Below are 57,671 nucleotides of genomic sequence, written 5' to 3'. Positions count from 1 at the left end.
GATTTATCTTAAATCCGATCTTATTTTCAAAATACAAAGGAGAATTCTTCAATCCCCTGTTAAAAGGCCTAATGTATATGTGCCTTTTCATCTTAACAATTGTCGCTTAAAAAAATTGGTTGCAGCATTGATGTTAGTATAATATTTACGACAAATAATTAAAAGTACGCACTTTTTTATTATATAATGTTTAAAAATTCACTTAGTATACTTTTATATACTATATGGTGTTGTGAGGTTTTCAGTTAGAGGATTGAAAATAAAAAGATCTTCGTTATTTACGAGGATCTTTCAAAATTTCCTTAGAGTCATTATTTTAAAAATAGTTTTATCGATTCATGATAAATAAAGGAATATCCTTGAGGTCACGACTCGTTGTAATATTTTTGCTTACTGCTGACTCTTTGCTCTTTTCGTTTGCACAGGCATTTATCAAACCTTTGCGAATTGGTTTATAATGGGGATATACTGTGGCTACCTAATATAAGCATATATTAAGCTTTATTATTTAGAAGGATTTGCTTTCGGTAGTATAAGCGACCTATAAACATTTTGTCCTGCATACGTGACATTTGTTTCACCTCCACTTCTATAAATAGAATAAACATAGTATACTTTTTAACACTATGTAAAAATAAAGTGCGTACTTTCACATTTTTAATATACATACTATACTAACATTGTACCATTGTTAACAAGAGCATTGGTTACAGTTGCCATGAGAAATGAAAGTGAGCAATGGGCATTATTACTACTGGGCAACACATTAAAAAAATGATGAGGAGTGGAACATAGATGGAATTACAATTAGCATTAGATTTAGTCAACATCCCAGAAGCAATTGAGCTGGTAAAACAAGTAGAGGAATATATTGATATCGTTGAAATCGGTACGCCGGTTGTAATCAATGAAGGTCTTCATGCTGTAAAGGCAGTAAAAGAAGCATTTCCTAACTTAAAAGTATTAGCAGACCTGAAAATTATGGATGCTGCTGGATATGAAGTGATGAAAGCTTCTGAAGCAGGTGCAGATATCATCACTATTCTTGGAGCTGCTGAAGATATGTCAATCAAAGGTGCTGTTGAAGAAGCGAAGAAACAAGGTAAAAAAATCCTTGTTGATATGATTGCTGTAAAAGACCTTGCTGGACGTGCAAAAGAAGTAGACGCTATGGGCGTTGATTATATTTGTGTTCATACTGGTTATGATCTTCAAGCAGTTGGAAAGAACTCTTTTGAAGATTTACAAACCATCAAAGGTGTTGTAAAAAATGCTAAAACTGCAATCGCAGGTGGTATTAAATTAAATACACTTCCAGAAGTCATCAAAGTACAACCAGACCTTGTCATTGTAGGTGGCGGGATTACTGGACAAGCTGATATAAAAGCTGCTGCTGCCAAAATGCAACAAATGATCAAAGAACAAACGGTTACAGCAGGTTAATCCTAAGATGCAGACGACTCACTATTTGAGCAGACTCTTTTACTTTTTTATGATGCCGTCATCTTGAGATTCATGGAGAAAAAGGGATTAGATACCAATAAGATGTATGGCAGACATGCCAATCTTGAATAAAACATAGTCCTAAGAATGTAATAACCAAAAGACCGCAGACATTCTAAAGAAACTTTGCGGTCTTTTGGTGAATCTTTAAAACATCATTTTGTTATTTATTATTAACAATGATGTCAAAATGGGCTTGCTTCCGTTCAATTTCCGCGGCTCATCCCCATTCATATAAAATCGCAAACCCCTACAATTATTTTAAATTTTACTTTTAAGTACTTCTCGTTCACATCGCTTATAATACCGGCATTTCCGTACATAGAAGAAACACATCAAAAAAGAGGGCTTTACTCTACAAGAGCAAATAGGTAATTGCTTCATTAAATGTGGAGGAAATCACTGACTAAGAATTAGAGCAGAAGAGCTAAGAAAGAAGAGTTATTTATTAATTTTGCATATGAACAACCTTAATACGATGGATACTTTATTTCTGCAATTATCTCATTCGATTCATACACTTTAGGCAGAGATTCTTTAACTGGGAGTATAAAATACCTCATGCATTGCTAACATCTCTAAAGAATTTACCTGTTAACTTGTCCATTAGGAAAATAAAAAAATCCATGAAATTATTTGAATTTCAAGGACTTTTTTATTATGTTTGTTATATGATATCTACCACTTAAGTACTTCGTTAAAACAGTATAAAAGCTTGTCTGCCATATTGATTGTCCTTACTTTCAACCGACTTGTTTCGCAGATGAATAACTGCTCTTGTTTTGTTTTTCTTCACCTGGTAATTTCATAAATACCATCAAAATAGCACTAACAAAATACAAACCAGCAAATATCCACATGACTCCGTGTACACCTATGCTACCAATGAATGTTCCTACAATTGCAGGTGCAATAAAGTAAGACATTCCAGCCCCAAAACTTACAATAGCCATAGCTGAGCCTTTCTTTTCAGGTGCTAGTGAACTTACTAGAGCAGAGAGTGGTACATAACCACATAGAACGATTCCAAAAAAATATGCCTACCACAGTTAATGCCCAAAAATTATGCCCGAACACTTGAGGAGTATAAAGCATAACCAGAGTCATTACACCGCAACCGACACTGCCAATCCACATAATTGTTTTTCGCCAACCTAACCATTTGTCACTGATATAGGGAATGACTAAGTTAAAAGAGATATTGGCCACCCACATAGTTCCCCATACTTGTAACCATTCTTCTGTACTGTATCCATATTCAGAGGACAAGTATAGAGGGAAAAAGATTGGAAGAGCACCTACGCCGGTCGAGTTTATTATACGAACAACTCCTCCTATTGCGATTTTTGGCTTTTCAATACAAATAGTTAGTCCACTGAGTAAACTTTTCAATTTTTCCTTTCCGTTACCCTCACGTTCATGTACTTGGCCTTTTACAACAACAACTCCAATTATCCCACCGATTAACACCCATACGACCGCACTCCACATTAATCCGATATATCCGATTTTCGGAATCATATAAGCTGGAAAATAACTTCCAACAACATAAAGACCGCCACTCCATGCTGCCCAAAATAGACCTATTGCCGTAGCTAAAATACGGTCAGGACTGCGATAGGTAATCCAAACTAAAAACGAATAGCAAAATAAAGGATAACCAAATCCTCGAATAGCATAAGTCGGTAACATAACTGCATAATTATGCGTTTTTAGACCATATTCAATAAAAAGAATTTGACCTATTAACCAGATAACCAAGCCTGCTATCATAACCTTTCTTGGTCCCCATGCTTCTGTAAGGACACCCGAAAAGTAGGAGGCGATTGCTAATATAGCTCCGTATGCTGCAAAGAGAGTAGAAGATTGTTGAACAGTTAAGCCCTGTTCAATAAGATACGGTGAAAGCCAACCATGTTCGAGACCATCTCCTACCATAAAAATTAGAGTTGCGATATAGCCCCAAATCATAGCTGATGGAATACCTTTGGTGTTTTGCTCTCTTTTTGAAATCGCATTCATTTTAATCACCTCAAAATTATATATTTAACAATGCTGATAGTCACATTTACTCATTAGATGGTTCTCTTCAATGGTTAATGATAAATACCCAATCAGGTATTTATCATTAACTACATAGGAAATATACTGTTACGCCCACCACATTTCAGTTAATTGTTCTTTAAATTGTGCGCCTTTTAATAAAGAGATGGCCTTACTTAATCCTTCATCTAACGAAGCTAGCATATCTTCATGTTCAATGGATATCACATAGTCATATCCTACCGCACGAAGCGCACTCACCATATCTTTCCATACTTTTTCGTTTTGCCCATATCCTACGGATCTAAATGTCCACGAACGATTCAAAGTATCACTGTAATGTTTTGTATCTAATACTCCATTAACACTAATATTTGCCTGATCCAAATACGTATCTTTTGCATGAAAATGAAAAATAGCCTCTTCTCGACCAAGTTTTTTAATGGCTTCTACTGGATTAATCCCTTGCCAAATCAAATGGCTTGGATCAAAATTAGCTCCAATACTTGGCCCAGCATGCTCTCTTAATTTCAAGAGAGTTTCAGGGTTATACACAACAAACCCCGGGTGCATTTCAAGCGCAATTTGATGGATACCGTGTAACTCTGCAAATTTCACTTCCTCTTTCCAGTAAGGAATGACTACTTCATTCCCCTGCCAATCTAGGATTTCCGTATATTCCGGCGGCCAAGAACAGGTTACCCAGTTCGGATTTTTGGCACCTGGGTGGTCACCCGGGCACCCAGAAAATCCATTAATCACCGGCACTTCTAAACGTTCAGCTAATAAAACTGTTTTTCTCCACACATCATGAGCCTTTTTGGCAACCATCTTATTTGGGTGCAGTAAATTGCCATGACAACTTAGACTACTTATTGTAAGTCCTCTACTTGTAAGGGCAACTTGAAATCTTTTTAATTTCTCTGGGTTCTCTAGTAATTCATCGGGATTACAATGACTGTTTCCTGGATAATTGCCTGTGCCCAATTCAACGGCCTCTACACCCATTTCACATAGTTTGTCCAGCATCTCTTCAAAAGGTAAATTTTGATAAAGAACTGTAAACACCCCTAATTTCATGCACGTACCTCCTGCTTTACCTTCACTTTCATCCATTTTTGTTGTTCATGACTTGCTAAAATGGCGTCGGTAATGCACATGGACATATGTCCATCTTCAAATGTCGCGAAAGTGGCTTTATCACTTAAAGGATTTTTACCTTCTCGAATAAAGGTATAGAAATTCAACAATCCATTTTTTAATGCGTCTGGCCAACCTTCATTATGGCCCCCCGGATGATGAATGGACGATTTTGCTTCAGGATTAAATAAAGTAGGATCTGCAAGAAGAGTTTGATTTGGTTGATCTCGATAGCCAATCCACAGCTTTTCTGGCTCTTCTTGATTCCAAAAAGCAGAATTTTGACTGCAAGCGATTTCAAAGCTTAGCCTATTTTTTCGCCCTGCACTTACTTGAGACACAGTAAATAAGCCTTTTACCCCGTCTTCAAAACGTACAAGAACAGATGCATAGTCTTCTGTGTTAATCGGAACATCTTCATATGCTTCTTCTTGTCCTTTTTGTCCCCCAAAAGTAGATCCTTGAGAAGTAGATTTTTTTCTTACCGGTATAACAGTTGCTAGATCAGCAAAAACTTCGACGATTTTTTTACCTGTTACATATTGAACTGTATCACACCAATGAGAACCGATATCTGCTACCGCTCGTGATTTCCCTCCGACTTCGGGAGCTAAACGCCAATTAAAGTCTGTTTCGAACAATAACCAGTCTTGTAAATAACTTCCGTGTACTAAGTTGACTTTCCCTAACTCACCGTTTCTGATCATCGTTTCTAATTGTTTTACAATCGGAAATTGGCGGTAGTTAAAGTTTACGCCATGTACGACCTGGTGCTCTTTAGCTAATTTCAATAGCTCGGCAGCCTCTTCACTAGACATAGCTAATGGTTTTTCCGATAACACATGTTTACCTGCTTGAATAATTTCTTTATTAATTTGAAAGTGAAGATGATTAGGTGTACAGTTATGAACAACTTGAATATCACTGTCTTTTAACATGTCACGATAATCCCCATAAGCTTTCGGAATTCCAAGTTCAACCGCTTTTTTTTCTGCTACTTCCTGACCATGTTCTGCTAATCCAACTACTTCTACAAAACCGAGTCTTCTGATAGCCTCAATATGAGTAGGTCCAATAAACCCTGTCCCAATAACTCCAACTTTTATTTTTTCCATTTCTTTCTCCACCTTAATAAACTGTATTTTCCATGATTTCTGTTACTTCCGTAGTAGCTAAAAAGAGAATTAAAACCTTTATAGCCGTTTGTTGACTTGTCTCTATTGATCCGAATCACAAATCAACAACTCTATTTCTAATAAAGGCTAGTCTACTAGGACTAGCCTCTACTAAACTAATATTTAAGCTTTCACTAAATTTTCTGTAAGATCAATCCATATACCTTTTTCAGCTGATTCAAGGATAGCATCTGAAATAACGGCGATTTGATAACCGTCTTCAAAATCTGGTGATACGCTTGTATCTTCAACGATTGATTTGAGGAAATCATATGTTTCAATAATTTTTGTTTCCCCGTAGCCAATCCCTAATGCTGGGATTGGCCATAGACCTTCTCCATATGGATGTGCAGGTCCTGTATAAACCGTTCTGAATCCGCGGCTGTCACTTGGATCATCGGAGAAACATACTTGAAGCTCATCACGGCGTTCATAGTTAAAGTATAATGAACCTTTCTCTCCGTGAATTTCAAATGTTAAGAAGTTGTTGCGACCCCAGGCATTACGAGTCGCTTCAATACTTCCAACTGCGCCGTTATCAAATTTAATTAAAGTTGAAAACTCATCGTCTACATCAACTTTACCTTTTGGTACATCAGCTTCTGCTTTTACAGTTCCAAGTTTATCTACACCGCCACTTTGAATCGGTCTTTCACCAATCCATGTCTTTGCAATAGCCATTACCTCTGAAATGTCACCCACAAGATATCTTGCATAGTCAATCACATGTGTTCCGATATCACCTAATGCACCTGAACCAGCTCGTTCTTTTTGGAAGCGCCATGATAAAGGCGAGTTAGGATCCGCAGACCAGTCTTGAAGGTATGTGCCTCGGAAGTTTAAAATCTTTCCGATTCTTCCTTCCTCAATATATTTTTTTGCTAGAGCAACGGCTGGTGTTCTGCGATAGTTAAATGCGACCATATGTTTAACACCTGCTTCTTTTACTGCGTCAAGCATTGTTTTTGCTTCTGCTGCAGTTCGTGCTAACGGTTTTTCTGAAATGATATGTTTACCTGCTTTGGCAGCTGCAATGGCAATCTCTGCATGAGAGTCATTTGGTGTTACAATATCAATAATATCAATTTCAGGGTCTTCTACTACCTTTCTCCAATCAGATGAATAGTTTTCAAATCCTAAACGTTCTGCTGCATCTTTTGCTAACTCTTCGGTCACATCAACGACTGTGTGTCGTTGAGGAATTGCTGGTGCTGGCCAAAAAAACATTGGCATACCTGCATAAGCAAGTGCATGCGCCTTCCCCATAAATCCTCCGCCAATCATACCTACGTTTAACTTTTTCATTTTTATTCTCCTCCTATGAAAGTAGTCTATTTATTCGAATCTACTATCTTTTAAATAACATCTGCTATATCGTTATGGTAAATTAGACTTCAAGTTCCTAATATATTATCTCTGCTACTTTCTTCTTGATTTTAAGACTTATTTGCCGTTTCAAAACTTAATAAGAAATTAAAACTGATTTCTGCTCCTTTTTTCGGATCATTATAGCTATCTAATTCTACTGTAAGCCATTCATCATACCCAATCTCATTCAGCACTTGGATCATCTGGTCAAACTTTTGATGTCCTTCTCCTAAAGGAAGAAATTCTCCATTATAATAATCTTTGAAATGAATATATTTAATGCGATTTGCATATTTTTTAATTACTTCTACCGGATTCCCTCCACCTGCTTCGATATGCGCTGTATCCGGACATAAATTAATCGTTGTTAGTGCCATTAACTTGTCCAGCTGGTCTGGGGCCTCTACGTTTGTTCCTAAATGCGGGTGATAGCTTGGAATAAGATTATATTTCTCTGCAATTACTACTACTCGATTAAGAGCATCGCCTAAATCAGCGTAATCGCTTTCTAAAATACCATTCGTACGGATAGCTCCTCCGCCAATTACTAGATGCTGCGCTCCTAGTTCAGAAGCAAGAGCTGCAACCTCTTCAATTTTTAATAATTCCTCTTCCAAAATATCCGGGAAAATAAAATTCCCTCCAGTGTAAACTCCAATAAAGTCTAAAGAGTAACGGTTCAGCAATGCTCTAAACTCTTCTTTTCTATCTTTAAATTCCATTAGATTTCCGTCAAATATTTCAAATCCTTTATATCCAACTTCTGCAATATCTTTTAAAGCTTCTTCTGTTGATCCATTTGCAAGGTAATAAAGGTCTTTTATCGAAGTGACTCCGGCAGGGTGCCCTACTACCCCACCCCACGTATTTGTCTGATATCCTAGTTTCATGGTTTCTCCCCTATCTTTAAAAATTCCTTATGCGTATATGGTGTATTAATACTGGAATTTCATCACCTCCCTAAATTAATTTAGATAAGAAATAATTGGACCAAAATAAATGTAATCGATTACAAAGTATTCTAGACAAAGATTGTATTTTTTAATTTATTATAAGAAGAAGGTGTTTTTACTATCTGTACTTGTACTCGATTATACCTATCAGAAATCTAAACTAAAAATCCATTTGTAATCGATTACATCTTAATTTTTTAAAAAACAAGAAGATTTAAATCATCAGATACATTTTCAAAAGAACTATTATTCCCTTATGAAATATGTGTTGAGCATGAATCACGTATGATAAGCTGATTTTCCATTAGGTATTGATGTCTTTCAATTTCTTCCTTATTCATCAACTTTATAAGTAATTTCATTGCCATCGTGCCCATCTCAAAAGCTGGCTGTGAGATGGTTGTAAGAGCCGGTTTGAAAATAGATGAAAATTTTATATCATCAAATCCTACTACGGAAATATCATGTGGAACACTTAATCCTTTTGAAGAAATAGCATTTATAGCTCCAAATGCCATCTCATCATTTGCTGCAAACACGGCTGTTGGAGGATGATTAAGACCCAAAAATTGATTCATTATATTGAAACCACTTTCATAAGAAAAATTACCCTCCTGCACTAGAATGGACTCAACTGTCAGGTTGTATCGTGCCATTGTCTGATAAAATCCTTTTAATCGATCCTGTCCTATCACTCCATCTAGAGGACCTGATATAAATCCTATCCTTTTATGTCCCAACTTAACCAAATATTCTGTTGCTTTTTGAGCCCCACTGATATTATTAATAGAAACGGTGGGGATGGCTGAACCTTCTATATATTCACATGCCAAAACTACAGGATATTTGAGAGCCATTTCCTCAATGTTCTTCGATTTCATTCTCGCCGTTAGTAAAACCATTCCATCAGCTTTTTTTTGAAGAAGTATGTTTAAATACCCATTTTCTCTTTCCAAATCATTGCCCGTATCCCCAAGCAGAACTTGGTATCCGTTTATGACGGCTACAGACTCAATTCCTCTTAATACTTTAGAAAAAAAAGGATTTGTTATATCAGGTACAATGACTAGAATGGTTTTGGTTTCTAATGTTCTTAACTGGCGAGCTAATGCATTTGGCTGATAGTTTAATTCTTTAATTACTTGTAATACTTTCTCAGTCGTTTCTTCCGTTACAGTGTTAGGTTTACTTAGTACTCTTGACACTGTAGCAGTTGAAACATTTGCTTTTTTTGCTACATCTATTATTCGCACCATTTTACGACTCTCTTTTCTTGTTCTTTTCTATAACAGAATTGTAATCGCATACAAAAATATTGTCTAATTGGATTCAGACAACATTTTCTGAGATTCAAACTCTTTAAATTTCCTTTTAAGCGTCGTTTTTATCCATATAAACAAAAAAACAACAAATTAAAAAAACTCAGCACTTATTGCTGAGCTCCATGTTTTATAATAATTTGTACCTTTGCAGATTGTCTACTTTATGCTTGGAAATCCTTGCAGTTTCCTTATAATCTTTAAAATAGGCTTTATACATTTGACCCGTTGCTTCGATTCTTGTTAAAAGTTCCACATTTATAATATAAGATCTATGAGATATCATAAACCTAGAATCAACGGCACCTTCCAAGCTAGTTAAAGCTTCATTTGTCTCGAATTTACCATTTTTAGTATGAATGACAGATTTCCGATCAAGTCTTTCAATAAAGATAATTTCTTCTAATGGAATAAAAATTATATTTTTCTGCTGTTTAATCATTAGATCCTTTTTAAATGAATGTTCTTTATCAACTAGTGAAATAGACGCTTGGGAGGCTCTCTCTAAAGCACTATATAAACGATTTCTATCAATTGGCTTTAAAATATAGTCCACTGCCTTTACGTTAAATGCCTCAAGTGCATAATCATCATGGCCAGTAATAAAAATAACTTGTAAAGCCGGGAGAAGTTCTTTACATGCTTTAACCGCTTCCATCCCATTCAATAAGGGCATTCCGATATCTACTAAAGCAAGATCCGGTTTTTCTTTCGTAACATAGTGTATCAATTCTTCACCGTTGGCGGCCTCTCCGACAATTTTATATTTGGATAAACTCTCAATAAAGTACCTTAACAATTTTCTTGAGGTAACATCATCGTCTGCGATCAATACTTTCATCTTGTTGTTCCCCCTTTTCCCTAGCGTTTCTTGATTTCGCAACACTTTGAATAATATCTGGAGCATCTTCATGATAAACGAGCTGCCAAGCATCAATTACATTTTCTTTCATTACTTTTAGAGACGGAACGGCTACATAAGATGGCGCTTGTTTTCCAAGCAGGGCATACCCTGCTAGAATCGCTTCGGCGACTCCTTGCTGGTATGGTAGCTGGGCACCTAGTCCTTTAATAGGTCCATCCTGTGCAATTTCCAAGGCGACATTCATACCCAAATCTATTGTCGTAATGACTAAATTGCTTTTTTTTGCAGTACGAGTTGCCCTCAAAGCTCCTTCAGCCGGTACATCCCATACAATAAAAATACCATTTAAATCCTGATGTTCAGCAATCATAGCAGATGCCACTTTTTCTCCATCATTCGAATCAGTAATTCCCCTGCGATCGACAATTTGAATGTTAGGGTACTTTTCCTTTATAGTTTTTTCAAATGCTTCCGTTCTTTGTTTGGTTGCAAAAAAATCAGCCTCATGATAGATAATCCCGACCTTACCTTTTCTATCTAACTTCTCAGCCATGATATTGGCCGATTCAATGCCATTTCCATAATTGTCAGCAGAAACAATACTTACATAATCTTTCCCATGCTGCAAACCATTCGGTATATTGTCCATAAACACCAGCTTCACACCAGCTTGGGCCGCTTTTTGATATACGTTTGCAGTCAATTCTGGATCAACTGGAATGCTCACCAGGATATCCGGTTTTTTGTCTAAAATGCTTTCAATGTCAGCTACTTGCTTTTTCCATTTAAATTCTGCATTTGTCATAGCTACTATCTCGATGCCCATTTTCTCAAAAGTCGTTTGCATTCCTTCCAATTGAGACCTTGACCAATCACTTCCAGTATAATGCATAGCAATAGCAGCCTTATATTTCTTTTTCTTAATTTTTTTTAGCTCTTCCAAAGATAACCGAAGTGTTTTTGCTGAGACGGCTTCCTCGCCATGTGGTCCTGTACTTAAAATCTTATGATCTGGAATATTTTGATTAATTGTATTGTTTAGCGTTTCACTTAGGATTGTCAAAAACTCTTGTACATGAATGGGCTTTGTTAAATAGTTATCAAATCCTTTATCCAACGTATATTGAATATCCTTTGGCATTGCATTTGCACTTACAGCGATGACAGCAATATCTTTGGTTTCTTTGCCTGCTTTTAAAATTTCAAATACTTCATATCCGTTAATATCTGGGAGGTTAATATCTAGAAGAACCAAATCTATTTTTTCGTTTGCTACAATTTCTATTCCTTCTTTTCCCGTACGAGCTGATAAGAGCGTATAGGAAGGCTGCGATTTAATGATATTACTTACTAAGTGCAAGTTGGATTCGTTATCTTCAATATATAGCAAACGATAGTTATCTTCCTTCCTATTATTTGTGGGAGGAAACTCAGTTTGTTCACCCCATTGTATGACAGTCTTTAAATCATTGGGAAGAGGAAGGCTAAAGCAAAACTCACTTCCTGTTCCTTTAGTGCTTGTTACATTAATCTCCCCTCCCATTAGATTCACCAGCTGTTTAACTAAAGATAACCCAATGCCTGTACCTTCTTCTTTTGTACTTTCAATTCGATAAAATGGAACAAACACTTTAGTATATTCCTCTACAGAAAAACCCACACCTGTATCTACGATATGAATGTACTGCTTATTCTCTTGTAAACGACAGAAAACGATGACTTTTCCATTTTCTTGATTGTATTTAATAGCATTATCAAGTAGGTTCAGCAAGATTTGTTTAAGACGTATAGGATCAGCAAGAACGACCATATCTTCCCATTGATCCAATTGGCTATAAATACTGATATTCTTCTTCTTAGCCAGTGGTTGTACAATATTGATACATTCCTTGATGACAGTTAGAAGATGAACTTCCTCTACAGAAATTTTTAAATTTCCTGTTTCTATTCTTGACACGTCTAAAATATCATTAATTAAACTTAATAAATGGCTTCCTCCATTTAAAATCTCTTGTACAAAATCACGCTGTTGTTCATTTAAAGATTCATCCATCTCCAATAACTGAGCAAAACCTAGAATTCCATTCAGCGGCGTACGCAGTTCATGACTCATCTTAGACAAAAAACTTGATTTAGCCATATTCACTTTTTCAGCTTCTTCTTTTGCGTGAATAATGGCTCTTTCCATTTTTTTTTGTTCTGTGATATCCTCAAACTCCCACAAGTAGCCTACAAAATCATTTTCCTCATTTAAAGGAAAACAATTGTAGCGTAGTGTCATACCTGTATCTATTTTAATTTCTTTCGTAGTTCTCGTTTGTTTTTCTGTATTTTCGAGCTTAATTTTCTTGATTTCTTTATCAAAAAGGTAATGTAAATCCGAAGCATGCATCCCAATATAGCAATCAATTTCCCCCTTCAACTGGAAAAGCTCGTAAAATTTCCTATTTAAGAGCCTTATTTTTTTATTGCAATCTGTTAGTGCAATTCCACTATCTAACCGGTCAATCAAACTACGCTGGAATGCATAGGAATTCATTAATTTTCGTTCTTGTTCTTTTTGAAGAATGTCCTCTTCCATAATCTTTTTGTTAGTAATGTCCACGCAAGTTCCGACTACTTCAGCTACTTTATCCTTATGAAATAAAGGTCTTAAATAAGTTACATAATAGATACCTCTAAATTTACCTTCATATTCAATGTAATGTCCTTCCCATGCTTTTTTGTAATAACCATCTAGTAAATTGGCAGTCTCAATATCATCCCAATAAAAATCATGAAGCGTCTTTCCTACCATATCCTCTCGATTAATTCCCAATCTATACAGTAATTCTCCCTCGACAAAAGTATGAATAAATTCGTTGCTTTTTTGTACAAACTTAAAAATCATCCCAGTATCAGCAAAGCCTGGTTGTGAAATATATTTGGAATCCTTCATTTGTTTCGCCCCTAGTTAGTTAAAAAAATATAATATGGATTCTATATGATGAATCCCTTACTTTAAGTTTTTTTTACAATACTTGAAAATTAATTTGGAATCAATTATTTATTTCTAATGATTATTGTAATCGCTTTACAAATTATACTTTTCTTATTATAAGCTTGACTATATTGATTAGTCTAACAATACTTACCCATCAGGCTGCCAGGCCTTTATTAAAGAAGGAATGGATTAAAACAAGGACTCGTCTTTTTGATATTACTAAAAGGAAAGATATTTATTTCGTTAATCCGTCTATGGAGCGTTACATAAAAGCATAGAATTATGAATGACATTTTTCTTCATCTGTTCCTTCTGCTTTTGACGAGTCATCAAAACCCCAGTGAACTTGTTTCACATGTAGAAAAGTTACAAATCAATACTCTACTGCGTGTCCGCATAGTGTCACAACTAATCTTGTTGAATATTAACCACTGCTTGTCCTGTCGATGTACGTTTTAATGAGATACTTTGTTCGCCACCGAAGCCTTCGTCTTCAATCGCCCACTTCGTCGGACCTTCTTTTGAATTGAAGAACCTGATTACTAAAACTCTATGGGCAACTACTGCTATGTGGGCTGAAATAACATACAACGTTTATTTAGCGGAGACGATGAAAAATGAGGGTGAAAGGAGGATTTTGTCTTGGTATTTTCCAAAGAACATAAAATAGGCTGCTGAGCAATTTCATCTCAACAGCCTAAAAACAATCTAATGTTAGAATCATCAATTCTTCGACTGACGATATCCAGCTTCCTCTGCTTCTTCTTCCGTACAAAACCACTGCACGTTGTTCATCTTCTGGTCGTAATGCGCACCGGTTGGGACGTGATAAATTTTCGAGTTTTTGTTGCCTTTAATTTTATTTTCACAGCGCTCGTTTAGCTCCGCTGATTCATCTTCTTCTTTTTCTTTTATACTTCTGGCTACTTCAGAGTTATAGCCTTTTTCTTCTACATAGTTTTCAATGCTCCAGATACCCAGCTTGTTTTTTCGAGCTTGATCCTGCGTTTTACGAAATTCGTCCACATATTTCGTATTGGGAGGAAAGACCGCTACGCGTGCCAAACCTTTTGCCACAAGCTCTTCATTAAACAACTTGCTGTCTACCCATATGTACGCAAGCAAACGGCCATAGCGATCGCGCTCTTCTGCATCAAACTCAAGCGTGACTTCTTGGTTTGTTAAGTGCTCTGTTGTATAGTCAGATGCTTCTGGTCCAAACGGTTGAACCTTTAGCTGCGGATGCTTTGTTTCAGGGGTGTCTACGAGAATAAGACGTACCGTTTCTTCCTTTCCATTTAAAAGTTCTACTTTGACTGTGTCTCCATCCACTACTCTCGTAACCTTTGCTGCTACTCCAATAACGTCTTCACGCTTCAGTGAAGACTCCACCTCGTTTTCATCTCCGGACTGACTTACATTTGTTTCTTCTTCTGTCGGCTGCGTTGCTTTCTTTTCGCTTGATTCACTTGTTTCTGTTCCACACCCGCTTAGAACTGCGAGTATTAAAATCAGGAGAAAACCAAGCGTCTTTTGTAACCTATTCAATTCATTCCACCTCTTACTTTTGCTTCCATTTATGCATAAAAAACAAAAAACTCGCGAATCGCTTATCACGAGTTTTTGTCTATAACTTTGTTAAAAAATTGATCGTATGACGTTAAATGATAATCTGCTTCAAGCGCATCGTTTTGAAAAGCACACGTTTTAATACCAAGCTCACGCGCAGGCTTTAAATCTAACTCACGGTCACCAATAACTAAATCAAGATGATATTTATCGTGAAGATACGCATAAGCTCCTGTATCCGGCTTACGCTTGTATCCATCGTCTTTTGTAATGATTTCTGTAAAATAGTCCTCCATCCCAAAGTACGCTAAAATAGCAAGAGTAGACTCGCGTGATTTATGCGTTACAATCACGTTTTTATCAGCCCACTTTAGTACGTCTTCTACATGGGGAAATGCCGGCTTGTCTTCAGGACTTAGCTGATGCTCAAGCACATGGAAATTTTCATCAAACACTGATTTTTCCACATTAAAGTGCTTAATCGCAACTTCCGATGAAATCTTCATTTGTTTCAAGATTTCAGCTTCCGTAACGGAATCGTCTTTTACAAGCTTTTTGAATGCTTTTACTATTGTTGGATATGTATCGAAAATGGTACCATCAAAATCCCATAAAATGTTCATCTTATCAACCTCTCTTTTTCAAAACCGTTCTAATCATACCAAACTTTTGGCTCGATGTCATTTGAATTTCGAATTCGTTTTTAATTGTCATTTTCTTGTCATTTTCGTTTTTCGACTTTAGTTATTCGCTTTTAGAAAATATTATTGCTGATTTAGCGATCAAACTCAAACGAGAAAATAAAGAATGGCTGAAATAATAAAAAGAACGTTGGGGTAGTATTCTCTCCTTCGCTCTTTTTATATGTCTTCAGCTTAATTTGAACAAAATATTCTGACAATTAAGTTAAACGAGAAGAATTTTTTGTTTTTGGGATAAATAATAAACCAATCACAATGCCAATCACTGCTGGTACAATCCACCCTAACCCTTGAGTGTATAAAGGTAACCAAGCAAATATGGACGGCAATCCTACTGGTACAAGTCCGTCGTATACGCTAACGATTCCTGTCAATAAAAGCGTACTAATATAGATAACGTTTGACCCTTGAAAATAAGAGTGAAAAAACGAAAGCACAACAAGCATGATCGTTAGCGGATAAATCATAGTCAGTATCGGAACAGATAGAGAAATGATCTGGTTAAGTCCCACATTTGTTAGCAGTAAACTCCCAATCGTTAGTACTGTAACAATTTTCTGATAAGAAACATTTGGAAGAATACTTGTAAAATACTGAGCGCAAGCTGTAATTAGCCCAACGCACGTTGTAAAGCAAGCAACCCCTACAGTAGCTCCTAATAAAATAACACCCGCAGCTCCGTAAAATTGCTCTGCTGCTGCTGTTAAAAGCTCTCCTCCGTTTTGGAACGTGGACACACTTCCCATTCTCGCTCCTAATACACCAATGAGTATGTACACGCTACATAAGGCAATACCTGCAATGATACCTGTTTTCATCGTCGTATTTATAATGGCTTTTCTCGCCGTAATACCTTTGGCTTTAATTGCCGAAATCACCACAATTCCAAACGCTAATGAAGCAATGGTATCCATCGTTAAATACCCTTCCATAAAGCCTGTAAAAAATGGGGCACTTTCATACTTTTCCGTTACGTTACCGAAGGACGGTTCAAGATTGAATAATCCTGTAAAACCAATTAAAGCAATTGTCAGTAATAAAAATGGCGTTAGCAAACTGCCAATTCGATCTACGATTTTCGCTGGGTTTAAGCTAAGCCAGTATACAAGTGCAAAAAAGGCAATTGAAAAAAGCGCTAGAGATACACCACCTACGTTCTCTCCTAAAAATGGTGCTAGTCCCATCTCATAAGCTACGTTCGCACCGCGTGGAATTCCCATAAATGGTCCAATCATCAAATATAATACGGTTGTAAAAATAAGTCCAAATATCGGGTGTACCCTACCGCTTAGTGCTTGAACTCCATTATCCACTGTGGAAATTGCAATCACACCTAGTATTGGAAGTCCTACTCCTGTTAAAACAAAGCCAATCATCGCTGGCCAAAATGCTTCTCCTGCTTCCTGCCCTAAAAAAGGAGGGAAAATCAGATTTCCAGCTCCAAAAAACAGCGCAAACAGCATGAAACCAATTACGATATTGTCTTTAACAGTTAATTGTTTCATTTCGTTATATGCTCCTTTTACACAATAAAACTCGCCTCTCGAATGAGACGAGTGTATTGTCGAAAAATGTAGATATTTCATACACAAAATGTAATTTTAACGAACAACAAACAAACTGTCAATACGTATATTGTTATTTTTCAAAAAATTCGTTACGAACTACCGCATCCGCTGCCACAGCTTGAACTCGAACAACTTGACCCTCCGCTATCTCCCCCACCATCAAAAAACGAATCATTGTTGTCATGACCACCGTGTCCGTGCTTATGGTCGTAATCATCCATGGGTGTGGAACAAGCATAGCCGCTGGAGTATGTTCCACTATCTGATGCTTCCGGCCGCTTCATCAACATATCCATATAATAGCCAAAGTCTTCAGCTGCATATAAGGAATAAAAAATAAAGGCTTGAAATAGCGTAGCTTCTGTTACTTTCTTTGACTTTTTAGAGAACGGCTCTTTTTTAGCATTTTGCTTTAGATGTTCAGCTTGCTTAATTTCACCTTTCATTTGACGAATAAGCGCTGTCTTAAGTTCATCCCATTCGTCGGAAGGCGTAAAATATTTATCAATTAGCTTTTCTTCGGATAGTTGATGAAAATCTTTCAGTATAGAACGCGGAATAGGATATTGGAAAAACCTCCCCCATAAAAGGCGACTATTATCTTTTACATCAAACAAATGCGTGTACAACCAGTCAAAGAACGCACGCTTCCCTGGCTCAGAGCTTGCTTCACTGTTCGTATTGGGCTGATGGTGTAAGAACCGGCTATAAAATTCTTTTGTAAATCGCTCATAGTCCATCGTAAACATAATCATTTCATGCCACACATCATCTACTTTGGAGCTAAACATGGGTACATTCTTAATAATAGCGTTCATTACAAAGTAGCGCTTAAGCTCAAAGGTCGCCCACTCCATTTCATGAGGCTTCATCTCGTGCTCTTTCGCCACTCTTTCCTTCACCTGTTCAATATATGAAGTAGATAAAGAGCTTTCGAAACTCTCTTCGAGTGCAGCTCCTTTTTCCCCATATCGAATACCGAGGTGATTTGGCACTTCTCGGTCATAAAGAAATGATCGCTTTGGTTTTTGGCTCCTTGTTGATTTCACAATAATAATTACAGCAATAATAACTGCTGCTACAATAATTAGAACTCCCACTTTTATTTTCTCTCTCCTCACTCTTCAATCTCTATCTCTTACCTATATTGTATATTTTACCATATATCAAATATGTCAAGGTAACTATCTTTTTTACTACAATAGATATGGTGAATAATGTTTATTTTCATTCAAAAAAGAACCCCGAATGTTGGAGTTCACTTGTTCAGAAGCTTAAGAAGACTTCTCAACTAACCGATTAACTCTAGAAATTCACAAATAAAAAACGCTTGGGATGGGATGTGCTTCCCTAGCGTTTTTGTATTCCTTTATTTTACGAAAGCGTCTTTACTTTAACGATATTTATTCACCACGACCGATGGTATCGTTCAATCTTTTTCGGTATTTATCCTTCCATGTTTGCTCATCCTGCACAAGGTCATCGCAAAAAGCAGCTACGTCCTGGCCTGTGAGATCCGTCACTTTTTTCCCTTCTGCTGCTCCTTCTTCAAAAAGGTCGATAATTCCGCCAAAGATACGTTTGTTTCCTTCCCAATCGGTTGGACCACCACCAGCTGCCCACATATATTTTTGAATGGCTTTATAAGCGTTTCGATACTCAGTTGGAAGTGCTTTTGCACGAGATTCCATCGCTCGCCATTCTCTTTTTTCATCCAAACTTCCAATGATTTTCTCAAAGAAATTCATGTTATTTACCTCCCTTTATACTTTTCACTTTTAACTCATTTATTCTGCTTGATACAAAATCCCATTTCGTCCAAAATGCTTCAAGATGCTCTTGTCCCGCTGCGTTAAGTGTATAAAACTTTCGAGGTGGTCCCATAGTGGATGGTTTTTTCTCGATGTCTACAAGCTTATTTTTCTCAAGCCTCATAGTAATCGTATACACTGTTCCTTCAACTACATCAATGAAGCCAAGCTGACGCAATTGCTGCGTAATTTCATATCCGTACGTTTCGCCTCGGCTGATAATTTCAAGGACGCAGCCTTCAAGCACCCCTTTTAGCATTTCTGTAATATTTTCCAAATGTTCACCCTCCATTGGTACTTTACATTATTTTGATTAAACTCTTACATAAAAGATGTTTTATAAACCACTAATAAGTAATGCTAACTACCACTATATAGTACCACATATTAGTAGTCAAGAAACAAGCAATGTTTAATGAGATATAAGACCTTCTAACTTATTTAGACTGACCCTCCTATTCAAGAATGGTTAAGTATCAATAGCTATCTTTTCATTTTAATCATGACTAATCGTTTTTATATAAGATAAAAGAAAAGAGTTTGGGACATAACAAAATGATTGCTTCTAAGAGACGAACAATAGCTGTTCCCATCTCTTTAGTTTGTCTCAACACGTTCGTTCCATTGCGCTACGGCCACTCGCTTTCCGCGGGGAGGAACCTGAGCTTCCTCGCTGCGCTGCGGGATCTCCGTTTTCCCTCTCTTTCCCGCAGGAGTCGAGTGTCCTACGCTCCATTCCACCCTGTTTCCAACATTGTTTTCACAATCAACCAAAAAACCTGAACGGTTAAAAGTGAGAAACTCTCAATCGTTCAGGTTTATCATTGGCTGAATTACTTATGTCCCAGCCTCTTTTACTTAATAGCCTATTCCCTATGTCTCTTCAATGAAACGACTTGTTTGCCATTCAGCTTATTTTTATTAAACCCTATTCTTCTGGAATTTCATCAACCTCTTCAACTTTCACAATACCGTTTGTACTGAACTCCAGATCAAAATACGCTTTGACGATATCACCTTTTTCAAGCCCTTTTGGCAGCGGTTCGTTTACCTTTGCCTCCAAAAATGAAATACCAGTTCCTTCTTTTGTCGTTCCATAGTAGCGTCCATCTTCTACTTTATCAATTGTAATATAGTAAACTCGGTATTTACGCTCTTCTTTATCGCCTTTCACCTTTTCGTTAACAGTTTCTTGCGCTGGTAATTTATCTAACGTTTCTTCAGCTTGCTTGGCAGTTGGCGTTGTTCCTCGATTCGTAAACTGCACGACAAGTAGGCCTAAACAAACCACAAGTAAAATAAGTAATATAATTTTCTTTACTCCTAAAGACAAAATGTGTGCCTCCTTACACCTTTATGTATATCGTGATCATGTTGCACAAAAGTGATTATACACGATAACGACTCAAAAATATGTGTAAAATTTGTAACATAATCAAAATATGAGAAAGTACCTATGTAAACACTTAACCATACATTACCATAAAATTCTTGCTTAAAATGCACCATTTCTTTATTTTATCGTTGATAATGCAGGGTTTTATAGTTATTTAACGTATGTGGCTAAAATTATTGGATAAAGAAGGATTGTCTTGTTTTCTTGTCGAACCTATACATAAATTGTAATCATATTGTTACTTGACGTCACGTAATATGCTTTTTGAAGTGAAAAGGGAGGGAACGAAATGAACTTACTAATCATCAGCTTTTTAGCAGCAGCTGTTCTTGCATTAATGGCAAGACTTTGGTTTCTAAAAACCAATCCACGCTCGGATGACCAAACTGTTCATAAGCCTATCGTTTCAGTTACTGGGCAAGTAAAATCAGCAGAAGGAATTGATCAGGTTGCCATTTCAAAAATTGAAATGTATGAAGAGCATTTATTAATTAACCAAGTAGCCATGATTCCTCTCCACCGCATTCAGCGTGCTGAATTTATCAAGCACGTCAAAAATGAAAAAGGCGTTAAAGGTGCACCTGTCCAGCGTTATTTTGGAGAACTGACAATCCATTTCACAAATAAAAATGGAGCGGAAGCGTCAATTGTTTGCAGCACGCCAAAAAAGAATCAGTTTCACCATATCTATCAATATGATATAATGAAAAAGACGCTTAACAAAGCGTTAGGTATTGAAGATTTACAAAATCACCTTGCGTTCCGCGAGCCTTACGAACTATAATCTGGTAATTTTTTCTTATCGGTATCATAAACCTCCTTTTATTGCACAAGCTATATCATATACATACCCAATCTAAGGAGGTTTTCATCATCGATCCAATTCAATTCCTAAAGTACTTCTGTTCCTTCGCCGGAGCAGGGTGCTTAGCATTTACGTATTATCATATGTTTAAAGGAAATAAAAAAGAAGACAAAGAAAGCAGTACGGATTGAGTACTGCTTTTTTTGTGCTTATTCATTTGTTTAAGTATGGTAAAATAAGTATACCCTACACTGAACGGAGCGGTGCAAATGGATATTTATGATTATTTAGACCTGCTACAAAAAGATATACAAACTTCTCCTATACAAGAAATTGAACAGCGCTATTTTGATATTTGCACAAAACTTTGCGGAACTGATATAGCAAAAGCTATTCAGCTCGTTTCATTAAAAGACTACCAAGAGGTATTACAAGATCTCTTGGCTCAAGGTTTAACAGTTGCATATTCTGAAGGTGCCAAAGCCATTTACTTTGAGTACGACTTAGATAATGATTGGGATAGTACGCTTTTTATCTGTGAAGATTATCAGCCACTTGAAGAGGACGATGATGAGTGGGCATGTGAATGGGTTGATGAAATAAATGGACCCAGTCTAGCAACGTTTGGCAATTTATATGAATCTCATGGCTTCGACGATACAAACGAAGCCATAGGCTCAACACTTTATCTCATTGTACGGACAGTTTTAGAATACATGAGAGCTTACAATGAGGTGAATGCTTTTCCTAAAGTGAACGTTTGTATTGGATTTCATGATCAAGATCCCGTAATGAGAATTAATGAGGCAGCGAGCGTTTTATAATATGAATCGTCATGAGTTTTCATCTCAAAATTTACATATTCTTATTACGCTTGCTGTAAATCAAGAACTCTCTCACAAAACGTTGGTGGATTGGTGCTCTCTCTACATACATGAAACCGATGAAGGTGATAATCAAAACCTTTTGTTGAATGATAAAGCAATAGATATAGACGCTCAGTGGGAGTTGTTTCTTTCAAATACGTTCACGCTATCTGAGTTACAAACTCTTAACTTAGACTTGATTAAAATACCAGTTCAATGGCTGAAGGATTGGCTAGAAAAGCTTTAACCTATTTAGTTTACCAAAACAAAACCACACCTATAACCGGTGTGGTTTTGCTTTGATTAAAACGCCCAGTTCCCTTTTCTAAACACAGGCTCGCTTGTGCCGTCAGCTTTGATGCCGTCGATGTCCATTTCAGCTGAGCCAATCATGAAGTCAACGTGGGTGATGCTGTCGTTTGCTCCGTTTTCAGCTAGCTCGCCTTTTGACATTGTTTTTCCGCCTTCTAAGCAGAAAGAATACGCGCTGCCAATCGCTAAGTGATTTGATGCGTTTTCGTCAAACAGCGTGTTGTAGAAAATGATATCAGACTGGGAAATGGGTGAGTTATGCGGTACTAGCGCCACTTCACCTAAATATTTTGCTCCTTCATCTGTATCAATTAGCTGCTTTAACGTTTCTTCTCCGTGCTCTGCTTTAACGCCTGTAATTTTTCCGTTTTCAAACGTAAGCGTAAAGTTTTCGATCAGGTTACCTGCATAGCTTAATGGCTTTGTGCTTGTCACCTGGCCGTTCACACCGTCTTTTTTCGGAACGGTGAACACTTCTTCTGTTGGCATGTTCGCCATGAAGTCATGCCCTTTTTCGTTCACGCTTCCAGCGCCTACCCAAATATGCTTTTCAGGTAGTTCAATTGTTAAGTCTGTACCTGGTGCTTTATAGTGTAGTTTTGCAAAGTGCTTTTCATTTAGGATATCCACTTTTTCATGTAGATTGTCGTTATGTTTTGTCCAAGCAGCTACCGGATCTTCTTGGTCCACACGTACCGCTTTGAAAATCGCTTCCCATAGCTTTTCTTCTTGCTTATCTTCCGGTGCGTCAGGGAATACCTTTGCCGCCCACTCTTTTGATGGTACGGCTACGATTGACCAGCTAATTTTATCAGATTGAATGGCTTCTCTAAACTTTTTCATCGCTTGACCGCTTACACGTTGGAACGTTGCGATACGCTTTCCGTCTACGCCTTTTAATAGATCCGGACTGCTTGAGATAACGGATAAAACAGCTCCTCCATTTTCAACAAGCGCTTCGCGTTCTTGAACTCGCCAAGCTGGGAATTCTTCAAATACTTCATCCGCTGCTTTTTCATACTTCAAGCGAACAAGATAATCATCTTTAAAATCAACGTCAACTGACTTTGCGCCAGCTTCATACGCTTTTTTAGCTACTTCACGTACGAATGATGCCGATGCAACATCAGCAGAAATATGTAAAACTTGCCCTGGTTGAATATTGACGCCAACCTTAACCGCTAGCTCAGCGTACTTTTCAATATTGCGTTCAAAATTTAACATAATCTGTCCCCTTTACTAAAAAATTCTTCCACTGTTATTTTAGCATAAACGAATAACGCAATGATAATATTTGCGTTTTTAGTTTACATAATAAAATTACAGAAAATAAAAAAGAGTTTGGGACATAACAAAATGATTGCTTCTAAAAGACGAACACTCGCTGTTCCCATCTCTTTGATTCGTCTCAACACGTTCGTTCCATTGCGCTGCGGGATCTCCGTTTTCCCTCTCTTTCCCGCAGGAGTCGAGTGTCCTACGCTCCATTCCAACCTGTTTCCAACAGTGTTTTCACAATCAACCAAAAAACCTGAACGATTAAAAGCTATGAACTCTCAATCGTTCAAGTATAGTAAGGACTAAATTACTTATGTCTCAGTCTCTTTTTTATTTCATCAGCACGCGTCGCTCATTAAAGAATAACTTATAACCTAGGTAGATAAAGTATAAAATGGCAACTGACAGCACAGCAATCCACATGTAGTAAAGACCTTCTGCTCCCCATACGCCTGTTAAGTTAAAGAGTGCCGGGATGGTAAGCGTAATCCACGACTGGACAGCGGCGACTTTTCCCACATATTCTGTAATATCCCGCTCCTGCGTGTTGATAAAGTAAAATAGAAACCAAAGAAATGCCCACAGCAACCACGTTAAGCCGTTTACAACGTCACCATATCTTGTAAAAGCGATGGTCATATAAACAAGAGCTAAAATCGATACCCAAAGCGAATAATAGCCAAGGCCTGTTCCTTCCATTCCTTTGATAACGGTTACACCAACATACAAATACGTTAAGCCAAATAAGAAAATAGCGGCTTTTTCGTAAAGCACCCAGTTTGTTTGATCTGAAACAATAATTAAATAAAACGGCGCAATCATTTGAAAGACGCCGACAAATAGGTTAAACACCCCTACGTTTTTATCGTTTGCTTTTCCTAAAAGCATCAGTCCGTTTAAAAACAGCGCTGCTCCTGATAGTAATAATCCAATGCTGTCCATGTTGTCGTAAAGAATACTAGACTCTTTACTACCTCCTTTATATGTGCTCGAAGTACTGTATGATTCTTATCTTCCCACAAAAGAAAAAAGCAATCCTGCCCGCAGCAGAAATGCTTTTCCTTCTTCATTTGTTTTATAAAATAAAGCTTACAATAATCGCTGATAACACACTTACTAACGTTGCACCGTACAATAAGCGTAAACCAAAGCGAGCCACTGTGTTTCCTTGTTTTTCACTTAAGCCTTTAACAGCTCCAGAAATAATACCAATTGAAGAGAAGTTTGCGAATGACACTAAGAATACAGAAACAATTCCTAGCGTACGCTCACTAAACTGTCCAGACATATCCGCTAAGCTCATCATCGCCACAAACTCATTCGTTACAAGCTTTGTCGCCATAATTCCACCAGCAGCTACCACTTCTGAACCTGGAATACCCATAATGAAGGCAAATGGTGCAAATACATAGCCAAGAATTTCTTGGAACGAAATTCCAAGAATCATTTCAAATACGTTGTTAATGGCTGCGATTAGCGCAACGAATCCAATAAGCATTGCCCCTACAATGATGGCTACTTTAAATCCATCCATGATATATTCGCCAATCATTTCAAAGAACGTTTGTTTTTCTTCATCTTGCACTTCTAAAATATCTTCATCTGTCGTTACTGTATACGGATTAATAATCGACGCAATGATGAAACCACCAAATAAGTTAATAACGATTGCTGTTACTACGTACTTTGGCTCAATCATTGTCATGTACGCACCAACAATTGACATTGAAACCGTTGACATTGCAGACGCACATAATGTATATAGACGGTTTGGAGGTAGTTTATCCAGCTGTTTTTTTACTGTGATAAATACTTCTGATTGACCTACAATCGCAGAAGCTACTGCGTTATAAGATTCAAGTCTTCCCATTCCGTTAATTTTGCTTAAAAGAAGACCAATACCCTTCATGATGAAAGGCAAAATCTTAAAGTGCTGTAGAATCCCAATTAATACAGAGATAAATACGATTGGAAGCAAAACCGTTAAGAAAAATGGAGCTGTTCCGTCGTTCGCTAAGCCCCCAAATACAAATTCAATTCCTTCAGCAGCATATTCCAATAATTTATTAAACGTTGTTGCAATTGCATCAATGATGATAAAACCAAACTTTGTGTTTAATAGAAGCATTGAAAGCAGCAGTTGAAGCACAATCATAATAAGGATTGGCTTATACTTAATGCCTTTTTTATTGTTACTTGCTAAAAATGCTAAACCAAACACAATTAATAACCCTAGTATTCCAATTAAGTATTGCATGTAATAGACTCCCCACTAGTTGTATAAATTCCCATTTAAATCCTATCCTTATAGACCTTAAACAGCTGCTGCCGAGAGCGTTTTTTTCAAAACAATTCTTTACGTTTTGTGTAAATCTTTTGATGAAAAGAACCCTGGTAACAACTCATTAATGTTTGTCACAACGTGATCGCCTTTTAAATTAGCTAAAATCACGACTGTGCCTGGTGAAAAGAACTCAGCTAAAACTTGACGACAAGCTCCACATGGAGAAATTGGTCCCTCTGTATCCCCAACAACTGCGATTGCTTGAAACTCTTTTTCACCTTCTGAAACAGCTTTAAAAATCGCCGTGCGCTCTGCGCAGTTTGTTAAACCATAGGAAGCGTTCTCGATATTACATCCGTGATATAGTTTTCCGTCCTTTGTTAAAAGAGCTGCACCTACATGAAAATTTGAATATTGAACATATGCTTGTTTACTTGCAACAATTGCTTCATCAATTAATTTTTTCGGTTCCATTCATTCATCATCCTTTTTCATGGTTTAAAGCAGGTTAGCTCAGTGTATGAGCTAACCCGCTAGACATTCTCTTCAGATTCTAATCGAATTAGTATGAGCTGTTGCTAATTTCGCCTTTAGCAATTGAAACACCAGAGCTTGCACCGATACGCGTAGCACCTGCTTCAATCATCGCTTTAGCGTCTTCTAATCCTCGTACGCCACCAGATGCTTTTACGCCAAATTCTGGTCCAACTGTTTTTCTCATTAACGCAACATCTTCAACCGTTGCGCCACCTGTTGAGAAGCCAGTAGATGTTTTAACAAAGTCCGCACCTGCTTTAACAGATAGTTCACAAGCTTTTACTTTTTCTTCGTCTGTTAATAGACATGCTTCAATGATTACTTTCACTAATGCTTTACCTTTTGCAGCGTCAACAACTGCTTTAATATCACGCTCTACTAAATCGTAATTTTTGTCTTTTAACGCACCGATGTTAATGACCATATCAACTTCGTCTGCACCGTTTTCAATTGCATTTGTTGTTTCGAATGCTTTTACTTCTGGTGTGCTTGCCCCTAGTGGGAAACCAATTACCGTACATACTTTTACTTCTTGTGCATCGCGTAATAACTCAGCAGCTTTTTTAACCCACGTTGGATTCACACATACAGATGCAAATGAATATTCTTTTGCTTCCTGTGCAAGTACTGTAATTTGCTCTTCTGTTGCGTTAGCTTTTAATAAAGTGTGGTCAATCATTTTTGTAATTTCGTTGCTCATGTTTAATTCTTCCTTTCAATCCTCTTATAAAGTAAAATTTTAACCTGTAGAAGCTCTATTTCTCTTCCACTGAATACCTAGTTGAACCATCGTGGCCTTTAGGCGCACTAGAATTAATGAATTTCTTTGTAGATGAGCGTTGGTGCATCTACCTGTTCAGATACAATTGTATAAGAATCGTAAATAACGTTCATTACTTCATCCACGTTTTCAGAGTTACTATGAATTGTTACAAGCGTATCGCCCTTCTTAACAGCATCTCCTACTTTTTTGTGCAGTACTACACCAACAGCTAAATCAATCACTGATTCTTTTGTTGCGCGACCTGCACCAAGTTTCATTGCTGCTACGCCGATTTGCTCAGCAACAATTTCTGATACATAGCCATCTGCTTTTGCTGGAACCGAAATTTTATAAGAAGCATCCGGAAGCTGTGATGGATCATCTACTACGGATGCATCTCCACCCTGTGCTTCAAGGAATGTTTTAAATGTTGCAAGTGCTTGTCCGTTATCGATCACTTCTATTAATAGCGCACGCGCCTCTTCAAGGCTGCTTGCTTTCTTTGCAAGCATAACCATATGGCTACCTAACGTCAAGCATAATTCTGTTAAATCTTCCGGCCCTTCACCTTTTAACGTATCGATTGCTTCTTTCACTTCTAGCGCGTTTCCAACCGCAAATCCAAGCGGTTGACTCATATCAGAAATGATAGCTTTTGTGTTTCGTCCAACACCTTTTCCGATTTCAACCATTGCTTGTGCTAATGCTTCTGCATCTTTTAAGTCTTTCATAAACGCACCGTTTCCAGTTTTAACATCTAAACAAATTGCGTCTGCACCCGCTGCAATCTTCTTACTCATAATTGAGCTTGCAATCAGTGGAATTGAATCAACTGTTGCCGTTACGTCACGTAGTGCGTATAAACTTTTATCTGCTGGCGTTAAGTCACCGCTTTGTCCAATAACCGCTAGTTTGTTTGTGTTTACTAGACGAATAAATTCGTCGTTCGTAATTTCAACGTGGAATCCTGGGACAGCTTCTAGCTTATCGATTGTTCCACCCGTATGACCAAGGCCGCGACCTGACATCTTAGCGACCGGTACGCCTACCGCTGCAACAAGTGGTCCAAGTACTAACGTTGTTGTATCTCCTACTCCACCTGTACTGTGCTTATCTACTTTAATGCCTTCAATTTCACTTAAGTCAATTTGATCACCTGAGTTTACCATCGCTGTCGTTAAATGAACGCGCTCTTCCTGCGTCATATCCTGGAAATAAATTGCCATTGCTAGTGCGGACATCTGATAGTCAGGCAAGTTACCATTTGTATATTCAGTAATAATAAAGTCAATTTCACTTTTTGTTAATTCTAAGCCATTTCGCTTTTTTTCAATTAGATCTACAACTCTCATTGATATGGCCTCCCCATGCGCTTTCTTTTCAAAATTATAACGCTTTCAACAACTTACATCTTCACTATATCTCAACATTGAACAAATGTAAATATTTATTTTGACATTTGTTCAATGTTTTTTATGATGTCACTTTTTCAAGCAGCTGCTGAGCTGTAAATGGGTCTGTGACTAGTGTATTAACATACCCGCCTTTTATCGCACCGTAAATACCTTCCACCTTGTGCGCCCCTCCCGCTACGAGGATCGAATGTTCCTTTTGCTTAAGTTCTTCTAAATCTAAACCAAGCGTGCGTTCATTTAAGCTCGGGTTGCAAATACACCCATTTTCATCGAAAAATCGCGAACAAATATCACCGACTGCGTGCGGATCTAGCTGTTTTAAATCCTCTTCTGTGAAATAACCTAGCTGAAACAGCAAAGAATCTGTTTTAATAGGACCCGTCGTAAAGATCGCAATATTTGCTTTTTTGCCAAGCTCTAATATTCCTTTTATATGACGATCAGCTTCCATTGCCTGCTTTACTACAACATGATCAACAATAGCCGGAAGCGGTAAATAAAGAGGAACGGTGCTATAAGCATTTCCAAACAGATGCAGTATTTCAGAAGCATACGTATTGGTTTCAGAATGGCTAACTCCACCTTTTAACTGTACAACTTTCACATCTTTTACACGCTTATTTTTGAGCTTCATCCCTACATGATAAAGCGTTGTTCCCCACGTTACGCCAATAATATCTTCATCTTTTACAATTTTATCAAGGTAATCTGCTGCTGCTTCTCCTAAACCTTCCTTTACAAGGTTTCGATCTTCATGAGGTATAGATGCGACAATTGCTTTTTTTAGTTTAAACGTTTGTTCTAGCTGAGCTGATAGCTCTTTCACATCGATGGTAGAATCGATAATTTTAATTTGTACAATGCCTTCAGATTTAGCTTGTTGCAGTAAGCGTGAAACAGTTGGCCTTGAAACTCCAAGCTTTTTAGCAATTTCATTTTGATTATAGTCAAACAGATAATACATCTTTGCTGCTTCGATTGCTTTCGTTAACTTGTCGCTTTCCATAAGCATCTCCTTTACGTCAGTATAGCGTTTTCATTTTTCTATCTTACCAAACAATGAACATTTTTATAATACTACCTGAACATTTTTTCAAAAAAACCTCTCTTCTACTCGAAGAAAGGCTTAGCGGTTGACGGCATATACGACAAACAACACAATATTCAACATAATAAGAGCAACCCCCGCAAGGAGCCACTTTGCTCCCTGAGACTTCTTCTCTCCTTCTTGCATTTCAAAGCCTCGGATAGCAAACACGATTCCGAGTGTAAAAAATAAAAAGAATGTTTGACGATAATCAAAAAAAGCTAAAATCAAAAAAATGGCTGTAAAAAATACCATGATCATTTCTAATGCTATATACGGCTGTTTTTTACATACTAACAGTTTCAAATTGCACACCTACCCTTTATCCAAGTTCTATGACAACTTATTTTACTATTTTTTCGCGAGCAGGTGTCAACGTTTGATGTACTGTTCACGTATTTGTAACAAAAGCGCTCCCATGTTAGGAAGCGCTTTTGTTATTCATTCATATTTGGATTCACCGGATTATCGATTCCTGTTTTCTCTTGAATCTTTTTATAAATAAAGTACGTATAGATGGCGATCAAAATTGAGAACGCCCACGTCACTGCTTGGCGAAAGACAATCATGTTGCCATACCCTTCAACACCGTACTTTTGAATAAGAACGTATTTTACAATGGCTAAAAACACATAGCGCCCCGCAAATAAAACGGTTAACCAGTTCATCATTTTAAAGAGATCTTGCTCAAAGAATAGCTTTTTTGAATCTTCACGCTTATATCCCATTAAATAGGCCGTATCAACAAAGAAATATAGCCCAATTGGACGCTTCACTAAAATCGTTATAAACGTAAAAATAGCTAGTCCAATCATAAAATAAACCTGATTAACCAGCATGGTTTCTGCATTACCCGACAATAAATCTACAATTGTTCGCGCAAGCAAGGTAATAACAAGAAACAGTCCCGTTACGTTAAATTGACGCTCTTTAATAAACGTATAGATGGTATAGAAGAATGCAGGGGCTGTCGATAATAAAATGGCGTAATAATCACCGATAAGATCTTTTCCCTGATTCCAGATAAGGTACGGGATTGCAATGTAAAAAAGCAAGTCAAACCATACTCGTTTTGAATTGTTCATAGCGCCCTCCTTTTCCACTATTGTTAGTGTAATTATATGGGAAAATGATGTAGAAGAAAAGGTTATTTCATTTGCAGAAACGAAAAGCCTTCCTCGTTTTCATTTAGATCATATACGTCTTCACCTTTCATAAACAAGACGCCGTGGAAAATTTGAAGATCATCATCACACGCTTCACAAAACTCTTTCTCACAGTCATTCCAAAAGGTAAAAAGAGATAGCTTTTTCATATGAACGTGGCGATAACTCGCTTGATGTTCATGAATAAGCCTTGTATAATACTCAAGCGCTTCTTTTTTATGGTCGAATTCAATCGTTTCAATAATGTCTTTTTCCCAACCATCTAGAAAAAGCCACGGTTCACAGTCAGTTTTAATTTTATGGACTTTCCATTTTTCATTCATAATACTTCGCTCCTCACTTCTTCTTACAGGATGCTTACTCTTTTATTATTCAAGAAAAACACCCTTGAATCAAGTAATACGCTAAAAGCGCACCAGCTATCTTTGAGCTGATGCGCTTTCACGTTTGCTACGAAGCGATTCGCTTTGTATCTATTTGTTTTTTCAGCCAACCTTTACCTTCTACAATGCGTGACACAAGCATAGAAGATACGTTATCTCCCGTTACGTTCACCATTGTTGCAGGTGGATCGACAATCATGCCTAGCGCGGCCATAACCGGAAGTGCTTCAATTGGCAAGCCAAACATCGTTAAAATCAACATCTCACCAACTGCGCCTCCGCTCGGTAGACCCGCAATGACAACACCACATAAAATAGCAACAACAACGGCTTTCACAAACGTATCGATGCCGCTGAAATCCATATCGAATAGCGTAAAGGCAAATGAAATTTTTAAGATTGCAGCCAAGCAAGACCCGTCCATATGTACGGTTGCTCCAATTGGAATGACCGTTTCTCGCACATCTTTTGGAACGCCCGTTTGTTTAGCTGCCTCTAGGTTAACAGGCACGCTGGCTACGCTGCTCCCTGTCCCTAAAGCCGTAACCGCTGGCGTTAAGATATTTTTCCAAAAACGAACGATCCCTTCTTTTCCTCCTGCTAAAAAGGCATAAAGCGTAAAGCCAACAAAGAAGTATAAAAGAGCTACCGGGTAATATACGGCTACTGCTTTTGCATACGTTCCTAATAAATCAGGACCAAATACACCAACTAACGACGCGAAGTAAGCAAATAACCCAATTGGTGCTACGTACATCACAAGCGTTACCATTTTCATAAACACCTGTGAACCTGATTGTAGTACTTTCACAAACGGCTTTCCAGCTTCACCAATTAGAGTTGCTGATAATCCTAAAAGTACGGCAAAAACAATAAGTGCAAGCATATGTTCACGAGACAGTAAATCCACAAAGTCAGACGTTGTAAATGCTTGTACAAACTGATCGGCAATATTAATATTTTCTACCTGATCTGGCTTTTCAATTGTAATTGGTGACGCATCAACTGATAAAAATACCTTAACTGCAAAAAGCATTAATAAAGATGAAATAATGCCAGTCAAAATAAAAACGCCAAACATTGAGCCAATGATTTTTCCAAAGCGATTCATATTCGCAGTGTTTGATACGGCTGCTGCAATGCTAAAAAACACGAGCGGCACAACAACCATAAACATTAAGTTTAAATAAATGTCCCCTAGTGGCTTTAACACTTCTGCTTTCTCTCCAGCAAAGAACCCTACTGCTCCACCAGCAAAAATAGATGCTAGTAAAATGAGCGGAAAGCGATATGGTTTTAACGCGTACATAAACATCCTCCTTCTAATTAAAACGCTCACAAAAAAAGCGACAGCATGCGCGCTGTCACTTTTTTGATTTTACTATAGTTTTAAAATTGGTCAATCCAGCTTTAGCCCCTTTTAACAAATTGTATACTTCCGACTTTTCTAAATAATTATAAAGATATGATAACAAGCAGTGCTAGCATAAATACTACTCCAAGGAATTCATAAACATAGCTCTTTGACTCTTTATCAGTCATCCAATGCTCAATTCCTCGCAAAGTATCTACTAAAATAAAAAAGCCACACACTGGCAGTGCTCGAATCCAGATGGGAAACTCATCGCTTCTCTCTGAAAACGTGACAACACCAAGAAAATAAATGAACAATACTACTATGATACCTTCAATCACCCTATACAGCCTCTTTCTATCTTTGGAAAACAGACTTACACGCTTTTCTTGAATATTTAACCTCTTTTTCAAATAGTAATGGCTAGTTGAAAAGTAAAGTATAAAAAGAAGAATGACACCTATTAAACCCTCATAACTCATTTAAATTCCCCTTTAGCAAGCTATAGTATATTAAGATAATATCATAATTAAAGGGTTAAATGTAATTATTTGTATAAAAAAACCTCCACTTTCAAAATAAAAAGTAGAGGGTTCTATGTACGCAAAAGAGCTATTAATCTCGCTCTTTTGCTCGTTGCGTATCTCGAATATTTTTTTGAATTGTCACTACTGCAAACAAGCTCAACACAAATGACATGCCGTAGAAGCCTTTTTCGCTTAGCGTAATACTCCCTGCGTTATATAAACCAATAACCATTAATGAAATCGATACAATAAGTGCAAACCAGCTAATTCCATAATAAATACCTGTAACAGGGATATCTTCCTCTTTGTCTCGAACGGCTTTTTGAAGAGATACCGCTGAATAAAGTCCAAATACTAAAACAGCAAAATAGTAGCCTTTTTCATTTAGCTCCATCGTTGCGTTAAATAATCCAACCAAGTAAGCTACAACTCCAATCAGTAGCGCTCCCCAAGATGCTCCTTTAAAAGCTGAAGTTGGCTCTCCTTCTTTTCGTTCTACCTTAACCTTTGGCTCATCTTGGTTTCGCTTCTCTGGAAATAGTTCATGCTCATTCGCCATTTAGGTTTTCGCCTCCTCTTCTCTCTTAATCTAAACAAATACGCGATTGTACGTTCACTTATACCATTATATAGAAAATAGGTTAAATTAATAGGTGTTTTTGTCATCTTTTAATAAGACTTTATGCTCAAAATAAATAAATAAATAAATACACTTCTGTTTTTTATACAAAAAAAGAAACAGCTTCATGAGCCATCTCTTTTCTACGTACGACGCTTTTAACGCTTAAATATTCTTTTTCATGCCACAGCTAACGCATTCTCGCAAAAATTTCCCTTCTCCTACACTACTTTTAAAATGAACGCTCTCGCAGTTGTCGCAGCGACCCGCAACTTTATCAGGGAGATCTTTGTATTCATATACTTTGTCCAGATCAATATTGGCATATAAACCTTCTTTTTCTTCCACCTTAAACACTCCGATTTCATTTGAGATTGCTTCTATATCATACCAATATTAATTTAAGAATAAAAGACGCCTTCTTTATTTTCTCTCGGAGTAGCTACCTACAGCATACACTTGTTCTTAGCTGCTGGTTTTACTTTATGTTTATTATTTAGAATATAGTTTTTTTAGATACTTAGATGCGTTGACACACACTCATAAAAAAACCACCGCATCCGCAGTGGTTTGCATCTTACGCTTCAAAATATTCTTTGTAAAAGCCACCAACTTGACCTGTGTTATCGACTACAAAGTAAAACTCTTCCGTTTCATTTTTTACATCGTATACTTTTCCTGCTGTTAGCACGTTTTCTACCATGTACTTTTTCGCATTCGTATGTACACATTTTACTTGTTTGATGGTTGGACGATCATTCCACTCTAAATGAATCATATTTGGTCTCTCCTTTTGAACGATTGGACGTTAACTTTGCCCTTCGTTCATTTTACCCCAACTGCTTTTTTTTTCGCAACTGTCGCTTTAACAAAACGTGCCGTATGTTGAATAATTTGGTCTTTATCATAGTCCATGGACGCTACATGATACGAATTAGGAAGCATAACTTGATGAGCTGTTTTTGAACGAATATGCTCCAGAATATAAGCTGAGTTGCTTGGTGGTACAACATGATCGACTGTGGATGTTAAAACTAGCGCTGGGCACGTTACGTAAGATAAGCGTTCCTCCGCTTCATCCATTAAAGATAATAGCTCGCGCATTGAACGAACGGGTACCTTATCATACGTAATTTCATGTACGTTAGGATCTTTGATATCCGGCTTATCTTCTTTTACATAGCGAAGTGTATGTGCATTTCTGTAAGCTTCCATTGAAGGAATTGAATTCATTGCTGGGTTAATAGCAATTACGCCTGACAGGTCTAATCCTTGACTTGCGGTATGAAAGGTTAACGTTCCGCCCATCGATTGCCCTAGGATGAAGACGTGCTCACATCTTTCTTTTAAAAAGCGATAGCCTTCTAAAAAGTCTGCTTTCCAATTTTCATAGGTTGCCTGTTCAATATCTCGATAGTGAGTTCCATGGCCCGTTAGACGAATTCCATAAACCGTATAGCCTTTAGCTGCCAAGCCTTGGCCGATATGTTCCATGCTTTGTGGCGTTCCCATAAATCCGTGAGAGACTAAAATACCAACTTCATTCCCTTTATGATAAAAAGCTTCCGCTCCTTGAATAACATCATAACGTTCCATTATTCTTCACCCTTTACGCTCAAATTTTCTGACAAGATTGATTATTTATATAATACACCTATAATTCCTATAAGTCAACTGGGTTTTTATTTTTTACAGAATTGTCAAAAAAACATCAGAGTATGTCTCTAGCGCTTCATTATCAACAAAAAATCCGAACTATAAAAGAGTCGTTAACTCTCAATAGTTCGGATAGATCATTGACTAAAATACTTATGTCCCAGCCTCGTTTTTCATTAACCTTCTAATAATAATGTTTCTGGATCTTCTAACAGTTCTTTCACTGTTACTAGGAAACCAACGGCTTCTTTTCCATCAACAATGCGGTGATCATAAGATAAGGCAATATACATCATTGGACGGTTTTCAATACGGTCTTCGTCAATTGCAACTGGACGAGTCTGTATTTTGTGCATTCCTAGAATCCCTACTTGTGGACCATTTAAGATTGGCGTTGACATTAATGAACCGAATACTCCACCGTTTGTAATCGTAAATGTTCCTCCCTGCAGGTCACCTAGAGCTAGCTTATTGTCACGCGCTTTTTTCCCAAGCTCAAGGATACTTCCTTCAATACCTGCAAATGTTTTGCGGTCTGCATCACGAACAACTGGTACAACAAGCCCATCCGGCGCAGATACGGCAATACCGATATCATAGAACTTTTTAATAACAAGCTCGTTGCCTTGAATTTCAGCATTTAATAATGGATACTTTTTCAGCGCTGCTACAACGGCTTTTGTAAAGAATGACATAAAGCCAAGTTTTACATCATGCTGTTCAAAGAATTTGTCTTTACGACGCTTACGAAGTTCCATAACAGCTGTCATATCAACTTCGTTAAATGTTGTTAACATCGCAGCCGTTTGCTGTACTTCAACTAAGCGATTTGCAATCGTTTGACGACGGCGTGACATGCGTACACGTTCAACTGGTTTATCACTGTTCTCACTTACTGTTGGAGAAGGTACCGGCTTAGATTGACGAGCACTTTGAGCTTTTGCATCAGCTTTTTGCTCTGCTGTTTTTTGGCTAGCAAATGAATCGATATCATGCTTGCGAACGCGGCCTAACGGATCTGCCGTTGGCACTTCGTCAAGCTTAATGCCTCGCTCTCTTGCAGCTTTACGCGCAGCTGGAGATGCAATTAACCACTGCTTTTGCGGAACCTCTTCCTTCGCTTCTGCCGCAGGTGCTACCTCTTCTTTTGCTTCTTTTTGTTGAACAGGCTCTTCCACTTTTACTTCTTCCTTCACTTCTGCTTTTGGCGCTGGCGCTTGACCATCGGCTGCTAAGCGAGCAATTGTTTCCCCCACTTGAACCGTATCTCCTTCACCTGCTAGAAGCTCCGTTAGTACGCCTGAATCTTCCGCTGTAATCTCAACGTTTACTTTGTCAGTTTCTAATTCAACGATATAGTCGCCTTTTTCAACAAAGTCTCCTACCTGCTTAAGCCACTGTGCTACTGTTCCCTCTGAAATTGATTCTGCTAATTCCGGTACTTTAATTTCTCCCATTGTTCATTCCCCTTCCTTATCGTGTCACTACATCATTAGCGATTTGTGTTTTCGTTAATGCTTCTTGTAATATACGCTCTTGCTCTTGTCTATGAGTGGTTGGGTCTCCTTCTGCTGGGCTTGAACGTCTTCTGCGTCCAATGTAATCAACGCTCACGCCTTCAGGTGCTACTTCGCGAAGCTTAGACTCAACATAATTCCATGCACCCATATTCTCAGGCTCTTCTTGCATCCACGCAATTTCTTTTAAGTTTGGATATTTAGCAAATAAATCAGCTACAACTCGTCTTGGGAATGGATAGATCTGCTCAAGGCGTAGTACATGTAACCAATCTAGCGACTTATCAGATTTTTGGATGCGATCTGTTAAATCTCCGCTAATTTTACCGCTGCATAAAACGATACGCTCAACTTCTTCTGTTTTTTCACCTAAGTTTGGTTGTTCGACAACTAAGCGGAAAGAACCGTTTGTGAACTCTTCCATATTTGATACGCTAAACGCACTTCGAAGCAAGCTTTTTGGCGCCATTACAACAAGTGGACGCACCTCTTCTTTTTTCAAAACAGCCGCTTGACGACGTAATAAGTGGAAATATTGCGCCGCGCTCGTTACGTTTGCCACCGTCCAGTTATTTTCAGCAGCTAGCTGTAAGAAACGTTCTAATCTTGCGCTTGAATGTTCTGGCCCTTGGCCTTCATGTCCGTGTGGAAGTAAGAGAACCATACCTGATTTTTGTCCCCACTTCGCGCGACCTGCTGAAATGAATTGATCAATGATAACCTGACCAGCATTTGCAAAGTCTCCGAACTGAGCTTCCCAAATCACAAGTGTTTCTGGTGCAAACACATTATACCCATAATCAAATCCTAACACTGACCCTTCAGAAAGAGGACTGTTACGAATATCAAAGGAAGCGCTTACGTTCTTCATTGTGTGCAGTGGTGAGTATACATCCCCTGTCTCATAGTCATGCAATACAAGGTGACGATGAGCGAATGTTCCACGTTCTGAGTCTTGTCCTGTGATACGAATTGGCGTACCGTCACGTAAAATGCTTGCAAATGCAAATGCTTCACCTAGTGACCAGTCTGCTTTACCATTTTCTTCAAACGCTTTCGCACGTTTTGACAAAATACGGTCTAACTTTGGAAATACCTTAAAATCTTCTGGATACGTCACAAGTTCTCGGTTAATTTCTAAAAGCTCTTCTTTTGGCACAGACGTATCTAAAGTTGGAATACCATTAAATACTGCTTTTGGCATTTCCATAATTTGATGACGCTTTTCTGCTTTTGGTGGTACTTTATCATAAGCAGTCTGCAATTTCTTTTGAAGTTGCTCACTGATTTCATTCACTTGTTCTTTAGTAACAACTTGTGCTTTCTCCAATTGTTCAGCATAAAGCGCACGAACCGTTGGACGCTTTGTAATAATTTCATACATCTTCGGCTGCGTTACAAATGGCTCATCCATTTCATTGTGGCCAAATCGACGATATCCAATCAGATCAATTAAAAAGTCTTTATTAAAGCGGCGACGATACTCATATGCAAAGTAAGCCGCTGCCAGACATGCTTCTGGATCGTCTGCGTTTACATGGACAATCGGAATTTCGAATCCTTTTGCTAGATCGCTCGCGTATTTCGTTGAACGAGAGTCTACGCTTTCCGTTGTAAATCCAATCATATTGTTAGCGATAATATGAATAGTTCCACCCGTTTGGTACCCAGAAAGCTGATTTAAGTTTAGCGTTTCTTGAACAATTCCTTCACCTGGAAACGCTGCGTCACCGTGAATTAGAATCGCAAAAGATTTCGTGATGTCTTGCTTTGGATAACCGTTTGTTTGGCGATCGTCCTGAGCAGCTCTTGTAAACCCTTCCACAACTGGATTAACGAATTCCAAATGACTCGGGTTACTTGCCAATGTCAAACGAGCTCGAACTGTGTTTTCAGCTTTAATTTGCTTATCTGCACCTAAGTGATATTTTACGTCTCCTGTCCAACCATAGTTAATGCCGATTGAACCCTCAGATGGTACAAGCTCTTTATTCGGTGAATGTTGGAACTCAGCAAAAATCATTTCATACGGCTTGCCTAATACGTGTGCTAACACATTTAGACGTCCGCGGTGCGCCATTCCAATATTAACTGTTTTCGGACTTTTTTCGACAGAGCGTGCAACTAGCTCATCAATTAATGGAATAAGCATATCTACGCCTTCAATTGAGAATCGTTTTTGTCCGACAAATGTACGATGTAGAAATTGCTCAAATCCTTCTACTTCCGTTAGACGCTTTAATACTGAAATACGCTTTTCATCAGAAAGAGGTTGAAAAATTGCTCCTGACTCCACCATTTCAGTAAGCCACTTATTCTCCTCCATGTTATGTACATGATGGAATTCAAACGCCATTGTCTTCGTGTATACATCGGTTAAATACTCAATTGCAGCCAGACCATCCTTTACATGTGCAGGCGCATTTGCGCAAAGAATTTCAACCGGTACTGCTTTTAAATCTTCCTTTGATAATCCATAGTCTTCTAGATGTAGAAGCACAGGATCTTTCTTACCGCTTTCTAACGGTTTGATTGATGCATATAAATGACCGTATGCACGAATATTTTCTGCTAGCTTAATGGCAGCGGCAATCTTAGCCGTATTAGCTGCTGGAACAGGCTGTGTATCTCCCGCTTCAGCATAGCTGCTATCAAGCAATGGCGGTGCACCCCAATAATCAAATAGTTCTTTTAGTTCTGGATCTACTAAATCCGACTTTTCTTCATATAACTCATACTGTTCTAATACATAGCCATAGTTTGGGCCCAAAAACCCTTTCCAAGGCTCACCTCTGTTTGACGTTTCGTTACCCATTTAAAAACCCCCAACGAGTTATAATAAGTGAAATCTTTATTCAACTTTTAATGTCTTACTAGAATTAAAGTACTAAAAGTGATTGATTTCGCATTTTCAAAATACTGATTGCCTTATGGTCAGACATCTTTACAAGCTGGATGTTCTTCCAGTACTTGTATTTGATATCTGTCTCTATTTTACCACTGTTAAGCCTGTCAATCAAAATGAAATCGCTATATTTCTTTAATTTTTTTTACTTTTTTAATAGTCTTACGACTTTTTGAAAGCGCTTTATAAGTAAAGTGAATTACTTATCAAAATAAGTCTTAATGATTGGTTATCACACAACTATCCATACAAATTAATTGCCTAAAATTAAATTTTAGATATAATAACTAGACGCTATAACTCTCATTTCTTTCAGTCATAGTTTTGCTCGTCAAACGAAAAAAAGAAGCTTACATTGAATTAAGCTTCTTTTTCTTCTATCGTACCTTCTAATTCAATTTTTACGTTCCCTTGAATTGCTCGTGAAATCATGCAGGAGGTCTCTGCTTTTTCCATGAGGCGCTGCACGCGACTTTTTTTCTCCATATCCTTTGAATCTAACACAACATGTGGACGGTGAATGATTTTTTCATAGGTAAACACACCTTTGGTGACGTCCACGACTGCTTCTGAATCCATTGTAAGAGCTGCTTGCGAAATACCGCTTCTTTCAAGCATTGCAGCAAGCGTAATAATATAGCATGTTGCAGCTGCTCCAAGCAGCATTTCATCAGGATTTGTACCGATTCCAGGTCCATCCATTTCTGGTGGGATTGAGATTTGTGTTTTTAACTGACCAGAATGAATTTCGCCTACTTCATTGCGTCCTCCTGGCCAATTTGCGTTTAAATGAAAATGACACTTCGCCACTTTGTCCCACTTCCTTCATTATAATTACTTCTAGTATAACGCCACTGTTGGTATGTTAACATCATTTTGCTCATCAAAAAAAGACTACGAACCCGCAGTCTTTTCTTAATATAACGGAACAATTTTTGCTTCAGCTACTTTTTTCTTAATTAAAGGCGGCAGCCATTGGCGCACATCAGAGAATTCATATCCCCAAAAACTAGCCTTTTCATTGCTCATGGTCCACGAATGATCTAGCCCATAAGGTGATGCGTTCTCATCCGTTACTCTTTTCGTAATTTTCGCCTGCTGGTTTGTTTCAGTTTCTATTAAACTCATTAACTCTTTTAGCGAAATGACGCCGTTAGAGCATGCATTAATCGGTCCTTTTAGCTTTTGCTCTCCGCACCATGCTAAAAACGCTCCGGCTTCTTCTCGTGAAATAAAATTGAGCTGTGCATCAATATCAGGAAAACCTATTTCTTCTTGATGCATCACCTTATCAATATGAAAGCGAAGACGATTCGTATAATCATTATCACCTAATACAATCGGAATGCGTACAGCAGTTACTGAAAAAGGTGCTTTTTGAAAGAGTACGGCTTCAGCTTGTCGCTTTCCTTCTTGATAAGAGATATTTTCTTTTCTAGCATACGATATTGGGTACGTATATGGATCAAAATCTTCTTCGTGAAAATGTTCTTTTGAAGAGCCATATACAGATAAGGTAGATGTTAGTACATAGTGGTTTGTACTATCTCGAAAAGCGTCTACAGCTACTAAAGCGCCATGAGATGAATAGCAAATTTGATCAAAAACCACATCCCACTTGCGCCCGCGTGTTGCTTCTATAATGGATTGTTTCTCAACGCGATCCAACTTAATTCGTTCTACTCGATCACCAAACGAATCTTCACGCTGTCCACGGTTTGCAATGGTAACCTGTACTTTTTTCGCGAGCAATTCTTCAACGAGATTCGTGCCAAAAAAACGTGTACCGCCTAAAACAAGTGCTGTTTTCATCTTTTCTCCACCTTTCATAATATCTTCTTTCTTATCATACCATTATTATCCATAGTTGCGCACTTTTTAGTTGTGAAACTTTTTTATCATTTTCAATGGATATTTTGTCATTTTTTTTATTTGTTCATGATAAGATAGCCATATTGTTATGTAAAACCGTAGACTTTTGCGCTACATTATTAATTGAAAAGGAGTTGAATCATGATTGAAAGGTTCACCGGTTAAACCAAGTGAGCGAATCATTATGTTAGATGTCATTCGAGGTTTTGCGCTATTTGGCATTTTGCTCGTAAATATGCCCGCTTTTCATTCACCTAATTTCATCAATCAGCTATACAGTGTAGACGTACCCTATGGAGGCCTAGACGCAGTTGTATATGCATTTCTGCAGCTTTTTGTTCAAGTTAAATTTTTTACCATTTTTTCATTTTTATTTGGAGTAGGTTTCTATTTGTTTATGAAGCGAGCTGAAGCAAAGGGATTACGGATGAAAAGCTTATTTTTTAGAAGAGCTTCTATTCTATTAATCATTGGGTTGCTTCATTTAATTTTTTTATGGTTTGGAGACATTCTACACCTTTACGCAGTTGGAGGCTTTTTATTAGTAGCTTTTTATAACCGCATGCCTAAAACTCTCATTAAATGGGCTTTCAGTCTGTTAGCTATTTATTTAGCTCTTCTATCCATGACTTTTTTCATTCCAGTTGATATGATGGACGAACTTGGACTAGGAAATGCAGATGATGTGCTGCCCACATACATTTATATGTATGAAAGCGCTCCTTACCTAGAATGGCTTTCTTACCGAATAAAAGTTGAGGTCATTCCAATTTTGATTAATATTCCATTTACGCTAATACCCGTGTTTGCGTTCTTTTTGTTCGGCTTATATGCTGGGAAAAAAGGGATTTTTGAAGGTTCTGCTTACGCTCCTTTTATTAAAAAGGTGCAGATAGTAACCGGTACCCTAAGCATCCCTTTTGTTATATGCTTATTTTTATTACTGCAAGGCCTATGGGATGTCGGTGTGTACAAATCGGCTGCTACTGATCTCTTTAAAAACCTAAGTGGATTTTCTCTTTGCTTTTTCTATATGGCTACTTTAACTCGATTACTGCAGTTAGATGCTTGGAAAAAGCGACTTAGCTGGCTTCAATTTGTCGGTCGCATGGCTTTAACTAATTATTTGGCGCAAACCGTTATCTGTTTTACTTTATTTAACATTTTCAACTTATACAATCACGTTAGTTTGAGCTTGGGTACAGCAATTGCCATCGTGATCTTTATTGCTCAAGCAGCATGGAGCAAAGCGTGGTTTAACTCGTTTCAGTTTGGCCCTATGGAATGGCTATGGCGTACGTTCACTTATGGACATATTTCTCCTCTTAGACGCCAATCAAAAGCAAGCTAAAAAAGAGGGTCGGACATAACACAATGATTGCTTCTAAAAGACGAACACTAGCTGTTCCCATCTCGTTGGTTCGTCTGAACACGTTCGTTCCATTGTGCTACGGCCACTCGCTTTCCGCGGGGAGGAACCTGAGCTCCTCGCTGCGCTGCGGGATCTCCGTTTTCCCTCTCTTTCTCGCAGGAGTCGAGTGTCCTACGCTCCATTCCACCCTGTTTCCAAACTGGTTTTTCCCAATCAACAAAAAACCTGACCGATTAAAAGTTATGAACTCTCAATCGGTCAGGTATAGTAGAGGCTGAACTACTTATGTCTCAGCCTCTTTTTATTAATGAAGAAAGAAAAACAAAGCAAGGCCTAAAAAGAAAAGTGAAAGAATGAATTCAAATGTCCACTGCCACTTCTCTCGTTTTAAAATAATATGTTCGATTGCAGAAAGAAATGAGCTTGCACTTACACAGGCTAAAATAAAGCTAAGCTGACTTACGGTAAACTTTGTTATGAAGCTGATAATAAGCAAAGTAGCAACAACTAAAAACAAAGTAAGCTGAACGGCAAATACCCATTTAATTCTTTGTTTATACCCATCCTTTAACGCTTGTAATAAATCATTGCTAATCACAACTTTACTCCTTTAGACATTTAAAACGACTACGATTTTATCGAGACGTAAATATCAACCTGACTGAAATTAGGGTCAATGCAGCGCTCATCATATAGCTCAAAATCCAAAACGAACGCTCGCTCGTTTCTATTCGACCACTCCCATATATACGACCAAGCATCTAAAACTACTTTCTTCGCCGGACCGATAGCAGTTGTAAACACCATATATTCACCAGCAGGAATAGTAAACTCTCGCATTTCTTCTCTTAACTCTCCACCTGGTGTGACCTCATATCCAAGTGCAAACGTAAATTCAATCGGATTCGACGCTTCATAATCTGTATATAACGCAAACATCTTTCCAGTTACCTTATTAGCAATTTTATTTGCCATTTGTTGCTTGTAAAACATGTCCCAATGGGCTGGAATTGTCCCCGTTCCTTTTTCTTCTGCCCGATCCGTTGTACGAATTGGAACCCCAACTACGGTTAGCTCATCAATATAAACCTTCCGCTGGTCTACCACTACATTCGCCAACATGACGACCCCCTGTCACTTCCAAACTCTTTTAATCTCTAAATGAGGGAATTACTTCTTTATATGAATTTTATTTGTATTCAGACAAAACGTCAACTAGCCAAGTTCACTCTTCTTATAAAAAAAGAGTCTATTTTTAAAGTTTCTTCAATAGGTATAGGATACAAACGAGTAAATCGATAGAGGTGAACTGATGAAACTTATTGAACTAGCGAACATTATTAAGCATAGTGAGCTCACTGCTATAGAGCATTTTCCAGAAGAGCTTTATACTGAATATACGATTACTAACCCGGTTATTCATATCTCCTTAAAAACAAGTCAAACCAAACAGCAAGTTATTTCTTTTTCTATTTACCTGAAAAAGGAAAAGAAATATTGGGCTTCATATGACCATAACGCCGATTCAATCTATGAACTATATTGTAACCTTCATCTGCCAGCTTCAATTAAAGAAATTTTCCTTCACATGGCTAATTGCTAGCTTATACAAATAGACTTAACGTTTGTTTATCAATTTTTCTCGTATTGTCTTTTTCATAGGTTTTGTGAATATGGCGCTTAATTTGTTTTAAGAATGACATCACTTCACCACTTGACATAAACGCATGATTTAATGATAACGAGTACTTATTGGCCACTCGAAGCTCCTCAGCCCCTACTGATATTGGAACATATCGAAAGAGGTTCCATGGATAGTAGAGCGTTGTAAACGACTTTGAAAAATAAATTCCCTCTGCACATATCGTAATTCCTTCGGTTTTTTGATGGGGATATGTACTTAAATGCGCAACAATGTGATTTGTTTTGGCTACGGGTAAGCGGTTTTTAATTTCCTTGGTCATTTCTATGCCTAACTGATCTGTTGTTGCCAACACTTGCTCTGCTTTTAGTAGCGGGTTATTCTCTTGAAAAGATGCGCAAATCGATGTTAATTCTTCTAACGAAATTGATGGATATGTATGTTCTCTGCACATAAATTCGTGTGAATGGTGACACAATAGCTGCTGAATTTTTTGCAATAAGTCCACTAACTTCTTAGCAGAATATGCATTTTCATTTAGGTGAAAAATCTCTTTATCATTAAAGCAGATAATTTGTTCTCCTCTGAGGGAGATAGATGTAAGCTGTTGAAACTCATTCCAGCTTATCGATCCTTTCTTTTTACGCCAACACTTCCAATAAAGTCCGTCGGTCGTTAAGTAAAATCCTCTCTTACCATAAAATCCGATTAAAGACGTATCTAAGTATGCAATTACCTTTTCTTGCTTTTTCATTTGAAAATATTTTACGGCCGCTTTTTCGCATGAACGTGGAATGGATGTTGCATAAAAACTTGCCTCTTGATACATTAAGCATAAATCTCTTAGATACGTTGTTTTCGTTGGTGCCACGTTCATCCCCCCTTTTTCTACTACTTTATTAAACGTAACAAATTAGAAAAAGTTTCATATTTTTATCAATTCCCTAAAAAACTTTTTTTATTCCGAAAAATAAGATAATAAAACCAAGAAATGCCCATTAAAAAAGCGTACAGGACTTCCAATACGCTTCTCAAAGATTTTCGTTTACTTTATCTTCTTTCATTTTCGCTGCTTCTAGCGACTCAACTCGCTTAATAAGCTGATGCAGATATTTCATTAGATTTGTTTCAACAAACGATTAAAACGATTAACCGCGAGCACTATTCAACTGAGCAGCTTGATATCTGGTCAGGTCAAGCAGGCTGGATAAATCGCTTAGAACAAGATGTTACGTTCGTCGCCACTATCCAAACGTATATCGTTGGATTTATTACCATAAAAGATGATGGTTTAATCGACTTATTAAAGGTAACCTTCAATAGTTCGGATAGATTTAAGCTTTCGTCATTGCAGTTACTGCTAAAACGAAATGTTCAGACAATAGCTGATCAAGAGTGGAACGTAAATCTGCTGCTGGTGTCACAACTGTCGGCTGCATTTGTGCCGGTTCTGCTGCGCTTACCATCGTGGGAACAAGAAGTGATGCACCTAGTACTGGGGCTATTAATTTTTTGCTGATTTTCATTTAAAAACACTCTCCTCTAGTTTTGTTTTTTTCTTCTACATTTTCGTAACGAAATTTTTTTATTCTTAGATCACTTTTTCCTAAAAATTTTTTTCTTTTTTGACTGTGACCTATCTTCGTTACTTGCCTAACGAATGAAGTTTAAATTTGGATCACACTCTTTTGAATTTTTTATTCTAAGTGCGTTCGTTACTTACCTAACGAATTCATTATCAGTTTGGATCACCTTCTTTTAAATTTTTTTAAATAAGTTGTTCTTACTAGCTAAACGGACAATTCTTGTGCTTGGATCACTTTTTCTCAAAAAAACTTTTTCGGTTTCTCATCACATAGTTCAAGCACTCTGCAGCATAGATAATAAAAGCATTTCTATTCTAATTACGGAGGGAACTTATATGGCTCATCTTTATTCTAAAGGCTGGTTTATTAAAGAACTAAAAGCAGTAAACGTGACAAAGATTGAGGGAAGAAAGCTTGAGGTTTTCAAAACGTATATCCTTCGTAATCTCTATCTTGAGCTCGTAGAAGATGGCACAATTCAAGCTCCTTTATCATCTGAATAAACAAAAATAACAGCCTTTGAGCTTTCACTCAAAGGCTGTTATTGAAGGGATAAAGATTGATCCAAAAACTCCGTCACCCTTTTCACATATTCAGTAGGATATTCACTATACCCTTTTACATGCGGTACATCTTTAGGCACCCAAAGCTCAAATTCATCGGGGTGTGTTTTGACCATCTTTTGACTTTCTGTATACGGAATAGCCGTATCTCCGTTACTGTGGATAAATAAGATAGGACGAGGATAAATTTCTTCAACTGCTTGTATTGGACTTGCATCTTCAGGATTTAAATCAGCAATATACGGAACTGTTGCTAGCGTAAGTGGCGTAAACGGAAAGTCTGGAAGCTTTGACCATACTGATAGATTATCCTCGAGATAAGTTTTTAAATCACTAAACGGACTGTCCGCAATGACTGCCTGGACAGCTTCTTCTTGACCAGCTGCTAACAGTGATGTTGCTGCTCCCATTGAAATTCCGTATAGAACAATGGGCTCATCTGTTTCTTCCTTCACTCGATCAATGACTCCCAGTAAATCCAGCTGTTCTTTTACACCAATTGTCGTTTGATCTCCTTGTGATTCTCCAGCATTTCGAAAATCGAAGGTCACCACTCGATATCCAGCTTCTATTAAACTTTTACTCAAAGGAAGAAAGCCTCCATTTAAATCATGACGATTTCCTCCGTAGCCATGAGACATAATAATAGTAGCTTTCGGAGAACTTTGTGGCTCCATCATCCACCCTTTAAGCTCCGTTTCTCCATCTCTACTTGTAAATGCTTCATCGCGATATGTTAAACCATACGTACTTGGATTTTCTGTTACAGGCTGTCGCTCTTTTTTGGTCAAGCTAAGACCTACATAAATTGAAATTGCTATACATAGTACAATCACTAGCAAAATTAATGAAAAACTTCCAATCCACATCATTTTTTTTCTTCGGCTGTTCGAAACCTGAGTTTGTTTAATAACGGGCTTCAAGCGGGCACTCTCCTTCACTTTTACTAACAAAGGTTATTGTACACGATTTTGTTTTGATATAAAAGATAAAGTCCTTTACTTTCTAAGCGCTTTCTGATCAATCATTTGTATAAAAGAAGTTTTTCCTTCTACGTATTCTGCTGGACTGTATTGATACTTTTTAGCTAGCTCTTGTTTTAAACATGCATACTCCCATGCCTCATCCGGGTGTTTCCTTAAGTAATCTCTAAATCGCAAATGTCTACCCACTTCGGAATGGTCTTGTTCATACATGTGAACATGATGAGTTCTATCTTCTCCTTTTTGAAAATACCGTCTTCCTTCTATTCCATTTTCTCCTTTACACTCATAGCCCATCTTTACCATTTCATTATTATATGTATGAATCAACGAAATTTGTTTAACTTCAACTAAAATATCAATTATCGGCTTTGCTGCTAAGCCAGGTACGGACGTGCTGCCGATATGATGAATACTAAGAATTTCGGCACCAAAAATCGCTTCTAATAATCGTTTTTCTATTTCATATTGATTTTGCCATTCTGTTTTGTACGGCACTACCTTTATTTCCCTCATGACGAGCCTCCTCTTAAAAAACCCTTTTGTATAGCGTACTATACAAAAGGATTTTTGAGAATTCTTTAGAGAATAATTGAACACCTAAAACTGATACCGCGTTGGACGATAAAGGTGATTGTTACAGCGGATGTTACACCAGCACTAGTGGGTACGCTTACCACAACCGAATCTGTTCCTACGAAGAAATTTAGATTTGGCATGTACGTGAACGTTCCGTCTAAATTCACAGCCGCTGTTCCATTCGTTGGTGTAACGAGTAACGAATACGCAAGGATATTTTCTTCAATATCTGTAGTACTTACTGTAGATATAATAGCCGTATCTTCGTTTGTTGTAATCTTATAGCTTAGTACAATGGACGTATCGTTTACCGGAGTAACTGTAATAACTTGTGAAGAGGTAGAGTTCCCACCTTAATTAGTCGTTAACTGGCCATCTGGTGATGTTGTTTTTCCATTTGATGCAAGAATGATAATTATAATTTCAGAGAGCGTATTCACACCTTGTGCATCAGTTACAAGAACTGTAAATATATTATTTCCAATAAACCCCGTAACAAGTGACCAACAGTCGTGTTAAAATGGTTCCACTCGAGGGACCCTATATTAGTCCGCGAAAAGAGTTCCAATCAAGTCATTGTAAACATGTCCCTAATTAACACAGCAATAAGCACTGTTTTGGATTCTGAAACAGTGCTGGTTTTATTTAGCTTGTTCTTGTGCAATCACTTGCTGTATTGAACTTTTATGAGTAGCTTTGACACGCTTTACTTCCTTTCTAATAGTTCGCGCATGTTTCATAGTTCCCATCTTCTCGTGAACCCTATAGTATAGAAGTGGCTCATTAATGTAGTAAACAACAAACTGTTTAATAATTCTGAGCCACATATCATAATCATGCGTATAAGTTAAACTTTCATCAAATGTGCCTACGTAATCAAAAACCTCTTTTTTGATCATAACAGTACAGCCATTAATGAAATTACCTTTGTACATTTCTTTAAGCATTTGAATTCGATTAGGATAGTATATACCAATGCCTCTTGACGTAACTGAGCCTACATGATTTATCAAGTGATAATTTGTATAAGAGAAAAAACCGTTCGTTTCCGTCATAAACGCTAGCTGGTTTTTGATTTTATTTTCAGCGTACACGTCGTCTGAGCTTAACCAACAAATATAATCGCCTGTTGCACGACTAAGCCCCATATTTAAAGCGCTGGCAGTTCCTCCATTTTCCTTTTCAATATAGACAATCTTATTCAAATACGGAATAAGCTTTTCAGTGTGTTCAATCGCCCCATCATTAACAACAATAATTTCAATGTTTAGATATGTTTGCTTAAGTAAACTATCCAAAGCTTTATCTATATAGACACAGTTATAAAAAGGTACAATAATCGATACTTTTTTCACTATCTAAACTCCTCCTTTCCATTAACGTATGAACCAATACTAAATCCGTGCTTATTGAGAGTTTTTATGTCAAATGAACATAAACGCCCCCTCTAACATATATGTATGAAATAGCATGAATGAAATGGAAACATATGCTTATATGTAAAATTTAAAAAAGAGGAGGTCCTTTCCAATGCTTCACTCTTCTTACGCATCATTTTCAGGTAGTGAACAACTTAAAGCAGACCCACCGACTTCTGTTCCTATTTCGAATACATTTACGATTGAATTTTGGGTACGCCCTTCAAAGGAACAGTTTCTTGAAAACGAGGCTCGCTCAGGTATCTCTACCTTTAAAAACCAGCCGTTTGTCATTGCGCCTGATGATGACCAAGTTCTCAACAATACTGAAGCGTCCGTTGCCATTTCCGTTGGAACGAACGGCATCTCTATTTATGAAGTGGGGAAAAATCATTTTACACCAACGCTTGTCTTTCCTTGTGTAGTGGAAGAATGGACGCACCTTGCACTCGTTTATCACAATCGTATTCCTTCTCTGTATATGAATGGAAAATTTATCAAAAAAGGAATTTTAAGCCGTCGAAGAAAAATCGTTCCACATTTTTGTTTCGGTGGCCATCCTTCATATGGCTACTTCCAAGGTGATTTACAAGAGGTTAGGCTTTGGAACATCGTACGAACAGAACCGTTTATCCAAGCCTTTTTCAAAAAAACGATTGAACATGTAGAAGATCATATGATTAGGTACTGGCCACTTTGTAAAGAAACAACTGCTCAGCCTGTCATTAAAGCATCCTTTCCTACTACAGTAACACCCGTAGACTCAGATAGAAAAAAACTATTATTTACGTTTTATATTCCAAGCGGTGGCGTTGAAACGCTAAACCGACAGCGCTTTTACGCTTTGTCTGAATCAGATATCCAATGTGATTTTTTATATACGCAGTCTGGAACTGGTCTGCAAAACAAAGTAAACGCTTCTGTCTTTGTGACAAATGAAGATGTAAAAATAAAAGAAATTATTTCAAAAGGACGCTATGACGCTATTATTGTTAATACAGATTATCTTCTTTTAAAAAGGTTGAGACATTTAGGTTATAAGGGGCATTTGATTTATGAAGTGCAAGGATTAGGAACGGATAAAGAGTACACAAATGCTTATTTGAAAGGGCATGCGCATTCTTATATTAAAAACTATAGCGATGCCATTCTATATCCTAACACCCCTCATCTTATCAATGCTTTTCAGCAATACTTCTCTTCAAAATCACAGTTTTGCTTTCATAACTGTTTTGATACAAAGCAATTTCATTATCAACCGCTACCAAAGCATCCTACACCAATTATCGGATGGGTAGGAAGGCTTGAGGATAATAAAAACTGGCGTGATTTCCTTCGCATTGGAGCTGATATTATAAAACATTCTTCTGATATCAAGCTTTGGATGTTCGAAGACAATACGCTTTCAACTCCAACTGAACGTGAAGCGTTTGAGCGTTTGCTTGACCAGCTCAACCTTAGAAGTCATTTAACTATTTACGCCAATCAACCTCATGCCAAAATGGCAGAGTATTTTTCAACCATTGGGGATTCTGGAGGATTTTTATGCTCAACTTCTAAAGTAGAAGGTTTCGGCTATGCTGTATTAGAAGCCATGGTATGTAGATGCCCCGTTTTATCAACGGATTCTGACGGTGTCAAAAGCTTTATTATTCATAATCAAACAGGAAAATTTTTCACCCTAGGTAATATTGAGGAAGCAGTCAGAGAAGGCATCGAGCTTCTTACTGATAAAGCTTTGCGTGAAACTATCCGAAATCAAGGTATTACGCATATTATTCAGCATTTTTCACCGCAGGAATATGCAGTTCACTTTAAACAAATGCTCTCTCAGCTTTAAAAAACCCCTTCTGTCCGCTAAATGTTAACGAATAGAAAGGTTCATATTATGAAACAGGGCCAATTGTAGTTCCAGTAAACGTTAGAGGACCGGTAACACGAGCTTGTGTTAGGAGCGGATTTAACAACTCAGCAGTAATCGTGTACGCATGATAGCCAACAGGAGCATTTGCATCTACAATTTGAAATGTAGCAAGTCGAATTTCATTTACTGCCAGCGTGCTTACCTGAACAGATCCGATAATACCACCGTCACGTAACACATTAACTAAGATGTTTGGTAACCCTAAGAAAGAGCGAATACCAACGGTCCCTTCTAACAAAACATTGGAACCAGAACGAGGAACAGCTAGTCCGAATTCAGCTAAAACAACAGTTCCGCTAGTCGGAATGACTCGATCTAAACTATTGTTAAAGTTACTTGGCACGCTTGCACTAAAGTCATCAATAGGTCTCAATTTATTCTCTCCCTAAATTAAAATATATTTACATTTTATTATATGAATTTTGTCTAAAAGTGCTTGGGCAATAAAACTATTTTTCAACTGTTTTATTCTTTCAAATTTTATAACAAGCCTTTCATTTTAAGCATGAAAGAAAGAAGGGATTTAAAATGGAAAAAGTATCAATTATTATTCCTTTTTATAATTGTTCCTATGTTAATCAGGCAATTGAAAGCGCACTTGGACAAACGTACCCAAACATCGAAGTGGTTGTAGTAAATGACGGATCAACGATGCATACTGAAAAAATCACGCCTTATTTAAATCAAATTCGCTATGTAGAAAAGCAAAACGGAGGAACTGCCAGCGCTTTAAACATGGGTATTCAGCACGCAACGGGCGAATATTTTGCATGGCTTAGCTCGGATGATTTGTTTGTTCATGATAAAGTAGAAAAGCAGCTAAACTTTATGAAAGCATATAACGCTTATATTAGTCATTCAAACTATGCACTTATTAATAACAATAGCGAAGTAACTGTGCCTTTAGCAGGCGTTTATTTTGACCGGAAGTTAGATTTTATTGAGCACCTTCAAATTGGGTGTAGCATTAACGGCTGTACAATCATGATGAAAATGGAGGTATTCACTACGCTTGGCTTATTTAATGAAGCTCTTCGATTTACCCAAGATTATGATTACTGGCTGCGCTGCGTTCCTGCTTATGAGTTTTATTACCTTAATGAACCGCTTGTTCACTACCGCGTGCATGATGAGATGGGAACAAAAAAACATACGTCGGAAATTGATCTTGAAGTAAAAGCAGTTCAAGAAGCTCATCGTCCCGTGTTAGCCAACATGGTAAATCTTGAAAAGAATTCATCTGCTCAGGCTAACTCTTTAACAACTCAATCTTTAAATACGCCTTTAAACATTACGTTTCCTATTTTAACGCTGTGCAAAGGTGGCGCTCAGCGCATGCTTGCTGATATTAGTAACGGCCTTGTTGATTTAGGGCATAATGTAACCATTTTAATGCCTCCACAAGGTGACATAGAGTATGACGTAAAAGCAAAGATTACAAGGACTCCTGGTGCTGTGATAACGGAGCAAGACTATCCCAACAGTGACTTAATTATCTCAAACTTCTACTCAACCGTTCCGTCTGCTGCAGCTGCAAGCGCTCAAGGAAAAGGCGTTCACGCGCGCTTTAGCTTATGCTACGAGCCCGTGTTTCTTCCTGAACAAAGCGTTTCTTTTCAGTCTTACAATACAACACCCTATTTGCTTGTCATCTCACGGTATCAGCAAGAATTAATCTCGTTACTTCATGGGATTAAAGGTGAACATATTCCTATTTATGTCAACCCTAACTTTTCAAAGCTTTCACTCTCTAATAAAAGAAAACCGTTCACCATCTCTGCTATTGTGAGAATACCAGAAGGCGGATATTCTTGGCAGCGGGATCAGGATTATTTAATTGAGCAACTAAAGGTTGTCAAAAAACAGTTTCCAAGTGTACGAATTAACCTGATTTGTCCACCAAATGAGTTTGCTCAGTCTCCTACTCTACAAGACTTGCGAAATAAGGAAGGCTTTTTATTTTATTCTCCAAAAGATGACTATGAACTGTGCGCTTATTACAACCGAGCAGATATTTTTGTTACTTCGTCCATTTATGAAACAGCTGTTTTACCGGGGCTTGAAGCAATGAAATGTGGTGCTGCAATCGTATGTGTCTATGCAGGTGGGAATACCGAATACGGTCGTCATGAAGAAACCTGCTTAATGTCTTATCGCTATAAAAATCGACTTGGGAAAGATATTAGCCGCTTAATTCAAGATTCTGCCCTACTTGCGAAGTTAAAAGTTAACGGACAGCAAGAAGCTGAAAAGTGGCAGCTCTCAAACAGCGTCGCAGCGTTTGAAAAAGCATGCTATTCCTTTTTACAAGATGCACACAAATAAACAGGCACATTTCACTGTGCCTGTTTATTTGTGTTGATGTTCATATAAGGAAGCTGTGCATTCCTATACGATTAAGATTCATATAATTATCCCTTTGTCCCTCCGGCTGTTAAGCCTGAGATAAAGTACTTTTGACAAACTAGGAATAAAAGAGCAATCGGAACGGCAATGAGTACAGATCCTGCCGCAAAAGCTGTAAACTGATTTCCGAATTGTCTTGAAATCATATCATATAAACCAACTGCCAGCGTGTAATTTTCGCCTGAACGAAGCAATACCTTTGCTAAAATGAAATCTCCAAACGGAGCTGTAAACGTAAATAATGCAATAACAGCAATGATTGGTTTGGCTAATGGCATAACGATTTGGAAAAAGATACGAAGATGCCCAGCTCCGTCCATCTTTGCGGACTCATCTAGCTCTTTTGGAATCGTATCTAAATACCCTTTCATTAACCATGTATTCATTGGAATAGCTCCACCTACATAGATTAAAATTAACCCAAGGTGTGTATCAATTAACTTTGTAACCGTCGCAAGCACAAAAATAGCAATTAATGCTGCAAAGTTTGGAATCATTTGTAACACCAAAAACGTTAATAATCCATTTTTTCTTCCAACAAATCGATAGCGAGAAAATGAATAGGCAGTTAGGCTAACTAAAATAAGAGATAAAATCATTGTTGAGATACTAATTTTCAACGAGTTCGCATACCAAATTAAATAATTACTTTGGCTCGTATCAAATAGAGCTGCATAGTGCTTGAACGTAGCATTTTCCGGAAACATTTTTGAACCAGACAGGCTATCTCCGGGATTTAAAGACGAACCAATAATCCAAAGAATTGGATATAAGATAATGGCAAACATAACTAGTACAACTGCGTATGATAAAGTGAGACGAATGGTTTTTTTTGTTTTTATACTCATAGTTACATCATATCCTCTTCTTGGAATGATTTTGTGCGCTTAAATTGCCATAGCGCCACAGTGATAACAATCACTGACAATAACATTGTAATGGCTGCAGCTTTTCCATATTGCTGAGTCGTCATCGTCAGCTTATAAATCCATGATATTAGAATATCTGTACTTCCAGCTGTTTGACCTGATACCGCAGGTCCACCAGCATTAAATAAGTAAATCACGTTAAAGTTGTTAAAGTTAAACGTGTACTGGGTAATTAAAATTGGTGCCGTTGCAAAAAGAACAAGCGGTAACGTAATTTTCATGAATTTTTGAACAGCCGTTGCCCCATCTACAGTTGCCGCTTCGTACAACTCCTCTGGAATTGATTGAAGCACACCTGTTGTCATCGCGAAGATAAATGGAAATCCTAACCATGTCTGGATCATAATTAAAGCCACTCGGCTCCAAAGCGGTTCCGTCATCCAATTTATTCCTTCAATTCCTAAAAAAGCGAGGATGTCATTATTAATCGCTCCGAAGGTCTCGTTAAACATTCCTGCAAACACTAGGATGGAAACAAAGCCTGGTACTGCCCAAGGTAAAATAAATACAGTACGAATAATTGCTTTCCCTTTTAAATCTTTTTGATTAATTAAAATCGCTAAAAAGATGCCCAATGCTACTTGAAGGGTTGTTGCGCCAAATGTCCAAATTAACGTCCATGCAAACACGCTGATAAACGTTTCTCGCCAAATTGGCACCGTTGCCATATCAATAAAGTTCTTAAATCCTACCCAATCGACAAGCTTTGCTGGCGGTGAGTGGTAGAGATCATAGTTTGTAAATGCTAATAAAATAACAAACAAAATTGGAAAAATGACAACAAAAACAAGAAGAACAAAACCTGGTGAAATCATGAGATACGGAAATCCGTTATCTAGTAAATTGTGATATTGCTCTTTTACCGTACTGATACGTAGTCCTAAATCACGCTTCTCTCCGTTTTTATAGGCATCACGTAAGTTAAAAACATAAAACCCGAGTGCAAACACGAGTAAAATAACGGACAAGATTCCGTATACTAGCAAAAAGATTGAATGGTCTCGCGGCAGCACTTCACCAAGTGTCACAAGTCCCCATAAACCAATGTTCAAAAAATCTTTAAATACAACAACGAAGGAAATAGTAAGTAAAAGAAACAACATTCCTTTTAGAATTTGACGATTATATAGCTGACCTAACCCGGGGATGATTGATAATCCTAACGCTATTTTACGATGGTTGCTACCTTGAAATGTTTGCTCGGGCTGATTTTCAGCATATTTTAGCTCCATGTATGGCCTCTCCTTTTCATTCTAAATAAGCAAAACAGTAAGTCTTTTCATAGCGCAAACGCTTGCCTTATTAGTAAGGAAAGAGTACCCCTGAAGAATCAAAGGTACTTCTTTCCTTAAACAGATTGATTTATTTACCGCTGTGGTTTGCTTTGATGTTTTCTTCAATTGTTTTACGTGCTTCATCTAGAGCTTTTTTAGAATCTGCTTTACCCGTGATAACGGTTTGAACTGCGCTTTGCATCGGAGCCCAAACTTCTGACATTTCAGGAATTGACGGCATCGGTACTGCATCTTGAGATTGCATAGCAACTGCAGAAGCTAACTCATTGTCTTTAATAATTGGATCTTCAAGCAATGCTGTATTTGGTGGAATTTCTTGTGTTAACTCAAAGCGTTTCTTTGCATTCTCATCGTTTGTGATATGGTCAATAAATTTTTCAGCCCATTCTTTATTAGTTGAGAATGATGTAACGTTCCAACCTTTTACACCCATAAACGTTTTAACTGGTTCACCGTTTGGTAACTTTGGCATTGGAGCGGCACCAATATCAATTCCCGCTGCTTTATAGCCTTGGAAAGACCATGCACCATTCATAACAGAAGCTACTTTACCTTCGTTAAATAGACCGTCTAATGCGCTACCACCATTTTCTCCAATAATACCATTCGGTAACAGCTTGTCTTGGTACCAAGTGTTGATGTAGTCAACTGCTTCAACCGCTTCAGCATTGTTGACACCCAAGTCTTTTGTATCAAATGAACCGTCTTTTTCACCGAATACGTAACCACCGTAACCACTTAGGAAACCATGTGCAAAGTAATAGTTATCCAGTAGCGCTAAAAAGCCATACTTCCCGTCTTTTGTGAAGTCTTCTGAAAAGGCTTTAAGTTCGTCCATTGTTTTTGGAGCCTCTTTCATAAACGCTTTATTATACACAAGTACTGGCGTTTCCGTTGCTTTTGGTAAACCGTAAAGCTTGCCGTCAAACGTCATTGCATCAATTGATGATTCACTAAAGCGAGATGTTGTCTCATCTGAAGTAGTTGTCAACTCTGCAAGCAACCCTTTTGTAACAGCTGGACCGATGTTATCATGAGGAATTGTTACAACGTCTGGAGCTGTTCCGGCAGGCCCGTCCAATGCTAGCTGCTCCTGAATTTTTGTTGTTTCTACTTCTTTATACTCAATTTTAATACCATGCTGATAATGAGTAAATTCAGTTCAAAATATTTCCATCTTATAAAATAAAAAAGACAAATACGCAAACCTGGTTTAGAATGAAAGCTCTGAGCC

Annotated in this window: 58 protein-coding genes and 4 pseudogenes; 10 read left to right on the top strand and 52 right to left on the bottom strand. The window is 37.7% G+C overall.

From position 1 onward, the window contains the following. Positions 1–795: 795 nt before the first annotated feature. Both hxlA and AC1UFB_RS17470 read left to right on the top strand, forming a co-directional pair. The gene (gene hxlA / locus AC1UFB_RS17475; protein WP_100347912.1) at positions 796–1,443 is read left to right on the top strand and encodes a 3-hexulose-6-phosphate synthase; all 648 of its coding nucleotides are present in this window, start codon (positions 796–798) and stop codon (positions 1,441–1,443) included. Positions 1,444–1,461: 18 nt separating this feature from the next. Further along, a pseudogene (locus AC1UFB_RS17470) lies at positions 1,462–1,575 on the top strand (6-phospho-3-hexuloisomerase); the annotation flags it as partial. A gap of 671 nt (positions 1,576–2,246) precedes the next feature. Here AC1UFB_RS17470 and AC1UFB_RS17465 read toward each other — a convergent pair. From AC1UFB_RS17465 to AC1UFB_RS17380, 18 genes and pseudogenes are all read right to left on the bottom strand, one after another. Continuing rightward, positions 2,247–2,528 (bottom strand): MFS transporter, encoded by a 282-nt coding sequence (locus tag AC1UFB_RS17465; RefSeq protein WP_482589577.1) that lies wholly within the window; start codon positions 2,526–2,528, stop codon positions 2,247–2,249. Next, complete coding sequence (locus AC1UFB_RS17460; RefSeq protein WP_482589571.1) at positions 2,473–3,525, bottom strand: MFS transporter; 1,053 nt, start codon at positions 3,523–3,525, stop codon at positions 2,473–2,475. The genes AC1UFB_RS17465 and AC1UFB_RS17460 overlap by 56 nt, the downstream gene beginning before the upstream one ends. 129 nt (positions 3,526–3,654) lie before the next feature. After that, a complete protein-coding gene (locus tag AC1UFB_RS17455; RefSeq protein WP_482589569.1) occupies positions 3,655–4,626 on the bottom strand; it encodes a sugar phosphate isomerase/epimerase family protein in 972 nt (323 codons plus the stop codon). Continuing rightward, positions 4,623–5,801 carry a Gfo/Idh/MocA family protein gene (locus AC1UFB_RS17450; RefSeq protein ID WP_482589567.1) on the bottom strand — a complete coding sequence of 393 codons (1,179 nt, stop codon included), beginning with the start codon at positions 5,799–5,801 and terminating at the stop codon, positions 4,623–4,625. The genes AC1UFB_RS17455 and AC1UFB_RS17450 overlap by 4 nt, the downstream gene beginning before the upstream one ends. Before the next feature lie 183 nt (positions 5,802–5,984). Next, positions 5,985–7,166 (bottom strand): levoglucosan dehydrogenase, encoded by a 1,182-nt coding sequence (locus tag AC1UFB_RS17445; protein WP_328100842.1) that lies wholly within the window; start codon positions 7,164–7,166, stop codon positions 5,985–5,987. 131 nt (positions 7,167–7,297) lie between these two features. Beyond that, positions 7,298–8,119 (bottom strand): sugar phosphate isomerase/epimerase family protein, encoded by an 822-nt coding sequence (locus AC1UFB_RS17440; RefSeq protein WP_328100843.1) that lies wholly within the window; start codon positions 8,117–8,119, stop codon positions 7,298–7,300. 317 nt (positions 8,120–8,436) lie between these two features. Continuing rightward, entirely contained in the window at positions 8,437–9,438 is a 1,002-nt protein-coding gene (locus AC1UFB_RS17435; protein ID WP_025907922.1) for a LacI family DNA-binding transcriptional regulator, read from the bottom strand. Positions 9,439–9,631: 193 nt separating this feature from the next. Further along, the gene (locus AC1UFB_RS17430; RefSeq protein WP_025907923.1) at positions 9,632–10,342 is read right to left on the bottom strand and encodes a LytR/AlgR family response regulator transcription factor; all 711 of its coding nucleotides are present in this window, start codon (positions 10,340–10,342) and stop codon (positions 9,632–9,634) included. After that, positions 10,317–13,304 carry a substrate-binding domain-containing protein gene (locus AC1UFB_RS17425; protein WP_253347377.1) on the bottom strand — a complete coding sequence of 996 codons (2,988 nt, stop codon included), beginning with the start codon at positions 13,302–13,304 and terminating at the stop codon, positions 10,317–10,319. Before AC1UFB_RS17425 ends, AC1UFB_RS17430 begins: the two co-directional genes overlap by 26 nt. A 337-nt stretch (positions 13,305–13,641) precedes the next feature. Then, a pseudogene (locus tag AC1UFB_RS17420) lies at positions 13,642–13,761 on the bottom strand (arsenate reductase); the annotation flags it as partial. Positions 13,762–14,072: 311 nt separating this feature from the next. Further along, positions 14,073–14,897 (bottom strand): thermonuclease family protein, encoded by an 825-nt coding sequence (locus AC1UFB_RS17415; RefSeq protein ID WP_318757777.1) that lies wholly within the window; start codon positions 14,895–14,897, stop codon positions 14,073–14,075. A 65-nt stretch (positions 14,898–14,962) separates the two neighbouring features. Further along, the gene (locus tag AC1UFB_RS17410) at positions 14,963–15,541 is read right to left on the bottom strand and encodes an HAD-IA family hydrolase (RefSeq protein ID WP_025907926.1); all 579 of its coding nucleotides are present in this window, start codon (positions 15,539–15,541) and stop codon (positions 14,963–14,965) included. A 278-nt stretch (positions 15,542–15,819) separates the two neighbouring features. After that, positions 15,820–17,124 carry a branched-chain amino acid transport system II carrier protein gene (gene brnQ, locus AC1UFB_RS17405; RefSeq protein ID WP_061786362.1) on the bottom strand — a complete coding sequence of 435 codons (1,305 nt, stop codon included), beginning with the start codon at positions 17,122–17,124 and terminating at the stop codon, positions 15,820–15,822. A gap of 152 nt (positions 17,125–17,276) precedes the next feature. Beyond that, a complete protein-coding gene (locus AC1UFB_RS17400) occupies positions 17,277–18,287 on the bottom strand; it encodes a glycine-rich domain-containing protein (protein WP_326046424.1) in 1,011 nt (336 codons plus the stop codon). Positions 18,288–18,590: 303 nt separating this feature from the next. Further along, positions 18,591–18,935, bottom strand: a complete 345-nt coding sequence (locus tag AC1UFB_RS17395; RefSeq protein ID WP_328100845.1) for a DUF1048 domain-containing protein — start codon at positions 18,933–18,935, stop codon at positions 18,591–18,593. 1 nt (position 18,936) lies between these two features. Continuing rightward, a complete protein-coding gene (locus AC1UFB_RS17390) occupies positions 18,937–19,275 on the bottom strand; it encodes a PadR family transcriptional regulator (protein ID WP_328100847.1) in 339 nt (112 codons plus the stop codon). A gap of 320 nt (positions 19,276–19,595) precedes the next feature. Then, the gene (locus AC1UFB_RS17385; protein ID WP_156413441.1) at positions 19,596–19,739 is read right to left on the bottom strand and encodes a hypothetical protein; all 144 of its coding nucleotides are present in this window, start codon (positions 19,737–19,739) and stop codon (positions 19,596–19,598) included. Positions 19,740–19,926: 187 nt separating this feature from the next. Continuing rightward, positions 19,927–20,331 carry a hypothetical protein gene (locus AC1UFB_RS17380; protein WP_025907931.1) on the bottom strand — a complete coding sequence of 135 codons (405 nt, stop codon included), beginning with the start codon at positions 20,329–20,331 and terminating at the stop codon, positions 19,927–19,929. A gap of 352 nt (positions 20,332–20,683) precedes the next feature. Here AC1UFB_RS17380 and AC1UFB_RS17375 point away from each other — a divergent pair, with 352 nt between their 5' ends. The 3 genes from AC1UFB_RS17375 to AC1UFB_RS17365 all read left to right on the top strand — a co-directional run bounded on the left by AC1UFB_RS17375 (position 20,684) and on the right by AC1UFB_RS17365 (position 22,312). Beyond that, positions 20,684–21,178 (top strand): hypothetical protein, encoded by a 495-nt coding sequence (locus AC1UFB_RS17375; RefSeq protein ID WP_482589562.1) that lies wholly within the window; start codon positions 20,684–20,686, stop codon positions 21,176–21,178. A gap of 290 nt (positions 21,179–21,468) precedes the next feature. Beyond that, entirely contained in the window at positions 21,469–22,023 is a 555-nt protein-coding gene (locus tag AC1UFB_RS17370) for a hypothetical protein (protein ID WP_100347919.1), read from the top strand. A gap of 1 nt (position 22,024) precedes the next feature. Beyond that, positions 22,025–22,312, top strand: a complete 288-nt coding sequence (locus AC1UFB_RS17365; RefSeq protein ID WP_061786358.1) for a hypothetical protein — start codon at positions 22,025–22,027, stop codon at positions 22,310–22,312. A gap of 56 nt (positions 22,313–22,368) precedes the next feature. Here the strand turns inward: AC1UFB_RS17365 and AC1UFB_RS17360 are convergent, their stop codons facing one another. From AC1UFB_RS17360 to AC1UFB_RS17260, 21 genes are all read right to left on the bottom strand, one after another. Next, a complete protein-coding gene (locus AC1UFB_RS17360; RefSeq protein WP_061786357.1) occupies positions 22,369–23,601 on the bottom strand; it encodes an aminopeptidase in 1,233 nt (410 codons plus the stop codon). 83 nt (positions 23,602–23,684) lie between these two features. Next, entirely contained in the window at positions 23,685–23,870 is a 186-nt protein-coding gene (locus AC1UFB_RS17355; protein ID WP_482589559.1) for a hypothetical protein, read from the bottom strand. Between the two features lie 115 nt (positions 23,871–23,985). After that, positions 23,986–24,597 carry an AmiS/UreI family transporter gene (locus tag AC1UFB_RS17350; RefSeq protein WP_100347921.1) on the bottom strand — a complete coding sequence of 204 codons (612 nt, stop codon included), beginning with the start codon at positions 24,595–24,597 and terminating at the stop codon, positions 23,986–23,988. 133 nt (positions 24,598–24,730) lie between these two features. After that, entirely contained in the window at positions 24,731–25,912 is a 1,182-nt protein-coding gene (locus AC1UFB_RS17345) for a NupC/NupG family nucleoside CNT transporter (RefSeq protein ID WP_025910286.1), read from the bottom strand. Between the two features lie 99 nt (positions 25,913–26,011). After that, positions 26,012–26,413: a cytidine deaminase gene (locus AC1UFB_RS17340; protein WP_025910285.1), complete on the bottom strand. Its 402-nt coding sequence runs from the start codon at positions 26,411–26,413 to the stop codon at positions 26,012–26,014. An 88-nt stretch (positions 26,414–26,501) separates the two neighbouring features. Beyond that, positions 26,502–27,176, bottom strand: coding sequence for a deoxyribose-phosphate aldolase (deoC, locus tag AC1UFB_RS17335; protein WP_100347922.1), 675 nt, complete (start codon positions 27,174–27,176; stop codon positions 26,502–26,504). Positions 27,177–27,289: 113 nt separating this feature from the next. After that, positions 27,290–28,591 (bottom strand): pyrimidine-nucleoside phosphorylase, encoded by a 1,302-nt coding sequence (locus tag AC1UFB_RS17330; protein WP_076512365.1) that lies wholly within the window; start codon positions 28,589–28,591, stop codon positions 27,290–27,292. A 121-nt stretch (positions 28,592–28,712) separates the two neighbouring features. Beyond that, positions 28,713–29,660 (bottom strand): sugar-binding transcriptional regulator, encoded by a 948-nt coding sequence (locus tag AC1UFB_RS17325; protein WP_062687116.1) that lies wholly within the window; start codon positions 29,658–29,660, stop codon positions 28,713–28,715. A gap of 120 nt (positions 29,661–29,780) precedes the next feature. Further along, positions 29,781–30,047 (bottom strand): hypothetical protein, encoded by a 267-nt coding sequence (locus tag AC1UFB_RS17320; RefSeq protein WP_482589555.1) that lies wholly within the window; start codon positions 30,045–30,047, stop codon positions 29,781–29,783. A gap of 131 nt (positions 30,048–30,178) precedes the next feature. Then, positions 30,179–30,826 carry a VC0807 family protein gene (locus AC1UFB_RS17315; RefSeq protein ID WP_025910279.1) on the bottom strand — a complete coding sequence of 216 codons (648 nt, stop codon included), beginning with the start codon at positions 30,824–30,826 and terminating at the stop codon, positions 30,179–30,181. Positions 30,827–30,888: 62 nt separating this feature from the next. Beyond that, positions 30,889–31,230: a DUF1033 family protein gene (locus AC1UFB_RS17310; RefSeq protein ID WP_482589553.1), complete on the bottom strand. Its 342-nt coding sequence runs from the start codon at positions 31,228–31,230 to the stop codon at positions 30,889–30,891. A gap of 127 nt (positions 31,231–31,357) precedes the next feature. Continuing rightward, positions 31,358–32,599, bottom strand: a complete 1,242-nt coding sequence (locus tag AC1UFB_RS17305; RefSeq protein ID WP_100347924.1) for a dicarboxylate/amino acid:cation symporter — start codon at positions 32,597–32,599, stop codon at positions 31,358–31,360. A gap of 146 nt (positions 32,600–32,745) precedes the next feature. Beyond that, entirely contained in the window at positions 32,746–33,126 is a 381-nt protein-coding gene (locus AC1UFB_RS17300) for a DUF4181 domain-containing protein (protein WP_061785883.1), read from the bottom strand. 133 nt (positions 33,127–33,259) lie between these two features. After that, complete coding sequence (gene yiaA / locus AC1UFB_RS17295) at positions 33,260–33,730, bottom strand: inner membrane protein YiaA (protein WP_025910274.1); 471 nt, start codon at positions 33,728–33,730, stop codon at positions 33,260–33,262. 225 nt (positions 33,731–33,955) lie between these two features. Beyond that, positions 33,956–34,138: a DUF8096 family protein gene (locus AC1UFB_RS17290; RefSeq protein ID WP_025910273.1), complete on the bottom strand. Its 183-nt coding sequence runs from the start codon at positions 34,136–34,138 to the stop codon at positions 33,956–33,958. Positions 34,139–34,367: 229 nt separating this feature from the next. After that, positions 34,368–34,568, bottom strand: a complete 201-nt coding sequence (locus AC1UFB_RS17285; RefSeq protein WP_025910272.1) for a DUF6501 family protein — start codon at positions 34,566–34,568, stop codon at positions 34,368–34,370. 47 nt (positions 34,569–34,615) lie between these two features. Beyond that, positions 34,616–35,386: an alpha/beta hydrolase gene (locus AC1UFB_RS17280; protein WP_035320890.1), complete on the bottom strand. Its 771-nt coding sequence runs from the start codon at positions 35,384–35,386 to the stop codon at positions 34,616–34,618. Positions 35,387–35,622: 236 nt separating this feature from the next. Then, positions 35,623–36,903, bottom strand: a complete 1,281-nt coding sequence (odhB, locus tag AC1UFB_RS17275) for a 2-oxoglutarate dehydrogenase complex dihydrolipoyllysine-residue succinyltransferase (RefSeq protein ID WP_025910269.1) — start codon at positions 36,901–36,903, stop codon at positions 35,623–35,625. Between the two features lie 16 nt (positions 36,904–36,919). Further along, positions 36,920–39,778, bottom strand: coding sequence for a 2-oxoglutarate dehydrogenase E1 component (sucA, locus tag AC1UFB_RS17270; protein WP_025910268.1), 2,859 nt, complete (start codon positions 39,776–39,778; stop codon positions 36,920–36,922). 450 nt (positions 39,779–40,228) lie between these two features. Beyond that, positions 40,229–40,678 carry an OsmC family protein gene (locus tag AC1UFB_RS17265; RefSeq protein ID WP_482589550.1) on the bottom strand — a complete coding sequence of 150 codons (450 nt, stop codon included), beginning with the start codon at positions 40,676–40,678 and terminating at the stop codon, positions 40,229–40,231. Between the two features lie 105 nt (positions 40,679–40,783). Next, positions 40,784–41,680 carry an NAD-dependent epimerase/dehydratase family protein gene (locus AC1UFB_RS17260; protein ID WP_025910265.1) on the bottom strand — a complete coding sequence of 299 codons (897 nt, stop codon included), beginning with the start codon at positions 41,678–41,680 and terminating at the stop codon, positions 40,784–40,786. 205 nt (positions 41,681–41,885) lie between these two features. On the opposite strand from AC1UFB_RS17260, the gene AC1UFB_RS17255 reads away from it, so the two are divergent. Then, the gene (locus AC1UFB_RS17255) at positions 41,886–43,091 is read left to right on the top strand and encodes a DUF418 domain-containing protein (protein WP_100347927.1); all 1,206 of its coding nucleotides are present in this window, start codon (positions 41,886–41,888) and stop codon (positions 43,089–43,091) included. A 47-nt stretch (positions 43,092–43,138) separates the two neighbouring features. On the opposite strand, the gene AC1UFB_RS17250 is transcribed toward AC1UFB_RS17255, so the two are convergent. The 3 genes from AC1UFB_RS17250 to AC1UFB_RS17240 form a co-directional block, all read right to left on the bottom strand. Beyond that, a complete protein-coding gene (locus AC1UFB_RS17250) occupies positions 43,139–43,294 on the bottom strand; it encodes a hypothetical protein (protein WP_482589549.1) in 156 nt (51 codons plus the stop codon). A 122-nt stretch (positions 43,295–43,416) separates the two neighbouring features. Next, on the bottom strand, positions 43,417–43,710 hold the full coding sequence (locus AC1UFB_RS17245) for a hypothetical protein (protein WP_025910263.1): 294 nt from the start codon (positions 43,708–43,710) through the stop codon (positions 43,417–43,419). A 29-nt stretch (positions 43,711–43,739) separates the two neighbouring features. Next, positions 43,740–44,234 carry a GyrI-like domain-containing protein gene (locus tag AC1UFB_RS17240; protein ID WP_061784859.1) on the bottom strand — a complete coding sequence of 165 codons (495 nt, stop codon included), beginning with the start codon at positions 44,232–44,234 and terminating at the stop codon, positions 43,740–43,742. A 190-nt stretch (positions 44,235–44,424) separates the two neighbouring features. On the opposite strand from AC1UFB_RS17240, the gene AC1UFB_RS17235 reads away from it, so the two are divergent. Continuing rightward, the gene (locus AC1UFB_RS17235; protein WP_025910259.1) at positions 44,425–44,715 is read left to right on the top strand and encodes a hypothetical protein; all 291 of its coding nucleotides are present in this window, start codon (positions 44,425–44,427) and stop codon (positions 44,713–44,715) included. 1 nt (position 44,716) lies between these two features. On the opposite strand, the gene AC1UFB_RS17230 is transcribed toward AC1UFB_RS17235, so the two are convergent. Continuing rightward, positions 44,717–45,625 (bottom strand): hypothetical protein, encoded by a 909-nt coding sequence (locus tag AC1UFB_RS17230; protein ID WP_076512371.1) that lies wholly within the window; start codon positions 45,623–45,625, stop codon positions 44,717–44,719. 466 nt (positions 45,626–46,091) lie between these two features. Beyond that, positions 46,092–46,280, bottom strand: a pseudogene (locus AC1UFB_RS17225) (copper amine oxidase); the annotation flags it as partial. A 395-nt stretch (positions 46,281–46,675) separates the two neighbouring features. Here AC1UFB_RS17225 and AC1UFB_RS17220 point away from each other — a divergent pair. Continuing rightward, the gene (locus tag AC1UFB_RS17220) at positions 46,676–46,843 is read left to right on the top strand and encodes a YflJ family protein (RefSeq protein ID WP_076512373.1); all 168 of its coding nucleotides are present in this window, start codon (positions 46,676–46,678) and stop codon (positions 46,841–46,843) included. A gap of 38 nt (positions 46,844–46,881) precedes the next feature. Here the strand turns inward: AC1UFB_RS17220 and AC1UFB_RS17215 are convergent, their stop codons facing one another. The 4 genes from AC1UFB_RS17215 to AC1UFB_RS17200 form a co-directional block, all read right to left on the bottom strand. Continuing rightward, a complete protein-coding gene (locus AC1UFB_RS17215; RefSeq protein WP_025910253.1) occupies positions 46,882–47,826 on the bottom strand; it encodes an alpha/beta hydrolase in 945 nt (314 codons plus the stop codon). A 75-nt stretch (positions 47,827–47,901) separates the two neighbouring features. Further along, positions 47,902–48,402 (bottom strand): GrpB family protein, encoded by a 501-nt coding sequence (locus AC1UFB_RS17210; RefSeq protein WP_482589548.1) that lies wholly within the window; start codon positions 48,400–48,402, stop codon positions 47,902–47,904. Positions 48,403–48,467: 65 nt separating this feature from the next. Beyond that, positions 48,468–48,791 (bottom strand): Ig-like domain-containing protein, encoded by a 324-nt coding sequence (locus tag AC1UFB_RS17205; protein ID WP_412760594.1) that lies wholly within the window; start codon positions 48,789–48,791, stop codon positions 48,468–48,470. Between the two features lie 315 nt (positions 48,792–49,106). Beyond that, positions 49,107–49,820, bottom strand: a complete 714-nt coding sequence (locus tag AC1UFB_RS17200; protein WP_482589546.1) for a glycosyltransferase — start codon at positions 49,818–49,820, stop codon at positions 49,107–49,109. Between the two features lie 175 nt (positions 49,821–49,995). Here AC1UFB_RS17200 and AC1UFB_RS17195 point away from each other — a divergent pair, with 175 nt between their 5' ends. Further along, a complete protein-coding gene (locus AC1UFB_RS17195; protein ID WP_482589545.1) occupies positions 49,996–51,723 on the top strand; it encodes a glycosyltransferase in 1,728 nt (575 codons plus the stop codon). Positions 51,724–51,769: 46 nt separating this feature from the next. Here AC1UFB_RS17195 and AC1UFB_RS17190 read toward each other — a convergent pair whose 3' ends face one another. After that, complete coding sequence (locus AC1UFB_RS17190; protein WP_163070893.1) at positions 51,770–52,180, bottom strand: hypothetical protein; 411 nt, start codon at positions 52,178–52,180, stop codon at positions 51,770–51,772. Positions 52,181–52,335: 155 nt separating this feature from the next. Here AC1UFB_RS17190 and AC1UFB_RS17185 point away from each other — a divergent pair, with 155 nt between their 5' ends. Continuing rightward, positions 52,336–54,132 carry a glycosyltransferase gene (locus tag AC1UFB_RS17185; protein WP_482589544.1) on the top strand — a complete coding sequence of 599 codons (1,797 nt, stop codon included), beginning with the start codon at positions 52,336–52,338 and terminating at the stop codon, positions 54,130–54,132. Between the two features lie 86 nt (positions 54,133–54,218). Here the strand turns inward: AC1UFB_RS17185 and AC1UFB_RS17180 are convergent, their stop codons facing one another. From AC1UFB_RS17180 to AC1UFB_RS17170, 3 genes and pseudogenes are all read right to left on the bottom strand, one after another. Further along, positions 54,219–55,061, bottom strand: a complete 843-nt coding sequence (locus AC1UFB_RS17180; RefSeq protein ID WP_025910245.1) for a sugar ABC transporter permease — start codon at positions 55,059–55,061, stop codon at positions 54,219–54,221. Between the two features lie 2 nt (positions 55,062–55,063). Continuing rightward, a complete protein-coding gene (locus tag AC1UFB_RS17175) occupies positions 55,064–56,374 on the bottom strand; it encodes a carbohydrate ABC transporter permease (RefSeq protein WP_328101856.1) in 1,311 nt (436 codons plus the stop codon). A 130-nt stretch (positions 56,375–56,504) separates the two neighbouring features. Next, a pseudogene (locus AC1UFB_RS17170) lies at positions 56,505–57,581 on the bottom strand (extracellular solute-binding protein); the annotation flags it as partial. Between the last annotated feature and the right edge of the window lie 90 nt (positions 57,582–57,671).

Source organism: Priestia sp. KCTC 13724, assembly GCF_056820425.1.
The sequence above is the reverse complement of the archived record's forward strand: the minus strand, read 5'-3'. Positions and strand labels throughout refer to the sequence as shown.

Bases quoted from the DNA above. Each gene is read 5' to 3' on its own strand.
- AC1UFB_RS17195 (WP_482589545.1), top strand. From the start codon at position 49,996: ATGCTTCACTCTTCTTACGCATCATTTTCAGGTAGTGAACAACTTAAA.
- AC1UFB_RS17325 (WP_062687116.1), bottom strand. From the start codon at position 29,660: ATGGAAAGCGACAAGTTAACGAAAGCAATCGAAGCAGCAAAGATGTAT.
- AC1UFB_RS17285 (WP_025910272.1), bottom strand. From the start codon at position 34,568: ATGATTCATTTAGAGTGGAATGATCGTCCAACCATCAAACAAGTAAAA.
- AC1UFB_RS17300 (WP_061785883.1), bottom strand. From the start codon at position 33,126: ATGAGTTATGAGGGTTTAATAGGTGTCATTCTTCTTTTTATACTTTAC.
- sucA (WP_025910268.1), bottom strand. From the start codon at position 39,778: ATGGGTAACGAAACGTCAAACAGAGGTGAGCCTTGGAAAGGGTTTTTG.
- AC1UFB_RS17375 (WP_482589562.1), top strand. From the start codon at position 20,684: ATGAACTTACTAATCATCAGCTTTTTAGCAGCAGCTGTTCTTGCATTA.
- AC1UFB_RS17280 (WP_035320890.1), bottom strand. From the start codon at position 35,386: ATGGAACGTTATGATGTTATTCAAGGAGCGGAAGCTTTTTATCATAAA.
- AC1UFB_RS17305 (WP_100347924.1), bottom strand. From the start codon at position 32,599: ATGTACGCGTTAAAACCATATCGCTTTCCGCTCATTTTACTAGCATCT.
- AC1UFB_RS17395 (WP_328100845.1), bottom strand. From the start codon at position 18,935: ATGAATTTCTTTGAGAAAATCATTGGAAGTTTGGATGAAAAAAGAGAA.
- AC1UFB_RS17310 (WP_482589553.1), bottom strand. From the start codon at position 31,230: ATGAATGAAAAATGGAAAGTCCATAAAATTAAAACTGACTGTGAACCG.
- AC1UFB_RS17365 (WP_061786358.1), top strand. From the start codon at position 22,025: ATGAATCGTCATGAGTTTTCATCTCAAAATTTACATATTCTTATTACG.
- AC1UFB_RS17435 (WP_025907922.1), bottom strand. From the start codon at position 9,438: ATGGTGCGAATAATAGATGTAGCAAAAAAAGCAAATGTTTCAACTGCT.
- AC1UFB_RS17330 (WP_076512365.1), bottom strand. From the start codon at position 28,591: ATGAGAGTTGTAGATCTAATTGAAAAAAAGCGAAATGGCTTAGAATTA.
- AC1UFB_RS17235 (WP_025910259.1), top strand. From the start codon at position 44,425: ATGAAACTTATTGAACTAGCGAACATTATTAAGCATAGTGAGCTCACT.
- yiaA (WP_025910274.1), bottom strand. From the start codon at position 33,730: ATGGCGAATGAGCATGAACTATTTCCAGAGAAGCGAAACCAAGATGAG.
- AC1UFB_RS17370 (WP_100347919.1), top strand. From the start codon at position 21,469: ATGGATATTTATGATTATTTAGACCTGCTACAAAAAGATATACAAACT.
- AC1UFB_RS17350 (WP_100347921.1), bottom strand. From the start codon at position 24,597: ATGGACAGCATTGGATTATTACTATCAGGAGCAGCGCTGTTTTTAAAC.
- AC1UFB_RS17250 (WP_482589549.1), bottom strand. From the start codon at position 43,294: ATGGAGCGTAGGACACTCGACTCCTGCGAGAAAGAGAGGGAAAACGGA.
- AC1UFB_RS17340 (WP_025910285.1), bottom strand. From the start codon at position 26,413: ATGGAACCGAAAAAATTAATTGATGAAGCAATTGTTGCAAGTAAACAA.
- hxlA (WP_100347912.1), top strand. From the start codon at position 796: ATGGAATTACAATTAGCATTAGATTTAGTCAACATCCCAGAAGCAATT.
- AC1UFB_RS17440 (WP_328100843.1), bottom strand. From the start codon at position 8,119: ATGAAACTAGGATATCAGACAAATACGTGGGGTGGGGTAGTAGGGCAC.
- AC1UFB_RS17220 (WP_076512373.1), top strand. From the start codon at position 46,676: ATGGCTCATCTTTATTCTAAAGGCTGGTTTATTAAAGAACTAAAAGCA.
- AC1UFB_RS17185 (WP_482589544.1), top strand. From the start codon at position 52,336: ATGGAAAAAGTATCAATTATTATTCCTTTTTATAATTGTTCCTATGTT.
- AC1UFB_RS17450 (WP_482589567.1), bottom strand. From the start codon at position 5,801: ATGGAAAAAATAAAAGTTGGAGTTATTGGGACAGGGTTTATTGGACCT.
- AC1UFB_RS17315 (WP_025910279.1), bottom strand. From the start codon at position 30,826: ATGAACAATTCAAAACGAGTATGGTTTGACTTGCTTTTTTACATTGCA.
- deoC (WP_100347922.1), bottom strand. From the start codon at position 27,176: ATGAGCAACGAAATTACAAAAATGATTGACCACACTTTATTAAAAGCT.
- odhB (WP_025910269.1), bottom strand. From the start codon at position 36,903: ATGGGAGAAATTAAAGTACCGGAATTAGCAGAATCAATTTCAGAGGGA.
- AC1UFB_RS17210 (WP_482589548.1), bottom strand. From the start codon at position 48,402: ATGAGGGAAATAAAGGTAGTGCCGTACAAAACAGAATGGCAAAATCAA.
- AC1UFB_RS17345 (WP_025910286.1), bottom strand. From the start codon at position 25,912: ATGCAATACTTAATTGGAATACTAGGGTTATTAATTGTGTTTGGTTTA.
- AC1UFB_RS17260 (WP_025910265.1), bottom strand. From the start codon at position 41,680: ATGAAAACAGCACTTGTTTTAGGCGGTACACGTTTTTTTGGCACGAAT.
- AC1UFB_RS17175 (WP_328101856.1), bottom strand. From the start codon at position 56,374: ATGGAGCTAAAATATGCTGAAAATCAGCCCGAGCAAACATTTCAAGGT.
- AC1UFB_RS17360 (WP_061786357.1), bottom strand. From the start codon at position 23,601: ATGTTAAATTTTGAACGCAATATTGAAAAGTACGCTGAGCTAGCGGTT.
- AC1UFB_RS17460 (WP_482589571.1), bottom strand. From the start codon at position 3,525: ATGAATGCGATTTCAAAAAGAGAGCAAAACACCAAAGGTATTCCATCA.
- brnQ (WP_061786362.1), bottom strand. From the start codon at position 17,124: ATGAAACAATTAACTGTTAAAGACAATATCGTAATTGGTTTCATGCTG.
- AC1UFB_RS17455 (WP_482589569.1), bottom strand. From the start codon at position 4,626: ATGAAATTAGGGGTGTTTACAGTTCTTTATCAAAATTTACCTTTTGAA.
- AC1UFB_RS17430 (WP_025907923.1), bottom strand. From the start codon at position 10,342: ATGAAAGTATTGATCGCAGACGATGATGTTACCTCAAGAAAATTGTTA.
- AC1UFB_RS17445 (WP_328100842.1), bottom strand. From the start codon at position 7,166: ATGAAAAAGTTAAACGTAGGTATGATTGGCGGAGGATTTATGGGGAAG.
- AC1UFB_RS17410 (WP_025907926.1), bottom strand. From the start codon at position 15,541: ATGAACATTTTATGGGATTTTGATGGTACCATTTTCGATACATATCCA.
- AC1UFB_RS17425 (WP_253347377.1), bottom strand. From the start codon at position 13,304: ATGAAGGATTCCAAATATATTTCACAACCAGGCTTTGCTGATACTGGG.
- AC1UFB_RS17180 (WP_025910245.1), bottom strand. From the start codon at position 55,061: ATGAGTATAAAAACAAAAAAAACCATTCGTCTCACTTTATCATACGCA.
- AC1UFB_RS17240 (WP_061784859.1), bottom strand. From the start codon at position 44,234: ATGTTGGCGAATGTAGTGGTAGACCAGCGGAAGGTTTATATTGATGAG.